This is a genomic window from Lutibaculum baratangense AMV1 (genome assembly GCF_000496075.1).
GTDB classification, from domain to species: Bacteria; Pseudomonadota; Alphaproteobacteria; order Rhizobiales; family Tepidamorphaceae; genus Lutibaculum; species Lutibaculum baratangense.
The window spans coordinates 228,338-285,146 of the sequence record NZ_AWXZ01000040.1; the positions used below are offsets into that span (position 1 = coordinate 228,338).

Here is a 56,809-nt window from a genome sequence, read left to right on the forward strand (position 1 = left end):
CCCGGCTGCCCGACTACGACCGGGGTCTCGTCCGCGACATACAGAGCGCGCTGGCCGAGCGAGGCTTCTACTCGGGTGAGCTCGACGGCCTCTACGGCCCGGGGACGCAGGCCGCCATCGAGCGCTACGGCGACGCGGCCGCGGGCTCGATCGACCCGCAGCCGACGCCGGCGCTCCTCGCGCACATCCAGCTGTCGGGCATCGACGCCTCGGCGCCGGCCGGCGGCACGGGCCAGGAGCACGCCTCCCTGGAGACCGCGATGCCGGCGCCGGCCGAGCCGAAGCCCCGGCCCGAGGTCCAGGGCGATCCCGCGATCGCGAAGATCCAGCGCGTCCTGGCCGATCTCGGCTATGCGCCCGGCCCGATCGACGGGCAGTGGGGCAACTCGACCAGCGGCGCCATCCGCCGCTTCCAGGCCGATCGCGGGCTCGTGACCACCGGGGAGATGGGCGACGAGGTGCTGGCCGAGCTCTCCCGCGTCTCGGGGGTGGAACTGCGTTAGACGCCGCGCCTCCGAGCGCCCATCCTCGCCCGAGGTCCGAATCGGGGAAGGAACGGAGGGCGGAGTTGCGGGTGAAGTCCGGCGTTTGGGTGGGAGCCTACCTGAGACGGGTCGCGGCCGAGGGCATGTTCGCGGTCGTCGCGAAGAAGGGCGCCGAAGAGGCCGGGGCGATCTTCGTGAAGGTCAACCGGCTCGACGGCACGGCCGAGCTCTACGGCCCCGCGCCCCAGACAGCGTTCGACGAGGGCGAGGCGGACGACCGGCGCTGGCGGGCCATCGTGCCGACGCCCGGAGCTCCAGAGAGCGAGGTCGACGGGCGCCTCGAGCGGGAGAGGCGGTTCGACGGCGACCTCTGGATCGTCGAGATCGACAGCCGCGAGGGTCGGCATCTGCTCGATCCCGTGGTGGAATGAACACCTCGCCCTGGAGCGAGGCGCAGGTCCCCGGGGGTTGTCTCCGCCGCGGTCCGTGCTAGGTGCAGCCTCTTCAAGCTCATCCACACGGGAGACAGACGTTGCCGGACGACATGGCGCTGGGCACGACCACCCCCAAAACGCGCGCGGACACTGCCGGGACGATGCGGGCCGTGCGGCTGACGGGCCCCGGCCAGATCGCCGTCGAGACGGTGGCGATGCCCGAGCCGGGGCCGGGCCAGGTGCGGCTGAAGCTCGAGGGCTGCGGGGTGTGCGCGTCGAATCTCGGCCCGTGGGCGGGGCCGGAGTGGATGCAGTTCCCGACGCCACCGGGCGATCTCGGCCATGAAGGCTGGGGCGTCGTGGACGCGGTCGGCGAGGGCGTGAGCGAGGTTCGGCCGGGCGACCGGGTCGCCGCGCTCAGCTACAACGCCTACGCCGAGTACGACCTGGCCGATGCGGACAAGGTGGTGGGGCTGCCGCCCGCCCTCGACGGACAGCCATTCCCCGGCGAGCCGCTCGGTTGCGCCATGAACATCTTCCGCCGCAGCGATATCCGGGCCGGCCAGACCGTCGCGATCATCGGTATCGGCTTCCTCGGCGCGCTCCTGACGAAGCTCGCGAGCGATGCCGGCGCGCGCGTGATCGCGATCTCGCGCCGTCCCTTCGCGCTTGCGCTCGCGAAGAAGATGGGAGCGGCCGAGACGATCCCGATGGAGGATCACTGGGTGATCATGGAGGAGGTGCGCCAGATGACCGGCGGGGTGTTCTGCGACCGCGTCATCGAGGCCGTCGGCAAGCAGTGGCCGATCGACCTCGCGGGCGAGCTGACGCGAGAGCGTGGCCGCCTCGTCATCGCGGGCTTCCACCAGGACGGGCCGCGACAGGTGAACATGCAGCTGTGGAACTGGCGGGGCCTCGACGTGATCAACGCCCACGAGCGCGACCCGGCCATCTACATGCAGGGCATCCGAGAAGCCGTCGACGCGGTGGCGAGCGGGCGGCTCGACCCGGCGCCGCTCTATACGCACGAGTATCCCCTCGAGCGGCTGGACGAGGCGCTGAACGCCACCCGCGACAGGCCCGACGGCTTCCTCAAGGCGCTGGTGACCTACAAATGAGCGAGGTGCTGGAACGGGCCGGCGGTGAAGCGTCCACGGCGCGGCCGCGACTGGGCTTCCTCGGCGTCGGCTGGATCGGCCGCCACCGCATGGAGGCGGTTCTCGCGACCGGCCAGGCCGACATCGTCGGGATCTCGGATCCTAATCCCGAGATGGCCGGCGCCGCCGCCGAGCTTTCGAAGCAGGCGGAGGTCGTGGGCTCGATCGACGAGCTTCTGGCGCTCGACCTCGACGGCCTCGTGATCGCGACGCCGAGCGCGCTGCACGCCGAGCAGTCGATCCGGGCCCTCGAGGCGGGCGTCGCGGTCTTCTGCCAGAAGCCGCTCGGCCGCACGGCGGCGGAGGCGCGCGCCGTGGTGGATGCGGCGCGGAGCGCCGACCGTCTCCTCGGTGTCGACTTCTCCTACCGCTTCACCGAGGGGATGCGGCGCATCCGCGAACTGATCGCGGGCGGCGAGCTCGGCGAGATCTTCGCCGTCGACCTCGTGTTCCACAACGCCTACGGGCCCGACAAGGACTGGTTCTACGACAAGTCGCGCTCGGGCGGGGGCTGCGTGATGGATCTCGGGGTGCATCTCGTCGATCTCGCCCTCTGGTGCCTCGACTTTCCCGCGGTCGACGACGTGTCGGCGAAACTCTTCGCGGGCGGCAGGCCGCTTCCGGCCGATGCCGCCGAGGTGGAGGACTACGCCACCGCCACTCTCGGACTGGCGAGCGGCACCGCCGTCGACCTCGCGTGCTCCTGGCGCCTGCAGGCGGGCCAGGATGCGATCATCAAGGCGTCCTTCTACGGCACCGGTGGCGGTGCCTCGCTGCGCAATGTCGGCGGCTCGTTCTACGACTTCGTGGCCGAGCGCTACCACGGCACGGCGACCGAGGAGCTGGGCGGCCCGCCCGACGCCTGGGGTGGCCGCGCGGCGGCGGACTGGGCATCGAGGCTGGCGGCGGGGGAGCAGTTCGGTGAGGAGGCCGAGCGGCTCGTCGAGGTGGCGAGCGTTCTCGACCGGGTCTACGGCCGCTGAAGCGCGCGCCGGCCGCGATCGGGCGCGTGTCGCCTCAGCCCCGCGAGCGGGCGCGGTCCCGTACCTCGCCCTGGGCCGGCTGAGCGCCCGTCCGGACCCCCGGCCGCGCGGTCGGCGGATGCCCGGCCACGCCGAGCGGCTCGCGATGGGCGGCGGTGGAGGCCATCGTCGTCCCCTGCCAGACACGGACGAGCCCGAGGGCCGCTTCCGGCGACAGCCTCTCGGCCAGGTCGACCAGCGCGCGGATATGTGCTCCCGAGACGGGACCCTCTTCCGGCGTCGGCATCAGGACGAGGATGCTCGTCAGCTGCGAGACCCCGACCCCTGCCGCACGGCAGATGACGACCGCCGCCTCTCCCGTGGGATCGGCGAGACAGCGCTGCGCCAGCGTGCGCGGCACGCGGAGCGCCGCTGCGAGGTGGCGCGCCATGTCCTGCGGGCGCCGGGAGGCCGCCGCCGCGAAGAGGGTGCTGCCGAGCTCGAGATCGGTCTTCCTCGCCGCGACGCTCTGGGGTGGCGCCTCGGCCGTCCGGCGGCCGGCCCGCTCGATGAGGATCCGGCGGGTCTGCGGCTCCGCCGACCAGAAGAGCCTGGCGAGCGCGGTGAAGCCGAGCTCGCTCCAGGTCACCAGCCGCTCCGTCGCGGCGGGCGAGAGCTCCGGCGTCTCGGCCAGCCGCTCGGCAACGTCGTTCTCGATCGGGCCGGGCTGGCCCGAGAGCATCGCCTCCGCGATCACCGGGTCGCCGCGTCCAGCGAGGGCGAGACGGGTGGCGGGGGACAGATCCGACCGGGCGGCGACGCAGCGCGCCCGCTGGACGTCCCCACCCTCGGCGACCGCCAGCAGCGTCGGCTCGTCGAGCAGAGGACTTTGACGCAGGAGCGTCCCGGCCACCTCCATCACGTCCGCCGCGAACCAGGCGACGATCTCGCGCGGGAGAGCCGCGCTGTGGGCGATGCGGCGGGCGATCTCCGCGCGATCGGCGACGCCCACCCGCGGGAGAAGGGCGAGGAACAGCTGGGTGAAGTGCCGGGGCAGCGGCGAGGCGGGTGCGCGGGCATGGGTGAAGACCAGCGCGACCAGCATGTCGAGCGTCTCCCGCGCGGACGTGGAGGCGGGCGGCTTCGCCTGTGCCTCCGCGAAGGCTCTCTTCATCTCCTCGTCCGATGCGACGTCCATGTGCTCAAGCGTCCCCTGCTGCCCACACTCCGAGAATAAGGTGCAATCCGTTAGCAGTCTGTTAACCCTGTTGGCGGGAAGAAAGAAGGTGAGGGGCAGTGATCCCGTAAGGGAAGAAGCCCCGGCTGCACGCAAGCGCAGGAGGGCGAGCGAATGGCAGCTGCACTGTTGAACTTCGAACCGGCGAAGCGCCGGGCGCAGGAAGAAAGGCCACATCGCGCGGCGTGGCAGGGGGAGGCGGAAATCCTCTTCTTCACCGGCGTGCGCATCGAGCGGTGGACCGAGGAGGCGCCGGTCCGCCCGCGCCCGGACGCCGAGCAGGCGGGCTGACGCGGACGGGCACGTAGAGGACGACGAACCAACCCATGCGGCTGACCGCACCGACCGCGCTCGTGGGGGCGATCACCGCGGCAATACTCGCCGGCTGCGCCGCGCCGACGGGCGATTTCGGGCGACCCGCGCCGTCCTACGTGAACGACACGGTCTACCCCGCCGTCGGCGCGCGCCTCGCGCGCCTGCGCGAGGACCCGGTTTCCTCGTTCGCGATGACCGACGCGGAGGAGGAGCTGCGCGACCGCACCTACCGCTTCGTCATGCCGATCCACCGATACGGCTTCCTCGCGAGGAGCCGCACCGAACTCGTGCGCACGCGGCTGTGGTCCGACGAGATCTATGCGGTCGATCCCGCGGCGTATTACCGGCACCTGCGCGGCGAGCGATTCCGCTCCGAGATCGGACGGTACAACGCCATGATCGACGAGATCAGGGCGGACACCGACCTCATCGGCCCCTACCTGGCGGTCGTGGAGCAGGTCTACCGCGCCGACGCGGCGCGCCTCATGTCGCTCGACCGGGTGCGGGGATTGACGGCGGAGGAGGAGGACGACGCGATCGCGCGGGTCTACGAGAACCGGCGGGTCGTGACGTGGGCGGTGGCCGCGCTCCGGTGGCGGGTCGCGTCATACGCGTTCGCGCTCGAGCGCAGCCGCATCGAGATACCCTCCGAGAGGGCGTTCGACACGGAGCTCGTCCTCTACGATCTCCAGAGGCGCGTCGACGAGCTGGCGGCGGAAGTGGCGAGGCTGAGCTACGATCCCGCCGCGCGGCCGCTCGTCACGAAGGGTTGATGGCGCAGCCTCAGTCCGGTCCGAGGCAGAGCGGCCAGTCGACGATCCGGTCCTCCAGATCCTCCTCCGGCACATCCGCCTCGCGCACCGTCCGCCCCCGCACCGACATGCCGGCGAGGTGGACGGATTCCGCCGTGCCGGACACGAGAGGGTGCCACCAGGGCAGGTCCGCCCCTTCCTGCAGGCGGCGATAGGCGCAGCTCGGCGGCAGCCACGACAGCTCGTCGAGGCGCTGCGGCGTGAGCTTCACGCAGCTCGGGATCACGGCCTGCCTGTTCTCGTAATCCGTGCAGCGGCACGTGCCCTCGTCGAGAAGGCGGCAGGCGACGTCGGTGGCGTAGATCTCGCCCGTGTCCTCGTCCTCGAGCTTCAGGAGGCAGCAGCGACCGCAACCGTCGCACAGCGATTCCCACTCCGCGCGCGTCATGTCGCCGAGGCGCTTCGTCTTCCAGAATGGCAGCTCGTCCGATACGGGACCGTTCATGGCTCGCGCGATTAACTCTCGGTTCAGGCGTCGCATACCCGCACTTGCGTGAAGCTGCTAAAATCGTCAAGAACCGACACCCCGTTATGCCGGGCGGCGAAGGCGGTCGTTTCCCTCCGCGAGGATGACCACGTGCGTGATCTCTTCCGTTCGATTGCAGGCTCCAGGCGCTGGACGCGGCTGAAGGAGAACCTGCTCGCCTTCGACTCGTGGCTCGACAGCTTCTTCTACGGCGTGCTCGAGAGCGGGCGACGCTCGGTCGAAGGCTATTCGGCGCGGCTGGAGCGGCTAAAAGTCAAGGGGCCCGCGCGGGCGGTGACCGAGCTCGCCTCCGACGCGATGACGGTGGGAGCCGGCGGCGCGGTGCTCATGCTCGCCCTCGCCCTGCCGGCCTTCGACGAGACCTCCACGGACTGGCGCTCGACCCAGGAATACTCGGTGACGTTCCTCGACCGGTACGGCAACGAGATCGGGCGGCGCGGCGTCCTGCACAACGCCACCGTGCCGCTCGAGGAGATCCCCGACCACATGATCAAGGCGACGCTCGCCACCGAGGACCGTCGCTTCTACGAGCATTTCGGCATCGACGTGCTCGGCACGGCGCGCGCCCTGATCGAGAACATGCGGGCGAACGGCGTGGTCCAGGGCGGCAGCTCGATCACCCAGCAGCTCGCCAAGAACCTGTTCCTCTCGAACGAGCGCACCATCGAGCGGAAGATCAAGGAGGCCTTCCTCGCCGTCTGGCTCGAGGTCAACCTGACGAAGAACGAGATCCTGAAGCTCTATCTCGATCGCGCCTACATGGGGGGTGGCACGTTCGGCGCCGACGCCGCGGCCGAGTTCTACTTCGGCAAGTCCGTGCGCGACATCAACCTCGCCGAAGCCGCGATGCTCGCCGGCCTCTTCAAGGCGCCCGGCCGATATGCGCCTCATATCGACCTGCCTGCCGCGCGGGCGCGGGCGAACGAGGTGCTGCAGAACCTCGTTCAGGCGGGGTTCATGACGGAGGGGCAGGTCTACGCCGCCCGCCGCAACCCCGCCACGCCGATAGAGCGCGGCGGCAACACCGCGCCGGACTATTTCCTCGACTGGGCCTTCGAGGAAGCCAAGCGCCTCTCCAGGGGACGCTCCTTCACGCTGACCGCGAAGACGACGCTCGATCCGGCGCTGCAGCGGGCCGCGGAGGAGGCGGTGACCGACAATCTGCGCCAGCACGGCGAGCGCTACGACGCCCAGCAGGCCGCGCTCGTGTCGATGGAGCCCGACGGCATGGTGCGGGCGCTCGTCGGCGGAAGGGACTACGGCGAGAGCCAGTTCAACCGCGCGACGGCCGCGTTGCGGCAGCCGGGCTCGTCCTTCAAGGCCTATGTCTACGCCGCCGCGCTCATGAACGGCTATACGGCCGACAGCGTGGTGCTGGACGGCCCCATCACCATCGGCAACTGGTCGCCGCGGAACTACGGGCGCTCCTATCGCGGCAACGTCACGCTGATGACGGCGCTCACGCTGTCGATCAACACGGTCCCGGTGCGGCTCGCGCAGAAGATCGGCCGCGACACGATCGTGGAGACGGCGGAGAAGATGGGCGTGCGGACGCCGCTGCGCATCAGCCGGGCGCTGGAACTCGGCGTCTCGGAGGTCACCGTGCTCGACCAGGCCTCCGGCTACGCCTCGATGGCGAACGGTGGGTTCCATGTCGATCCCTACGGCATCACCGAGCTGCGCAACGGCGAGGGCACCGTGATCTATCGCCACGACCGGGACGAGAAGAAGCCGGAACAGGTGCTGCCGCCACCGGCGGTGGCCGACATGAACCGCATGCTGCACAACGTGGTTGAGAACGGCACGGGGCGGCGCGCGCTCCTGAACGGGATCCCGGCCGCGGGCAAGACAGGCACCAGCCAGTCCTACCGCGACGCGTGGTTCATCGGCTTCACCGGCAACTACGTCACGGCCGTCTGGATGGGCAAGGACAACTTCACCTCGACGAACCGGATGACCGGCGGCTCGCTCCCCGCCATGGTCTGGCAGCAGTACATGACATACGCCCACCAGGGCATCGAGCTGAAGCCGATCCCGGGGCTCGACGGGCCGATCGGGCAGACCCCGCCGGCCGTGGCGGACGCCGAGCTCGGCGCCGAGAGGCGCGACGGGCTCACGCTGTCGCGGCAGTCGCAGAGCCTGCTGTTCGAGATCGAGCGCATGATGCGGGAGGCGGCGCCGGTGGCGATGCCCGAGAGCCTTTCCTCGGCCTCCCTGGAGGCGGATGCCGAGGAGGAGCGCACGGCCCGCTACGAGGCGCAGGCCTTGCCGAGCGAGCGATAGCCGGCGGACAGATGTCGATCATCGGTTCCAGCGGCGCGTTCCGGGGCCTGCGCAGCTTCGTGACCAGGGGCGGCAGAGGCGCCCGGCGCGGCACGTTCACGCCGCTGGCGGCCGTGCTCATCGTCGTCGTCGCGGCCGCGCTCGGCATCGGCAGCGCGTGGTGGGCGATCGACAGCGACGTCAGCCTCGAGCGCGTGACCGTCGGCGTGTGGACCTCCTGGCCCACCGCCGGGCAGGATCACGCCGATCCTTACCTCCAGGCGCGCCTTGCGCGTTCCGGCGAGCTCGTCATGAGCAGGGCGGAAGGAGCCTCGCTGACGGCGCACACGGACGAAAGCGGCGAGCCGCTTCTGGCGACCTGCACCTACGAGATCGCGGGGCGCATTCCGGGCGCCCAGTGGTGGACGCTGACCGTCTACCGCGAGGAGGATCTGAGCCTGATGCGGACCCCGGCCGAGCGAACGTCCTTCCGGTCGGACCTCGTTCTGCGGAACCGCGACGACAGCATCCTCGTCACGATGTCTCCTCGCGCGCGCCCCGGAAACTGGCTGCCCGTCGATCCGGATGCGGGGGAGGTACGGCTGGTGCTGCGTCTCTACGACACGCCGATCGCGACGGGGGGCAAGCTCACCGACGTCGAACTGCCGACGGTGGAGCGTCGCTCGTGCGAATAGGCGCTCTCGTCGTCGCCGGCGCCATCACGCTCGTGCTGGCCGCGATCATCCACCTCGCGACCGTCATGGCGGTCCCGTACACGGCCCCACGCGACGCCTGGTCCCGGCTCGCCGGCCTGATGGAAGAGGAGCGGGTTGCCCGGCTCCCGCCGGCACGGCCGGGCGAGGAGATCCTGCCCCTGCTCGATCCCAACCTCGTCTACGGCGTCTGCCGCTTCGACGTGAGCGAGGGGCCGTTCGCGATCAGCGCGCCGATGCCGCCCGCCTACTGGGCGATCTCCCTGCAGACGCCCCGCGGGCACGTCTTCTACGCGATCGACGACGAGGCGGCTCTCGACGGCGCGCTGGAGATCGAACTGAGATCGCCGGAGGCGATGCGCCGCTATCAGCTCGCGCGCGCCGGCGAGGTGGGGCCGGTGATCGCGGTGGAGGCGCCTTCGGCCACCGGATACGTCCTCATGCGCGCGCTCGTCGGGCGGGGCGCCCGCCGAGAGGTTCTCGAAGCGATGATGGACGACACGTTCTGCGGCCAGATCGAGGAAACGGCTCTGCCGGAGCCCGAGGCGACCCCGGAGCCGGAGCGTCCGCGCTTCCCGTTCCCGCCGCCGCGGCCGGAGATGCCGGGCCGCGACTGACCGTGGACGGATTTTGACCTCCCGCGGGAGGCGGCCGACCGAAGTGGTTACGGAAGTCCCAATTTTTGCAGGTGCGAGGGTCGCGCGCGGTGCATCGCTGCGTTGCAGCATTCCCCGGTACTCCTAGGGCGCGAGGAGGACTACCTAATGTCTCGAACGGGGACGGTCCCCGGGACTTCGCAACTGCACCTGAACGGAACGAACCAATGTCCGCCTACCGCCGTCACGACACGGCCATCGACATCACCCGTATTGAAGCCGAGGCTCACGCCATGCGTTCTGCTGTTATCGCCCAGGCCGGCGCCAATCTCGTGCGCCGCTTCACGTCCTTCGTCTCCACGATCGCCCAGACGTTCGCGGATGCCCGCCGTATGGATGCCACCTATCGTGAGCTGTCGCTCATGACCGATCGCGAGCTTCGCGACATGGGCATCACCCGCGCCGACATCCCGGCCGTCGTCGCCGGCACCTACACCCGTCCGGCCGTCGAGCCGGTGGCCGTCGCGCCGGTCCAGACGACCCGCCCGGTCGCGGAGAACGACGACCTGCGCATCGCCGCCTGAGCGGCAGCGCCACGACGACATTGGTCCGCGCGGGGGCATGACCCCCGCCACGGACCGCGACGGGACGGACGAGGGGCCGCGACACAAGCGGCCTTTCGTCCGTCCCGTAGCCGTTTCCGGAGGCGCTGCCGCCCGCCGCGCCCGGCCTCGGCCGCCCATTGCGGTCCGGTCGATCCGACGTGGCCGAGGTGACGCGCTGTCGCGCGCGCCGTCCGCCGTGATTATTCCGCGCGCTCGAACCGGGCGAAGAGCCCCTGGTTGGGGCAGAAGGCCGGCGCGTCCCCGCGCGGCTCCCCTGCAAGATACGCCTCGCACTCCGCCGTCGACCGGCAACCCCGGCATCGCTCGATCGCCGCTCGGAGCGCCCCGCCGCGACCGTCGGCCGCCAGAGCCGCGACGTCGACACCGAGCCGCTCGACCATCCGGCCGAACCGCAATGCCCTGCGGTCTTCCTGCTCGATTGCTTCCCGGACGACACTCATCGCCGACTCTCCCCGCATCGTGTGGACCGCCGAGCATCCGCCCGCCGATCCGCGCGTGCCTTGACGCACGTCAAGGCAGAGAGGGCGGTAGCCCGGAGGGGGAGGGGAGGGGAGCGCCCTCGCCGCCGCACCGCCTCCTGAAAGTACGGTACGGGGCGGAACCTTCTTGAAAGCGCCACATTCCTGATCGGTGGCTGAACAGAAGCGGGAGCAGTGCACATGACCCAAGCGGCGGAAGAAGACGCGGGCGACCGCATCAACCCCACGGTCTTCTACGGATCCGCCGTCGCTATCGTCGCCTTCGCCCTCTTCGTCATGATCTTCACTGACGCCGCGAATGCCGCGATCGGCGCGGCGCTCGGCTGGATCTCGAACAGCTTCGGCTGGTTCTACTTCATCGCCGTGGTGATCTACCTGGCTTTCGTGGTCGCCGTGGGCCTCTCGCGCTTCGGCAAGATCAGGCTCGGCCCCGAGCACTCGCGCCCGGAGTTTCCGCTGCTGACCTGGGCGGCGATGCTGTTTGCCGCCGGCATCGGCATCGATCTTCTCTTCTACTGCGTGGTCGAGCCCGTCACGCAGTTCCTCGCGCCGCCCGAAGGCGACCCCGAGACGGTGGCCGCCGCGCGGCACGCGATGCAGCTCACGTTCTTTCACTGGGGTATCTCGGGCTGGGGCATCTACACGCTCGTCGGCATGTCGCTTGCCTATTTCAGCTACCGGCACGGCCTGCCGCTGACGATCCGCTCCGCTCTCTTCCCGATCTTCGGCAACCGGATCGAGGGCTGGATCGGCCACCTCGTCGACATCGCCGCCGTGCTGGGCACGGTGTTCGGCATCGCGACGAGCCTCGGCATCGGCATCATCCAGCTGACCTACGGCCTCGAATACATGTTCGGGATCCCCGACAACCAGCTGACCCAGGCGACGCTGGCGGTGGCGATCGTCGCCTTTGCCGCGCTTTCGGCGGCGACGGGCGTGGAGCGCGGCATCCGCCGGCTGTCGGAGTTCAACATGCTCCTCGCCGTGCTGCTCGTCCTGTTCGTGCTGTTGGTCGGCGAGACGCGCTTCCTCCTGAACGCGCTCGTGATGAATGTCGGCGACTACGTCACCGGCTTCGCGGGAATGTCGTTCAACACCTATGCCTTCGACCCGCCGACCGACTGGCTGAACGCGTGGACCGTCTTCTTCTGGGCCTGGTGGATCGCCTGGGGGCCGTTCGTCGGGCTCTTCCTCGCCCGCATCTCGCGCGGCCGCACGATCGGCCAGTTCGTGGCGGGAACGCTTCTGCTGCCGCTCGGCTTCATGATGGTCTGGATGTCCGTCATGGGAAACAGCGCCATCGGCATGATCATGGAGGGCGCCGCCGGCTTCGGCGAGGCGGCGATGGAGAATCCGGGCTCTTCGATCTATCTCTTCCTCGAGACCCTGCCGTGGACGGCGCTGACGACAATCGCGACGACGATCCTCGCCATCGTCTTCTTCGTGACGTCGGGCGATTCGGGCTCGCTCGTGCTCTCGAACTTCACCTCGGTCCTGAAGGACCCCAACAGCGACGCGCCGGTGTGGATGCGCATCGTCTGGGCGGTGATCATCGGCCTCCTGACGGTCGCGCTGCTCTTCGCCGACGGGCTCGGGGCGCTGCAGAGCACGACCGTCATCATGGGCCTGCCCTTCTCGATCGTGCTCTTCCTCGTGATGGCGGGGCTCTTCAAGGCGCTGAGGGTCGAGGCGCTGAAGGAGAAGAGCCACGTCCACAGCCTCTCGGCCTATCTCTCCGGCCGCACGAGCCCGGCCGTCCATCCGGGTGCCGAGAGCTGGGCGCAGCGGCTCGAGCGCGCGGTGAGCTATCCCACGCGGCGGGAGGCCATCGACTTCCTGCGCGACACGGCGCGGCCCGCCATGGAGGCGATCCGCGGCGAGCTCGAGCCGAAGGGGATGGGCGTCGCGATCGAGGAGGAGACCGACGGCGACACGCGCCTGACGCTCAGGATCTCGCACGAGGACGCGGAGGACTTCGTCTACCAGCTCTGGCTCCGCCGCTCGATGGTGCCGAGCTTCGTGCCCCGCGCCCAGAGCGAGAGCGCCGCCTACTACCGCGCCGAGGTGTGCCTGTTCGAGGGCGGCCAAGGCTACGACGTGATGGGCTATACCCGCGAGCAGCTGATCGACGACATGCTCGACCAGTACGAGAGACACCTCGCCTTCCTGCACATGCAGGCGCGCGAGGTGGGCCGCACGGGCGTGCTGCCGGACGACGATGCCGCTCCCGGCAAGGCCGGCTGAGGCCCGACGCCCCCCGCGACACGAGAACAGCAGGAGCCGATGGAATGGCCGCACAAGCCTTCGACGAGGAGTTCGACTTCGTGGTGGTCGGCGCCGGATCGGCCGGATCGGTGCTCGCCGACCGGCTGAGCGCCGACGGCACGAACAGGGTGCTCGTCCTCGAATTCGGGGGCAGGGACAACTCGATTTACATCCAGATGCCGACCGCCTTCTCGATCCCGCTCGGCATGAAGCGCTTCGACTGGGGCTACCATTCCGAGCCCGAGCCGGGGCTCAAGGGCCGGCGCATCCACCAGGCGCGCGGCAAGGTGATCGGCGGCTCGTCCTCGATCAACGGCCTCGCCTATGTCCGTGGCAATGCCGGCGACTTCGACGAGTGGGAGGAGCACGGCGCGGCGGGCTGGGGCTACCGCCACGTCCTGCCCTATTTCGTGCGCGCGGAGGACTGCCTCTACGGCGCCGACGAGTATCGCGGCGCGGGCGGCCCGCTCGGCACGAACAACGGCAACAACATGGAGAACCCGCTCTACCGCGCCTTCATCGAGGCGGGGCGGCAGGCGGGCTACGGCGAGACGCGCGACTATAACGGCTACCGGCAGGAGGGCTTCTGCCGGATGGACATGACGGTGCGCAACGGCGTCCGGTGCTCGACGGCGAACGCCTACCTCAAGCCCGCGATGACGCGGGCGAATCTCGACGTGAAGACGCACGCGCTGACGACGCGCATCCTCTTCGAGGGCAGGCGCGCCGTCGGGGTCGAGTACCGGCGCGGCGGCGAGACGCGGCGCGCGAAGGCGAGGGGAGAGGTGATCCTCTCGGCCTCGAGCTTCAACTCGCCGAAGCTCCTGATGCTGTCGGGCGTGGGGCCGGCCGCGCACCTGAAAAGCCACGGCATCGACGTCCTGCACGACCTGCCGGGCGTCGGCCGCAACCTGCAGGACCATCTCGAGGTCTGGGTGCAGCAGCTCTGCACGCAGCCGATCACGCTGAACCGGCGGCTCGGCCTCGTCGGCCAGGGCCTGATCGGCGCGCGCTGGCTTCTCACGAAGACCGGGCTCGGCATCAGCAACCAGTTCGAGTCGAACGGCTACATCCGAACGCGGGCCGGCCTGCGCTTTCCCGACCTCCAGTACCATTTCCTCGCCGGCGCGATCTCCTATGACGGCAAGCCCGCGACCAAAGGCGACGGCTTCCAGGTGCATCTCGGCCACAACAAGCCGAAGAGCCGCGGCTATGTCGAGCTTTCCTCGCGCGACGCGGAGGCGCAGCCGAAGATCGTCTTCAACTACCTCTCCGAGGAGGAGGACAAGGAAGGCTTCCGCGCGGGGCTTCGCCTGACGCGCGAGATCTTCGCGCAAGGGGCCTTCGACCCCTATCGCGGCGACGAGCTCTCGCCCGGCAGGGACGTGACGACCGACGACGAGATCGACGACTGGGTGGCGGAGACGGCCGAGACCGCCTACCACCCGGCCGGCAGCTGCCGGATGGGGACGGACGAGATGGCCGTCGTCGACCCCGAATGCCGGGTCCACGGGATCGAGGGCCTGCGCGTCGTCGATTCCTCGATCATGCCGACGCTGACGAACGGCAACATCAACGCGCCGACGATCATGATCGGCGAGAAGGGCGCCGACCTCCTGCTCGGCCGCGAGCCGCTGCCGCCCTCCGACGCGCCGTCCTGGGTGGCGCCGGACTGGGAGACGAAGCAGCGGACGGGGAAGCCGGAGCGGCGGTAGGGGGAGGCGCGCTCAAGCGGCACTCGATCTCCGTTTCGGATATTGCGTTTATTCGCGCCACACCTCATATCTGTCATGCGGAGGTGAAGGACATGAGCGTGCTCCTGGATCGCGACGACACGATCATTCCGGACGAGGCCGAGACGGAGCTTGCCGTCGAGCTCAGCCGTGCGCTGTCGCTGCGCAAGAACGGCCCTCTTCGCGTGCGACTGGACGATGGAACGGAATTGGCCCTGCCGCGCTCGGCATCGCGGCTGCTGGAGCATCTGTTGGCCGAGATGTCGCGCGGGAATGCGGTGACCCTCATCCCGGTTCATGCCGAGCTGACGACGCAGGAGGCCGCGGACTTCCTGAATGTCTCCCGCCCGTACCTGATCAAGCTCCTGGAGAGCGGGGACGTGCCCTACCACAAGATCGGCACGCACAGGCGGGTGCGCTTCGCGGATCTGGAAGCCTACCGCCGACAGATCGAAAGCCGGCGCAACAGGGCCATGGACGATCTCGCGGACCAGGCGCAGGATCTGGAGCTGGGATATTAGGTCGTCGAGCTACACCGTCCTGCTCGACGCCAATGTTCTCTACCCGGCGCCTCTTCGGGACATTCTGCTCGAACTCTCCGCGAGGGGCCTGTTCCGGGCCAAGTGGACCTCGCAGATCAACCGGGAGTGGATCGAAGCCCTGCTCGAGCACCGGCCCGACATCGAGCGGGCCAAGCTGCTGAGGACATGCGCTCTGATGGAAGAGGCGGTGCCCGATTGCCTGATCACGGGATACGAAGCGCTCACGGAAGCCCTGACCCTTCCGGATCCGGATGACAGGCACGTGCTGGCAGCCGCGATCGTCGGAAAGTGCAGCGCGATCATCACGAGGAACGTGCGGGACTTTCCGCGAGCGACGCTCGCCTCCTACGACATCGAGGCGATGCACCCCGACGACTTCATCCACCACCAGGTGGGGCTGGACCGGGCCGCGGTGATCGTATCCGCCCGAAACTGCCGCATGCGGTTGCGCAATCCCCCATCGTCGGCCGAGCAGTATGTCGAGACGCTCAGGCGCCAAGGCCTCCCCAAGACCTGCGCCGAACTCGCCGAATATGTCTCGATCATCTGATCGTTACGGGGTTTGCGACCCGCGTTGCATCGTCCTGTTGGAGCACCGTGCTTGCGCCCGCGAGAGCCTCTACCGCTCGCTCTCGGCCAGCGGCAACCCGGAGTTCGCGACGGTGCTGAAGGTGCTCAAGGCGTTCGGCCTGCGGCTGGAGGCGACGCCGGAGAGCGAGCGCGAGGGGGCTTGAGCGGCGGGGGTTCCAAGGCTCACGCCTCCCACGGCGCCTTGCGGGTGGCGCGGGCGCGGCGCCTGCGCTTGACCGCGCGGCGCTGGTGCGCCGCCCGTGGTCCTGTCTCCCGTCATGGCCGGCAGAGCAAGGAGCGCAAACTATTTTTGGTTCCCTAGGGTAAGCAACGGGGGTACTGTAGAAATCGGCTGACGAGCGGCTTGCCGACTTCCAGCATTGCCGTTCCTCGGGCGTCTCGTGACTTGTGCTTTGCGCGCAACATGGAGGATCGGGATGGCGGATCTTCAATGGACGATCCAGGGTCGCGAATTCATCAACTGCAATTGCGACTATGGTTGCCCCTGCCAGTTCAACAGTCGTCCAACCCATGGAAACTGCCATGCGGTGGTGGCCGTCATCATCGAGAAGGGCCATCACGGGGACGTGCGGCTCGACGGGCTGAGGATAGCGGCCATCGCCACCTGGCCGGGGGCGATCCACGAGGGGCACGGCGCGATCGTGCCGATCGTGGACGAGCGGGCCTCCGCCGAGCAGAGAGAGGCGCTGCTCCGGATCATGAGCGGCGAGGACACGGAGCCCGGTGCGACGTTCTTCCAGGTCTTCTCCACGACGTTCGAGACGATCCACGAGCCGGTCTTCGCGCCCATCGATCTCGAGGTGGACGTGCAGGGCAGGCTGGCGAGGCTTTCGGTGCCCGGATGGATCGACGCCCGGGGGGAGCCGATCAGGAACCCCGTCACGGGCGAAGCCCACCAGGCGAGGATCGATCTGCCCCACGGCTTCGAGTACTCGATCGCCGAAGTGGGGCGGGGCTGGGCGAAGACGGCTGGACCGATCAGCCACGCCCTCGACGACTCGCACGCCCACTTCGCCGAGCTTCACATGACGCAGAGCGGCGTCGTGCGGTAGCGCGATGGCCGCGCCGTCCGTCGACTGGGCGCTTCGCCACGAGCGGCACGTCATCCTGATCGCGATCGGAGGCGTGGCCGCCCTGGCGTGGGCGTACATCGTGTGGCTCGCTCTCCACATGGACATGGGAGGCGAGCGCCTCGGGCAGATGTCCGGCATGATGATGCCGGATATCACGGGCTGGGCACCGCTCGACTTCGCGGAGATGTGGGCGATGTGGGCCGTGATGATGGTGGGCATGATGCTGCCATCCGTCGCGCCGATGGCGCTCGTCTATGCGCGGGTCGAGGAGCATGCGCGGGCGCAGGGCAAGGCCTTCGCCTCGGTCGGATGGTTCCTCTCCGGCTATCTCGCGGCATGGGCGGGCTTCTCCGTCTTCGCGACCCTCGCCCAGTGGGCGCTCGAGCGGGCGGCCCTCATGTCTCCCATGTCGATGGCCCTTGCCGCCGAGGCCGGTGGCGTCGTACTGGTCGCTGCGGGCCTCTATCAGTGGACGCCCCTGAAGGAGGCGTGCCTTGCGCAGTGCCAGGCGCCGCTCGTCTTCATCCAGCGGCACGGCGGCTTCCGACGGACGGTCGGCGGGTCCTTCCAGCTCGGCTTCACGCACGGGCTCTACTGCATCGGATGCTGCTGGGCGCTCATGGCGCTGCTCTTCGTGGCCGGCGTGATGAACCTCCTGTGGGTGGCGGTGATCGCGATCTTCGTGCTCCTCGAGAAGGTGGTGCCGTGGGGCAGGACGCTGTCGCGGCTGGCGGGTGCGGCGCTGGTGGCGGCGGGGGCCGTCCTCCTGCTCCACTGAGCGCTTCCTCGCCGGCGCGTCGCCCTGGCCTCGACGCCCGCGATGCGGGCTTCCGGCGCCGGCAGAGAATCATAGGAATTATATCCTTGACAGCGTGACGCTGGTCCTGTAGGGTCTCTGCAACATCGACAATTGCGCCTGACGAGGTCGCCGGTTCCGCCGGCGGCCTTTTCGTTTGGGCGGTGCGCGGGGAGGCGGTCGAATGGCGCAGGAGGCGGAGCCGTTCGATCGCTGGGACCTGATCCGCCGGCTCTACGAGGGCGAGGTGCTGACGCTGCCGGAGATCGGCGCGCTGGCCGGGCTGAAGGCGCGCTCGATCACGGGGGCGGCGGCCAGGGAGCGCTGGAACCGGCGGCAGCCCGGCGGGCGGCTCGGGCCCGACCCGCACATGCAGGCGCTGAGCCGGGTGGCCGGCGCGGGTGGCGCGGGTGGCTGTGACGCGGAGCCGGCGCTCGACCGCGCGGCTTTGGTGCGGCGGCTATGGGCGGCGATCGAGCGCCACATGGAAGACGAGGAGGCGGGGCTGCACGGCAGCGACCCGCGCTGGCCACAGACCCTCGACACGCTGGTGCGCACGGTGGAGCGGCTGAGCGCGATGGCGCCGGCGGGCGGCGAGGGGTCGCAGGTTTCCGCGCCCGACGCGGAGGCGCTGCGGGCGGAGCTGCTGCGGCGGATCGAGGGGCTGGCGCGGGGGTGAGGGGGGCGGCGGAGGTCCGTCGTGGGGCCCCTGGGTCCTGAACCAAGTTCAGGACGACACAGAATTCGTGGCGCGGCTGTGCGGCTCGCCGCAGCAGTTCCCGGGCTCGACCCGGGGTCCGGGGCGGCTTGTGACGGCGGATCTTTGGACATCGTTGGGAGAGCGGGGCCGTGCCGGAGGCGGATGTGACGGAGCGGCTGCGGGGTGCGCTTCGCGAGGCGGCGGCGCGCGGGGAGGCCGAGGCGCTGCTTCGGGCGCTGTCGCCCGGGGAGCTGACGCGGCTCGAACGCGACTGGGCGCTTTGGGCGCGGGGCGCGCAGCTGCCGCCGCCGGGGGACTGGCGGGTCTGGCTGATCCTCGGCGGGCGCGGCGCGGGCAAGACGCGGGCGGGCGCCGAATGGGTGCGGTCGCTCGCGCTGTCGGACAAGGCGGCGCGCATCGCGCTCGTGGCCGAGACGTTCAAGGACGCCCGCGAGGTGATGGTGGAGGGCGTGTCGGGGCTTCTCTCGGTGCATGGGGCCGAGGAGCGGCCGAGGTTTCTCTCCAGCCGGCATCGGCTCGAATGGCCGGGCGGGGCGGTGGCGGAACTGTTCTCGGCCGAGGACCCGGAGGCGCTGCGCGGGCCCCAGTTCTCAGCCGCCTGGTGCGACGAGGTGGCGAAATGGGCGAAGGGCCGCGACACCTGGGACATGCTGCAGTTCGGCCTGCGGCTGGGGGCGCGGCCGCGTGCGCTCGCCACGACGACGCCGCGGCCGGTGCCGCTCCTGAAGGAGCTTCTGGCGCGGCCCGACGTGGCGGTGACGCGCATGGCGACGGCGGAGAACGAGGGCAACCTGGCGACGGGCTTCGTGCAGGCGATGCGGGCGCGCTATGGCGGCACGCGGCTCGGCCGGCAGGAGCTCGACGGCGAGCTGATCGAGGACCGCGAGGACGGGCTGTTCCCGCGCGCGGTGATCGAGGCGGCCCGGGTGGAGCGGGCGCCGGAACTCGCCCGGGTCGTGGTGGCGGTCGACCCGCCGGCGGGCGCCGGCGCGACATCGGACGCGTGCGGGATCGTCGCGGCCGGCGAGGCGGAGGGCGCCGTCTACGTGCTGGCGGATGCGAGCGCGCGGGGGCTTCGCCCCGACGCCTGGGCGCGGCGGGCGGTGGAGCTCTACGAGCGAATGAAGGCCGACCGGCTCGTCGCCGAGGCGAACCAGGGCGGCGAGATGGTGGCCGCCGTGCTGCGCCAGGTCGATCCGGGCCTGCCGCTGACGCTCGTTCACGCGACGCGGGGGAAGTGGCTCAGGGCCGAGCCGGTGGCGGCGCTCTACGAGCAGGGCCGCGTGCGCCATGTCGGCGCGTTTCCCGAGCTCGAGGACGAGATGTGCGACTTCGGCCCGGGCGGCCTGAGCGGCGGGGGCAGCCCCGACCGGCTCGACGCGCTCGTCTGGGCCGTGACGGCGCTGGCACTGGGGCGTCCCGAGCCGAGGGTGCGGAGACTGTAGCGCCTCTCGAACACCAGGAGACATCAATGGCAGGTTTCACCGACGCGGTGCGGCGGCTGTGGGGGCGTGCGCCGGAGGCGAAGGCCTCGGCCGCGGCGCGGCTCGTGGCGCTGCATTCGGCCGGGCGGCCGCAATGGACGCCGCGCGACTACCGGGCGCTGGCGCGCGAGGGCTACCAGCGGAACGCCGTCGTCTACCGGGCGGTGCGGATCGTCTCGGAGGCGGCGGCGTCGCTGCCCTGGCTCCTGAGCGAGGGCGGCAGCGAGATCGAGGCGCATCCGCTGCTCGACCTCTTGGCGCGGCCGAATGCGAGGCAGTCGGGCGGGGAGCTGATGGAGGCGGTCTACGGCCACCTCATGCTCGCCGGCAACGCCTACCTCGAGGCCGTGGAGGCCGGCGGCGAGGTGCGCGAGCTCCACGCGCTGAGGCCCGACCGGATGCGCGTCGTGCCGGGCGCCGACGGCTGGCCGGAGGCCTACGAATACGACGTCGGCGGGCGGAAGATCCGCTTCGAGCAAAGCGGGCGGCAGGCGCCGATATTGCACCTGACGCTCTTCCACCCGACCGACGACCATTACGGGCTGTCGCCGCTCGAGGCGGCGCAGGTGGCGCTCGACGTGCACAATGCCGCGTCGGCCTGGAACAAGGCGCTGCTCGACAACGCGGCGAGGCCCTCGGGCGCGCTCGTCTACACGGCCGAGAACGGGCTTCTCGCGAGGGAGCAGTACGAGCGGCTGAAGGCCGAGCTCGAGGAGCAGTTCGCAGGCGCCCGCAATGCCGGCCGGCCGCTGTTGCTCGAGGGCGGGCTCGACTGGCGCGCGATGGGGCTCGCGCCGAAGGACATGGACTTCATGGAGGCAAAGAACGGCGCGGCGCGCGAGATCGCGCTCGCCTTCGGCGTGCCGCCGATGCTGCTCGGGATCCCCGGCGACAACACCTATGCGAACTACCGCGAGGCGAACCGCACGCTGTGGCGCCAGACCGTGCTGCCGATGGCGAGCCGGGTGGCGCGGGGGATCGCGCAGTGGCTGGCGCCCGGCTTCGGCACGCTCGACCTCGCGCACGACCTCGACGCGGTGCACGCGCTCGCCGAGGACCGGGAGTCGCTGTGGCGCCGGGTGAGCGCCGCCGACTTCCTGTCGGACGACGAGAAGCGGCAGGCAGTCGGCTACGGCATTCGGGAGGGCGGGTGAATGGACGCGCTTCAGAGCGTGATCGAGCGCGGCGACCTCGCCCATCTCGCGCTCTTCCTGTGGGCGAGCGGGACGAGCGGTCTGCTCGTCTGGACGCTGAAGGAGCTCGCGGCCTGCAACCGCCGCTTCAACGACTTCGTGACCGAGATCGCGCGGCTGAATGCGATGTTCCGACGGGACGGGAGAGAGGGATGACGTGGCTGATCGAGGTGGTGGGCAGGGGCCGGCGCGACCATCGCGCCGTGTTCCGAGAGTTTGCCGAGCACGTGGCGGAGTTCGTGGCGCGGAGGCGGGGATGAGCGGCGAGGGCGTCGAACGCGCGGCGGCGGATGCCCTGGCGCGCGAGACGAAGCGGGCGCCGGTCGCGCTCGAGGAGGTGACGGAGGACGGCACGTTCGAGGGCTATGCGAGCCTGTTCGGCAAGGCCGACCTGTCGGGCGACGTGATCGAGCCCGGCGCCTTCGCGGCGAGCCTGAGGAAGCGGGGGCCTTCGCGCATCAGGATGCTGTGGCAGCACGAGCCTTCCGAGCCGATCGGCGTGTGGATTTCGATCGCGGAGGACCGCCGCGGCCTGAAGGTCGCGGGGCGGCTGACGCCGGAGGTCATGCGCGCCCGCGAGGTCCTGGCGCTGATGCGCGAGGGCGGCCTCGACGGGCTGTCGATCGGCTTCCGCACGATCCGCGCCAGGCGCGACCGGCGGACGGGCCTGAGGCATCTCCTCGAGGTCGACCTCTGGGAGATCTCGGTGGTGACCTTCCCGATGCTCGACGAGGCGCGGGTGGGCCAGGTGAAGCGCTCGCCCTGGGCCCGCGGCCCCGGCGACGAGGCGGCGATCAGACGTGCCGCGGCGGCGCTGCGGCGGGCGATGTGACGGACGTTTTCCTTCATGACGAGAGGATCTTGAGGATGGGCATGACGAACGGGCTCGCGCCGGAGATCAAGGCGGCGGGCGGGGCCGGCAGGGGCGAGATCGGCGAGGCGTTCGACGATTTCCTGAGGGCCTTCGAGGCCTTCAAGGAGACGAACGACGAGCGGCTCGGCCAGATCGAGACGCGCATGTCGGCCGACGTGGTGACGGTCGAGAAGATGGAGCGCATCAACCGGGCGCTCGACGAGCACCAGAGGGTGGTCGACGGGCTGGTGCTGAAGGCGAAGCGGCCGGCGCTTCAGGGCGAGGGGCGCGACGTCTCGCAGGCGAGCCTGCAGCACAAGGCGGCCTTCGAGGCCTATGTCAGGCGCGGCGCCGACGGCGAGCTCGCGCGGCTCGAGGCGAAGGCGATGTCGGTCGCCTCGAACCCGGACGGCGGCTATCTCGTGCCGGAGGAGACGGAGGCCGAGATCGGCCGGCTCCTGTCGCAGGCCTCGCCGATCCGGGCCATCGCCGACGTGAGGCAGATGAGCGCCTCGACCTACAGGAAGCCGTTCTCGACGACGGGCTTCCAGTCGGGCTGGGTCGGCGAGACGGCGAGCCGGCCGCAGACGACGACGCCGACGCTCGACGAACTGAGCTTCCCGGCGATGGAGCTCTACGCCATGCCGGCGGCGACGCAGACGCTGCTCGACGACAGTGCCGTCGACCTCGACCGCTGGATCGCCGAGGAGGTGCAGACGGCCTTCGCGGAACAGGAAGGCACGGCTTTCGTGACCGGCGACGGCGCGAACAAGCCGACCGGCTTCCTCTCCTACGACACGGCGGCGGAAGGCTCCTGGGCCTGGGGGAAGATCGGCCATGTCGCCACCGGGGCGGCGGGCGCCTTCCCGGCGTCGAACCCCTCGGACAGGCTGATCGACCTGATCTACGCGCTGAAGTCGGGCTACCGGCAGAACGCGCATTTCGTGATGAACCGGAAGACGCAAGGGGCGATCCGCAAGTTCAAGGACGGCGACGGCAACTATATCTGGCAGCCGGCGGCGACGGCGGGCGGCACGGCGAGTCTGATGGGCTTTCCCGTAACGGAAGCCGAGGACATGCCGGATATCGGCGCGGACGAGACGGCGATCGCCTTCGGCGATTTCCGCCGGGGCTACCTGATCGTCGACCGGCTGGGCGTCAGGATCCTGCGCGATCCGTATTCGGCGAAGCCCTACGTGCTGTTCTACGCGACGAAGCGCGTGGCCGGCGGCGTGCAGGACTTCGACGCGATCAAGCTGATGAAGTTCGCGGCAAGCTGAGGCCGACAGCGAAGATGCGAAAAGCGGGCCGCGGGTGGTAGACTGCCCGCGGCCTGTGCGGGGCGATCCAGGGCGAAACGAAGAGCACTCTCGAACAGTCCATCTGCGTTGACATCTGTTAACAGAAATACCATCTTCAGGGCATGCGATGAATAGACCGCGCCATCCGGACAAGGATGTCGAGGAGGCCGTCAGGTACGCCGAATCGCGTGGATGGACGTGGCGCAAGATGGGCCATTGGGGCCGACTGTTCTGCGCGCATGCCGAACGCGACGGGTGCCAGATCGGGGTGAACGGCACGCCTCGTAACGGCGGCGCCCACGCCAGGCAGATTCGTCGAGCCGTCGATCGATGCCCCCACGACGAGAACGGGTCGGAAGATGAGAACGTATGAGTTTTCCATCATCGCGTCGGGTCTGGATCCGAGCGACGAGCAGTTCGAAGCCCGCTTCTACGATGCTGGTTGCGACGATGCTCTCGTCTCGTTCCAGAGGGGGCGCATCATCGTCGACTTCGCCCGCGAGGCTTCCTCGATCGAGGAAGCGATCTCCTCGGCCATCGAAAATGTCCTTGCGGCCGGCGCGACGGTCGAGCGCGTGGAGCCCGACCCTCTGGTCAGCCTGACGGAGATCGCCTCGCGCACCGGGCTGACGAGAGCCGCAGTGACGCAGTATGCCAAGGGGCAGCGCGCCAGCGGTTTCCCGGGCCCGGTGGCTCGCGTGACCTCGGGGAGCCCGCTCTGGGACTGGGTTACCGTGTCCAGGTGGCTCTATTCGCAGAAGAAGTTGAGCCGAGACGAGGTGATCGAGGCCCAAGTGGTCAAGGCCGTCAATGACGCTCTCGGCACTGGCGGCCTCGCGGACTTGAGAAAGAGCCTGAAAGTGCGTGCCCGCGAATGTGAGGCGGCCCTCTAGCGGCCAAGCTTGGACGCCAGTCTCCATGACGATTCCGGGCTCCGCCTCCAGCGGGGTTCTTCGTTGGGCCCACGTTTCCGAGGCGAAACACCGAGCGCGTGGTGAAACTGGGCTGCGCGCTCGCCGAGCGCGGTCGAGCCGCGTCGGGGTCGACGAAGACCACGTAGGATCCGGCGCGGCACAGGCCGCGTAGGACATCACGGTTCTCCTGAAACCTCCCTGCCTGCACTGGCCCCGTCGATCCTCGGCGGGGCCTTTTCGTTTTCCGGAGCCATCTCATGACGCTCTTTCTCGTGAACCCGCCTGCGGCGGAGCCGGTCTCGCTCGCCGAGGCGAAGGCGTTTCTCAAGGTCGAGACGGACGACGAGGACGTGCTGATCGGCACGCTGATCGCGGCGGCGCGGCTTCACGTCGAGGCGGCGACCAGGCGGGTGCTCATGAGCCAGGGGTGGCGCCTGGTGCTCGACGGCTGGCCGCCGCGGCGCAGGATCGAGATCCCGCTCTCGCCCGTCCGCAGCGTCGACCAGATCATGGTCTACGACGACGCGGGCGACCCGACGGTGCTGCCGGAGACGGAGTGGCTGGCGGACGCGGTGTCGTTTCCGGCGCGGATCTATGTGCGCGAGGCGATGGAGCCGACTGCGGCCTTCAACGGCATCGAGATCGACCTGACGGCCGGCTACGGCCCCGATCCGGCCGACGTGCCGGAGGGCCTGCGGCTGGCGATCCTGCAGCTCGTGGCGCAGTGGCACGAGACCCGCGAGCCGGTGGCGTTCGGGGCGGTCAGCGAGGTGCCGGAGGCGGTGCGGGCGCTGACGGCGCCCTACCGGGCGCTGGCGCTGTGAGCGGCATCGGACGCTTGAGGCACCGGGTGCGGCTGGAGGCGCCGGTCACGGCGGATGACGGCTCGGGCGGGACGACGGCGAGCTGGAACCTCGTGACGACGCTGTGGGCGCGGGTCGAGCCGCTGTCGGCGGTCGAGCGGCTGACGGCGGAGCGATTGGAAGCCGCCGTGACGCACCGCGTGACGATCCGGCACCGGGCGGGCGTGACGCACCGGATGCGCTTCGTGCTCGGCACGCGGGTGCTGGAGATCCGGGGCATCCGCGATCTCGAGGAGCGGCACCGGTATCTCGAACTCACCTGCGAGGAGGTTTCGCCATGAGTGCGGCGCTTGCGCTTCAGACGGCGGTGATCGCGACGCTCCGTGCGGATGCCGTGCTCGCGGGGCTCGTGGGCGACGCGGTGCATGACGGGGCGCCGCAGAACGCGGGCCTTCCCCATGTCGCGCTCGGCGACTTCACGACGCTGCCCTGGGACACGGCGAGCGAGGACGGGGAGGAGCACCGCGCGACGCTTCTCTCCTGGTCGCGCAAAGGCGGGCGGCGCGAGATCCACGAGATCAATGCCGCGCTGATCGCCGCGCTCCACGGGGCGGATCTCGCCGTGGCGGGGCACGCGCTCGTCGACCTCAGGGTGACCGGGGCCGACGCGCGCCGCGAGGCCGACGGGAAGACCTGGCGCGGCCGGGTGCGGCTCGTGGCGTTCACGGAGCCCGCCTGAGCGGGGCCGGAACCCGGCGATCAGGGGCCTATCCCCGTGTGGCCCCTGGGCCCCGGGTCAAGCCCGGGGCACGCCGAGGGGGCGGCGGACAGGCACATCCAACCAACCCATGAGGACATCGACATGACGGCTCAACGGGGGCGGGACCTTCTGTTGAAGGTCGACGCGGACGGGGACGGCGGCTTCGTGACGGTCGCGGGCTTGAGGACGCGGACGCTCGTCTTCAACGCCCAGACGATCGACATCACCGACATCGCCTCGGCGGGGCAGTGGCGGGAGCTTCTCGACGGCGGCGGCATCAGGCGCTGCGCCATCTCGGGCGCCGGCATCTTCAAGGACCAGGCGTCGGACGCCGCGATCCGCCAGTGCTTCTTCGACGGCACGATCCGCGACTGGCAGGTGACGATCCCCGATTTCGGGCGGATCGAGGGGCCTTTCCAGATCGCGAGCCTCGAGTTCGGCGCGCGCCACGACGCTGAGCTGACCTTCGACATCGCGCTCGAATCGGCCGGCGCGATGGGCTTCACCGCGATCTGAGGAGGACGAGATGGCGAACCGGCTGCGGGGCGAGGTCGAGGCGGTGCTCGACGGGGAGAGGCGGACGCTGTGCCTGACGCTCGGCGCGCTGGCGGAGCTCGAGACGGCGCTGAAGGCGGACGATCTCGGCGCCCTGGCGCGGCGCTTCGGCGAGGGGCGGCTGAAGGCGCGCGAGGCGATCGCCGTGATCGGCGCGGGCTTGCGCGGCGCAGGCCAGGCAGTCGGCGACGACGAGGTGGCGGCGATGCGGATCGACGGCGGGGCGGCGGGCTTCGTGCGCCTCGTCGGGCAACTGCTCGAGGCGACCTTCGAGGGCGGCGAGGCATGAGGGGCGACGTCGAGCGGCTCGCCGGCCTCGCCGTGGCGGCGCTGCGGCTGCCGGCGCGCGAGGTGTGGGCGATGACGCCGCGCGAGGTGGCGATGGCGCTTCGAGCGCTGCGGCCGCAGGAGGCGGGGCCGCCGGGCCGGAGCGAGCTTCAGGCGCTGATGGCGCGGTTTCCCGATGGAGGCGAGGCATGAACCCGTTCGAGGACGACGAGCTGACCGTGCCGGTGCGCGCGGATCTGAGCGCGTTCGAGGCCGATCTCGTGGCGGCGACCAGGCTCGCGGACCGCTTCGGCACGGCGATCGGCGGCGCCTTCGAGGGGGCGATCCTGAAAGGCAAGGCGTTCGGCGACGTGCTGCGGGAGCTGGCGCTGAGGCTGTCGCGGCTGGCGCTCGACGCGGCGCTGAAACCGCTGGAGCAGTCGCTGTCGGCGGGGATCCTGGGGCTCGTCGGCGGGGCGCTGCCCTTCGCGAGGGGCGGGGCGTTCAGCGGTGGCGAGGTGGTGAGCCAGCCGACGCTGTTCGGCCTGTCGGGCGGACGGCGCGGCGTGATGGGCGAGGCGGGGCCTGAAGCCGTGCTGCCGCTGGCGCGCGGGGCGGACGGCCGGCTCGGCGTGCAGGCGGGCGCGGGTGGGGCGGTGACGATCAACTTCAACGTGACGAGCCCGGATGCCGGCTCGTTCCGTGCGGCCGAGGGCCAGATCCAGGCGCTGCTGGCGCGGGCTGCGGCGCGCGGGCGGCGGAACCTCTAGGGGGGCGGCGGCATGACATTTCACGAGGTGCGATTTCCGCCTGCCATCTCCCGCGGCGCATCTGGCGGGCCGGAGCGGCGGACGGACGTGGTGACGCTGGGGTCGGGCCACGAGGAGCGCAACATGCGCTGGGCGGATTCGCGGCGGCGCTACAATGCGGGCTACGGGCTGAAGGGCGTCGACGACCTGCACGCCGTCATCGCCTTCTTCGAGGAGAGGCGCGGGCGCGGGCACGGCTTCCGGTTCAAGGACTGGGCCGACTTCAAGTCGTGCGCGCCGCGGGGGACGCCCGCCGCGACCGACCAGGTGCTGGGGGAGGGCGACGACGGCACCACGGAATTCAAGCTCGTGAAGACCTATGGCGCGGGCCTTGCGCCGTGGGTGCGGACGATCTCGAAGCCCGTTTCCGGCACGGTGGTCGTGGCGCTCGACGGGGTGGCGCAGGGCTCCGGCTGGTCGGTCGACGAGACGACGGGGCTCGTGACCTTCGAGACGGCGCCGGACGAGGGCGTGGCGGTGAGCGCGGGCTTCGAGTTCGACGTGCCGGTGCGCTTCGACACCGACCGGATCGAGGTGGTGCTGCCGCATTTCGAGCACGGGGAGATCCCGTCGATCCCGCTCGTGGAGATCAGGCCATGAAGACGCTGTCGCCGGAGCTCGCCGCGCATCTGGCGGGCGGCGTGACGACGCTCTGCTGGTGCTGGAAGCTGACGCGCACGGACGGCGTCACGATGGGCTTCACCGACCACGACCGGCCGGTGGTCTTCGGCGGCGTGAGCTACGAGGCGGAATCCGGGTTCACGGCGAGCGAGGTGCAGTCGAGCCTGGGGCTGTCGGTCGACAATCTCGACGTGGCCGGCGCCTTGTCCTCTGACCGGATCGAGGAGGGCGACATCCGCGGCGGGCTCTATGACGGGGCCGACGTCGAGATCTGGCGGGTGAACTGGGCCGCGCCCGAGCAGCGCGTGCTGATGCGCAAGGGCTCGATCGGCGAGATCCGCCGCTCGGCGCTCGCCTTCACCGCCGAGATGCGCGGCCTCGCGCACCGGCTCGAGCAGGCGCAGGGGCGGACCTTCCAGAGGATGTGCGACGCCGATCTCGGCGACGGCAGGTGCAAGGCGGCGGTGTCGGCCGCCGCGGGAACGGTCCTGTCGTCGAGCGACGACAGGCTCCTGCGCTGCGAGGGGCTTGCGGCCTTCGACGGCGGCCGGTTCCGGCACGGGCGGCTCGTCTGGACAAGCGGGGCGAATGCGGGGCTCCAGGCCGAGGTCCGGGCGCACCGGGCCGGGACGGTCGCGGTGCTCGAACTGTGGGAGCGGACGGCGCATGGGGTCGAGCCGGGCGATGCGTTCGACGTCTTCCCCGGCTGCGACAAGACGATGGCGACCTGCCGGGACCGGTTCGACAACCTGATGAACTTCCGCGGCTTCCCGCACATGCCGGGCAACGACCGCGCCTTCGGCTATGTCGCCGGCGAGAGCGGAGAGCACGATGGCGGCTCGTTCTTCAACTGAGGCGCCGGGAGAAGCCGGCGCTGCGGCGGGCGGCCCCTGGATCCCGGGTCAAGCCCGGGAAACGGGCAGTGCGTGCTGGGTGGCGCCGACGCGGGCCGCGCTGGTCGCGGAGGCGCGGGGGTGGATCGGCACGCCGTATCACCACCAGGCGTCGCGCCGGGGCGCGGGGTGCGACTGCTTCGGCCTCGTGCGCGGGGTGTGGCGGGCCTTCTATGGGCCGGAGCCGGTGGCGGTGCCGGCCTACACGAAGGACTGGGGCGACGTGACGGGGGTCGAGACGATGCTCGATAGCGCGCGGGCGCATCTCGTCGAACGGGCGGTCTCCGAGCGGGAGCCGGGCGACGTGCTCGTCTTCCGCATGCGGCGGGGGATCGCGAAGCATGCCGGCATCCTCACGGGGGAAGCGACCTTCGTCCACGCGACGGAGCGGGCCGTCGTGGCGGAGGTGCCGCTCGATCCCTTCTGGCGCGGCCGGATCGCGGCCGTCTTCTCCTTTCCCGGCGTGGAGTGACCCGACATGGCGACGCTCGTCCTCTCCTCCGTCGGCGGCGCGATCGGCACGGCGCTCGCGGGACCCTTCGGCGGCCTCGTCGGCCGGGCGCTCGGCGGGCTCGCGGGCTATGCCGTCGACCGCACGATCCTGATGCCGGGCGGCGGCACGCAGACGGTCGCCGGGCACCGGCTGACGAACGTGCAGATCACGACCTCGACCGAAGGGGCGGCGGTGAACCGGGTGATCGGCCGGGCGCGGATCGGCGGGCAGATGATCTGGGCGACCAGGTTCGAGGAGGAGGTGGTCGTCGAGGAGCAGGAGGTCGGCGGCGGCAAGGGCCTCGGCGGCGGCGGCACGACGGTCAGGACCGAGACCTATCTCTATTACGCGAACTTCGCCGTCGCCTTCTGCGAGGGGCCGGTGGCGCGGATCGGGCGCATCTGGGCCGACGGCAAGGAGGTCGACCAGGAGCTCGTGACGATCCGCCGGCACCTGGGGACGGAGGACCAGGCGCCGGACTCGCTGATCGTCGCGAAGGAGGGGGCGGGCGAGGTGCCTTCCTATCGCGGCATCGCCTATCTCGTCTTCGAGCGGCTGCCGCTCGAGGATTACGGCAACCGTATCCCGATGGTGACGGCGGAGATCTTCCGGCCCGTCGGGCGGCTCGAGAGCCGGATCCGCGGCGTCTCGATCATCCCCGGCGCGACGGAGTTCGGCTACTCGACGTCGATCATCACGAAGGTGTTCGCGCAGGGCGAGAGCCGCATCGAGAACCGCCACACGAAGCTGCCGGGATCCTCGTTCGAGGCCTCGCTCGACATGCTCGAGGCGCTGGCGCCGAACGTCGAGACGGTGACGCTCGTCGTCGCCTGGTTCGGCACGGACTTGAGGTGCGGGGCTTGCGAGATCGTGCCGAAGGTCGAGACCTGGCTGAAGGTGACGCGCTCGGAGGGCTCGATCCTCTATCCCTGGCTCGTCGGCGGCCAGCTCCGGCTCTTCACGCCGGTCGTGTCGAGCCATGACGGCACGCCCGCCTATGGCGGCAGCCCGAGCGATATCACGGTGGTGCAGGCGATAAAGGAGCTGAAAGCCCGCGGCTACCGCGTGCTCGTCTATCCCTTCGTGATGATGGACGTGCCCGCCGGCAACACCCGGCCGGACCCCTATTCCGACGAGGCGGCGGCGGTGGGGCAGCCGGCCTATCCCTGGCGCGGCCGCATCACCTGCTCGCCGGCGCCGGGCTTCGCCGGATCGCCCGACAGGACGGCGGATGCCGCGAGCCAGGTCGCAGCCTTCATGGGCAGCGCGACGGCCGGCCAGTTCACCTGGCTCGGGGTCACCGTCCTCTATGGCGGCGGCGAGAAGAGCTACAGCCGCTTCATCCTGCACATGGCGACGCTCGCGAAGGCGGGCGGGGCGGACGCCTTCGCGATCGGCTCGGAGATGGTGGGGATGACGACGGTGCGCTCGGGCGCTTCCACCTATCCCTTCGTCGAGGCGCTCAGAGGTCTGGCGGCGGAGGCGCGGACGATCCTCGGGCCCGGCGTGAAGATCGGCTACGCGGCGGACTGGTCGGAGTATCACAGCCACCGGCCGGGCGACGGCTCGGGCGACGTCTTCTTCCACCTCGATCCGCTCTGGGCCGACGACAACATCGACTTCGTCGGGATCGACAACTACCTGCCGCTCGCCGACTGGCGCGACGGCACGGAGCATCTCGACTTCGATCCGGACGGGCCGACGACGATCTACGACCGCGACTATCTCCGCGCGAACGTCGAGGGCGGCGAGTATTACGACTGGTTCTATGCGAGCCCGGCCGACCGGGAGGCGCAGGCGCGGACCTCCATCGCCGACACCGCGCATGGCGAGCACTGGGTCTTCCGCAACAAGGATATCCGCAACTGGTGGGCGAACGCGCACCACGACCGGCCGGGTGGCGCGAGGCAGGCGGGCGCGACGGCCTGGGTGCCGCAATCGAAGCCCGTCTGGTTCACGGAGGTCGGGTGCCCGGCGGCCGACAAGGGCGCGAACCAGCCGAACGTCTTCTGGGACCCGAAGTCCTCCGAGAGCTTCCTGCCGCACTTCTCGTCCGGCGCGCGCGACGACGCGATGCAGCGGGCCTATCTCGAGGCGATGATCGGCTACTGGGAGGAGGCGGAGAACAATCCGCTCTCGACCGTCTACGGCGGGCCGATGATCGATCCCGGCAACATCGCCGTCTGGACGTGGGACGCGCGGGTGCCGCCCTCCTTCCCGCTCGACGACGCGCAATGGGCGGACGGGCCGAACTGGACGCTCGGCCACTGGATCTCGGGAAGGCTCGGCGCGGCGCCCGCGGCGGAGGCGGTCGAGGAGATCGCGCGCATGTACGGCGTCGAGGGCGACGTCGCGCTCGAGCCGATGGCGGGCGTCGTCGACGGGGTGGTGCTCGACCAGGTGATGAGCGCGCGGGCGGCGCTCGAGGCGCTGGAGCCCGCCTATCTCTTCGCCGCCGTCGAGAGCGAGGGGAAGATCCGCGTCCGCTCCCGCGAGGGCGCCGCGCCCCGGGTCGTGCTCGAGGCTGGGGATCTCGTGGAAGAGGGCGAGGCCGAGCCCTGGCGCAAGGTCCGGGCGCAGGAGACGGAGCTGCCGGCGGTCGTGAAGATCGCCTACGGCGAGTTCGCGAGCGACGACCAGCCGGGCGGGGTCGAGGCGCGGCGGACGACCGGCGGCTCCCGCGCCGTGCGCGAGGTGAGCCTGCCCTGCATGCTGGGCGAGGACCGGGCGCGGGCGATCGCCGAGACGCTCCTGCGCGAGGCCTGGGTCGGCCGCGAGGGGCTGACGATGACGCTGCCGCCCTCGCTGATCGCGCTCGATCCGGGCGACGTGATCCGCTTCGCGGAGGCCGGCAACGAGACCTGGCGCATCGCCGGGATCACCGACGGGCTCGGGCGGCGGGCCGAGCTCGTGCGGACGCAAGCGGGCCTCTCGGGCGGGATCGCCGCGCCGGCGCGCTCGGGCGCGAGGACGGACCAGTCGGTGCTCGGGCCGCCGGCGCTCGTCTTCCTCGACGGGCCTCTGCTGCGCGACGGCGACGACGACTGGCGCGGCTATGTCGGGGCCTATGCCTCGCCCTGGGCGGGCGGCGTCGCGCTCTACCGCTCGCCGGAAGCAGAGGGCTTCGCGCTCGACAGCGTGCTCGGCGCGCCGGTGCGGCTCGGCGAGCTCGCCGCCGACTTCCACAGCGGCCCCGCCTGGCGATGGGACCGGGTGAACGCGCTCCAGGTGACGCTGACCTCCGGCATCCTCACCTCGGCGAGCGAGATCCAGGTGCTGAACGGGGCGAACGCGATTGCCGTCGAAAATGCGGACGGCGAGTGGGAGGTGGTGCAGTTCCGCGATGCGGAACTCATTGCGCCCCGCACCTACCGGCTGACGAGCCTCCTGCGCGGTCAGCGGGGCACCGAGCACGCGATGCGGGACCCGGTCGCGGCGGCGGCGCGGGTCGTCGTGCTCGACGGCTCGCTCAGCCAGCCGCGCATTCCCCCGGCGCTCGTCGGCCTGCCTCTGAACTGGCGGGCCGGGCCGGCGCGGCGGCCGGTGACGGACACGAGCTATCTGCCGCTCGAGCACACGATCACGGGCAAGGCGCGGCGGCCGCTCGCGCCGGTGCATCTGAAGGCCAGGCGAGGGCCGGGCGGGGACATCACGCTCTCCTGGGTGCGGCGGACACGGCGCGGCGGCGACAGCTGGGACAACGCCGAGGTGCCGCTCGGCGAGGAGGCGGAGGCCTACGAGGTCGGGGTCCTCGACGGCGGGGCGGTGGTGCGGACGCTTCACGCCGCGGCGCCGGCGGCCGTCTACACGGCGGCGCAGCAGGCGGCGGACTTCGGCGCGCCGGTCGACACGCTCGACTGGCGGGTCGTCCAGACGAACGCGGCTGGGCCCGGCATCGCCGCCAGCACCACTTCGGTTCCCTGAGGCTCGTCGATAGGCAAGGCCCGTCGGGCGGCCCCTGGGTCCCGGCTCGGGGGCCGGGACACGCCGAGGTTGGGGCCGAGGCGGTGCCATGGGCACGGCGTGCCCCGGACCTGATCCGGGGCCCAGAGCGGCTTGCGCCGAATTCCCGAGAAGGAAGGATGAAATGGCGGACACACCCAATCTCGGCCTGCCGGAGATCGCGGCGAGCCAGGCGCAGAAGCACGTGACGCACAACGAGGCGCTGCGGATCCTCGACGCGGTTGTGCAGCTCGCCGTCCTCGACCGCGACCTCGCCGAGCCGCCGGCCGCGCCGGATGACGGCGACCGCTACATCGTGGGGCCGAGCGCGACGGGAGCGTGGGCGGGGCACGAGAACGAGGTCGCCATAGTCGTGGACGGCGCGTGGTCGTTCGTCCAGCCGCGCCCCGGATGGGCCGCCTTCGTCGTCGACGAGGCACAGCTTCTCTACTGGACCGGCTCGCAGTGGACGGTGTTCGGCGAGGTCATCTCCGTCCTGCAGAACCTGACCCGTCTCGGCATCGGCACGACGGCCGACGCGACGAACCCGTTCGCGGCGAAGCTGAACAAGGCGCTCTGGACGGCGCTGACATCAAGCGAGGGCGGGGACGGGAGCTTGCGCTACACGCTCAACAAGGAGGGTGCGGGCGACGTCCTCTCCTTCCTCCTCCAGTCGAACTGGTCGGGCCGCGCAGAGCTCGGCCTGATCGGCGACGACGACCTGTCGCTGAAGGTCTCGGGCGACGGGGCGGCGTGGCGGGAGGCGCTGCGGGTGAACCGCCACTCCGGCCGGCTGCGGCTCGGCAAGCGAGCTTACGTCCGCAGCCCGAACGTGCCGCAGCGGCGGCACGTGACCTCGAGCGCCTGGGTCGCCTCGACGAGCGCCGCGGACAACAACTGGATCTCCGTGGCCTGGGCGGGCGACCTCGGACTCTTCTGCGCCGTCGCGATCACCGGCACCGGCAACCGGGTGATGACCTCGCCGGACGGCATCGCTTGGACGGCACGCACGAGCGCGGCCGACAACAACTGGACGTCGGTCGCGTGGTCGCCCGAGCTGCGCCTGTTCGCGGCGGTCGCGGCGAGCGGCACCGGCAACCGGGTGATGACCTCGCCGGACGGCGTGACCTGGACGATCCGGACGAGCGGCGCCGACAACGACTGGCAGTCCGTGTGCTGGTCGGCCGAGCGGGGCCTCTTCTGCGCCGTCGCCTCGTCGGGCAGCAGCCGGGTGATGACCTCGCAGGACGGCGTCAACTGGACGGCCCACGCGACGCCCGGCCTCAATCGCGCCTGGTACAGCGTGTGCTGGGCAGCCGACCTCGGGCTCTTCTGCTCGGTCGCCGCGAACGCCGTCTCCGACAACGTCATGACCTCGCCCGACGGCATCAACTGGGCGCTGCACACGAACCCGACCGGCAACACGCTTCGGGCCGTGTGCTGGTCGCCGGAGCTCGGCCTGTTCGTCGCCGTCGCCATCGTCGGAACCGGTAACCGCGTGACCACGAGCCCCGACGGGGTGACGTGGACGGCGCGCACGAGCGCCGCCGACAACAACTGGCGCGCCGTCGCCTGGGCGCCGGAGATCGGCCTCTTCGCCGCCGTCTCCGACAGCGGCACAGGCAACCGGGTGATGACCTCGCCGGACGGCATCGCCTGGACGGCCCGGACGAGCGCCGCCGACAACGGCTGGTTCGGCCTCGCCTGGGCGGGCGAGCTCGGCCTCTTCTGCGCCGTCGGCCTCACCGGCACCGGCAACAGGGCGATGACCAGCGTCTCCGCCCACTCATACCCCTACAGGAGCTGATGCGGGCGAGCCGGCCGGGGCCGGCCGAGGACGCACGAGGCAGGACCACACAGCCCGCCGGCATCCCGCCCGGCGGGCTTTTTCATGTCTTCAAAGGGAGATCCCGATGGCAGCCAGCAACTGGCCGCAGTGCTTCGGCGCGACGCTGAGGCACGAGGGCGGCTATGTCGACCATCCCGCCGACCCCGGCGGAGCGACCAATCTCGGCATCACGATCCGGACGCTGTCGGCCTGGCTCGGCCGGCCGGCGACGAAGGCGGAGGTGAAGGCGCTGACGCCGGAGGCCGTGCGGCCGATCTACCGCCGGACCTACTGGGACGCGGTGCGCGGCGACGACCTGCCGGCGGGGGTCGACCTCGTGACCTACGACGCGGCGGTGAATTCCGGGCCAGCGCGCGGCGCGAAATGGACGCAGGCCGCCTGCGGCGCGCGCGGGGACGGGATCATCGGCCCGCTGACCCTCGGCGCGCTTCGCGCGGCGGATGCGGCGACCGTGATCAGGAAGGCGACCGACAGGCGCCTCGCCTTCCTCCAGGGGCTGAAGACCTGGCACGTCTTCGGCCGGGGCTGGGGGCGCCGGGTCGGCGAGATCAGGGCCGAGGCGCTCCTGATGGCGGGCGCCTCGCCGGCGAAAGTCCAGGCCGACGCCGCCGGCGTCGAGGGGGCCGCTCGGGCTGACGCCGGCAGGGCGGCCGCGGCAGGCACGGCGGGCGGTGGCGGCGCGGTGGCGGGCGAGCAGATCGCGGGGACCGACTGGGCCGCGATGGCCGGCCTCGGGATCGCCACGCTCCTGCTCGTCGCCCTGTGCGTGCTCTTCGCGCTGCGGAGCCGTGGCCGGCGGCAGGCAGCGGCCGCGATGAGGTCGCTCGTCACGTACCGGGAGGAGGTGTGATGCTGTCGAACCACCGCAAGCTCGTGGCGTGCCTCGTGGGCCTGGCGCTCATCTTCGTGAAGGACCACACCGGCATCGACCTGACGCAACAGGAGGACGTCGTCGTCACGCTCGTCCTCAACGCGCTGACGGCGGCGTCCGTGTGGTATTTCGCGAACGAGAAGCGGGCCTAGACCCGTCGTGGAACGGGGCAGGCCGCGGCTCCATTGATCAAAGCCGGCCGCGCGGGCATTCTTTCCGGGCGGCGGCGCGTCATTCATCCGCGGTTCAGCCCTCTTCATCTACAAAGGCGCTCATGAAACGCCTCATCCGCCGCCTCATCTGCGTCGCGCCGCTGCCGGTCCTGCTGGCTGCGGCCGCACCGCCCGAATTGCCGCCGTCGCTGTTCGTGCAGGCGTCGGGGAGCTGCGCCCACGCCGCCGCCGAAGCCGCCCGGCAGGGCGGAGAGGTGATCGGCTCGCCGCAGCTCACGAACCGGGGCGGCCAGCAGGTCTGCGTGGTGACGATCCTCATCCGCAAGCCCGGCTCGCCGCCCGTGCGCCGCCAGATCGTCGTTCCCGCCCGCTAGGAAGGTCCCTCATGCGTGTTCTCGTGGTGGAGGACGATCCGGATCTGAACCGCCAGCTCGCCGGCGCGCTGAAGGAGGCGGGCTATGCCGTCGACACGGCGGCAGACGGCGAGGAAGGCCACTTTCTCGGCGACACCGAGCCCTACGACGCGGTGGTGCTCGACATCGGCCTGCCGGGCATGGACGGGCTGCGCGTGCTCGAGGCGTGGCGCGAGGCGGGCCGCAACATGCCGGTCTTGATCCTGACGGCGCGCGACCGCTGGAGCGACAAGGTCGCCGGCATCGACGCGGGCGCCGACGACTATGTCGCGAAGCCCTTCCACATGGAAGAGGTGCTGGCCCGCGTCCGCGCGCTCCTGCGCCGCGCGGCGGGGCACGCCACGAGCGAGATCGCCTGCGGGCCGGTGCGTCTCGACACGCGCTCCTCGCGCGTCTCCGTCGACGGCAACCCCGTGAAGCTGACCTCGCTCGAGTACCGGCTCCTGTCCTACCTCATGCACCACAAGGACCGGGTGGTTTCCCGCACGGAGCTCGTGGAGCACCTCTACGACCAGGACTTCGACCGGGATTCCAACACGATCGAGGTGTTCGTGGGGCGGCTGAGAAAGAAGATCCCCGGCGACCAGATCGAGACGGTGCGGGGCCTGGGGTACCGGATGAACGATGGCGCAGGCTGAAGAGCCGGCCGCACGAGGATGGCGCCAGAAATGGGACGCCACGTCGCTCGCCTTCCGGCTGTTCCTGCTCGCCACCGGCTGGAGCCTCCTCGCGCTGCTCGTCGCGGGCGTCGTCCTGTCGACCTGGTACCGCTCGACGGTCGAGCGGGGGTTCCAGACGCTGCTCGACGTCTACAGCCTGAACCTCGTCGCCTCGGTCGAGCAGAATGAGGGCGGCCTGCTCAGCGGGACGCCCAATCTCGGCGAGCCGCGCTTCTCGTCGTTCCAATCCGGCTGGTACTGGCAGGTGCAGGTGGCGGGCTCTCCCGGGCCCGGCATCGGCTCTCCCTCGCTGGCGGGATCGCGGCTCGAGATGCCGCCTCCGCGGGACGCGCCCTACGACCGCGAGTTCCGCCGCGACGCGGTGATCGAGGGGCCCGGCGGCCGCAGCCTTCTGGCGGTGGAGCGCGTCGTCATCTTCGACACGACGGGCGACCGCCTGAACTTCCTCGTCGCCGGCGACCTCGGAGACGTCGAGGCGGAGCTCACAGCCTTCCGCAACCGGCTGATCATCGTCTTCGCCGTGCTGGGGGCCGGGCTCGTGACGATCTCCGTCGCGCAGGTGCGAGTGGGCCTCAGGCCGCTGCGGCGGCTCAGGCTCGCCCTCTCGGCCATTCGCGAGGGCGAGGCGGCGCATCTCGAAGGCGAGTATCCGCCGGAGATCATGCCGCTCGTGCGCGAGCTGAACGGTCTGATGGCGGCGAACACGAAGATCATCGAACGCGCCCGCACCCATGTCGGCAACCTGGCGCACGCCCTGAAGACGCCGCTCTCGGTGCTGATGAACGAGGCGCGGGCCGACGGCGGCAGGCTGTCCGGCAAGGTGCTCGAGCAGAGTGCCATCATGCGCCACCAGCTCGACCTCTACCTGGAGCGGGCCCGCATGGCGGGTCGCACCCGCGTCCTCGGCGCCACGATCGAGGTGAAGCCGGTGCTCGACGCACTCGCGCGCACCATGGAACGGATCCACGAGGACCGCGGCATCAGCGTCGTCGCCGAGTGCCCGGAGCGGGTGCGGTTCCAGGGCGAGCAGCAGGACCTCGAGGAGATCCTCGGGAACCTCGTCGACAATGCCTGCAAATGGGCGCGGGCACTGGTGCGGGTGGAGGTGCGGCCCGTCGGCCAGTCACAGATCGAGATCGTCATCGACGACGACGGCGCGGGCCTCGCCGCGGGGCAACGCGAGGAGGCGCTGAAGCGCGGGCGGCGGCTCGACACGTCGCGGCCGGGCTCGGGCCTCGGCCTCTCGATCGTCAGCGAGCTGGTCGAGCTCTACGAAGGAAGCCTGACGCTGGAGGAGGCCCCCGGGCGGGGGCTTCGGGCGAGGGTCGTCCTGCCGCGAGCATGAGGAGCTTGATCGTCATCTTCCGGCCCGAATCGGCAGGCTGAGGTGTCGCCGGGCACGAAATCGCGCTAACACCTTGGCGCAGGCTCGAGATCTCCAGGAGGGCAATGAAGGTGAAGAACAGCATCAAGTTCGCGGTCGTGATCGTCGGGGGGCTGTCGCTCGTCGGCTGCAACAATCCGAACGAAACAGCGGGCACGCTGATCGGCGCGACGGCTGGCGGCCTGATCGGCAACCAGTTCGGCTCCGGCTCGGGCCGCGCGGCGGCGACGGCCGTGGGCATCCTCGCGGGCGGCCTCATCGGCAACCGCATCGGCCAGTCGCTCGACGAGCAGGCGCGCCAGCGGGCCTACGAGGCCGAGTACCAGGCGCTGCAGTACGGCCCCGCCGGCAGCCCGGTCGTGTGGCGCAGCCCCAACAGCAACGTCTATGGCGAGGTGGTCCCCGGACCCGCCTACCAGCGCGCCGGCGTCGATTGCCGCAGCTACACCCACACGATCTACATCGAGGGTCGCCCGCAGGTCGCCGAAGGCACCGCCTGCCGCAATCCGAACGGCACCTGGAGCCCGGTGGGCTGAGGCTTCGACCGCGACGGCCGGGCGCAGCTTCCGCGAGCGCCCGGCTAACCGGGCGTTAACCATCTTCGTTTGAGATGGATTAAAGGTTCAGATCCAACCGACGGGGTGCGGCATGGCGGTCCGGCCGGAATCCATCGACCGGCTACGTTCCTATCTCGATCGTCTTTCGTCGTTCCGCCGCCTGGACCTGCTCAAGCAAGTCGCGCTGGCGGGCGCGCGAGGCGATTCGGGCGCGGAGCTCGCCATCGTGCTCGAGGCTCTCCGGCCGGGCCTCGAGGCGGACCTGCGCGCCGAGAGCGGCCTGCAGTTCGCCCGACTGATCTTCTTTCGCCCTTGCGAGAGATTCCTCGTCGACGAGCGCGGCACGACGAAGCATCCGGGCTTCATCCACCGCGCCAGCCTCGAGGGGCTGTGGAAGTGGCTGAGCTTCCGGACCGAGTGGAACAACTGGGGCGAGCGCACTGACCGGGCCATCGCCGCGCATCTCGCGGGCGACATGGCAACGGCCGGGACGCTGGTGCGCGGCATGCGGGCCGACGCCGCCGCGGCCATCCACGAGGCGACCGAAGCCGCCAGCCGCTCCGATCTCTTCCGCCAGAAGCTGACGCTCAGGGTCGGCGGCCAGCACGCCTATGCCGACCTTCCCGAGATCGCGGAGATCTTCGAGCGGGAGGCCGAGCTCGAGGCGCTCGGGGCGCGGGTCGCGGAGATCGTCCGGGCGGCGGGCGGGGAGGTCGACGACAGGGCGGTGGACGCACTGATCGGCGTCCTGGCGGAGCACGACGACCCGTTGACCCTCGTGCTCGCGGGCCTCTACCGCGAGCTGCCGGACCCGAGGACGCTCGTTGCGGTTCTGACGACGGCCGAGGAAACCGACGACGGCGCCCGGCTGGCGAACAGCCGCCTCGCAGGCTGCGTCGACATCCTGCTCGCCGACCTCGACTTCACGACCGCCCGGATAGACCGCGCGGTCGGCCTGCCGGAGCGGCTCGACACGCTGTCGAGCGAGCTGAAGCGGTTCCACCGGATCGCCCGCGCGCTGCACATCTCGATCGATCTGAACCGGGCGCCCGCGTGGCGCGCGGCGCTGGGCGAGCGGCGGCGCGTCGTCTCTGTATCGCTGTCGAGCGAGATCGCGACAGCGCCCGAGACGATCATGCGTGCGGTGAGGCCGCCGCGCGACGAGCGGGAGGACGCCCAGACGGGTGAGGCGGTCGACCGGGCGCTCTATCTCGCGCGCCTCATGGTCCTCGCGAAGCCCATGCGGTCCGAAATCGCCCTGAACTCGGCCGTGATCGAGGCTCTCCGGAAGACCGACACGCTGCTGCAGACGCTCCACCGTGCCACGCGCGACCGCCCCTCCGCCGGGGCGACGCCGAACGCGCGACGCCGGCGCGAGGCGCTGCGCTCCATCATGTCGATCCTCGCGGGCACGCTCGAGGACGTCTCCGAGAACGAGGCGGAAGATCCGGCGGCGCGGGCGACGGCCCAGGCTGTCTGACGGCCGGAGCCAGGTCCGGATCTCGATCGGTTGACCTGGAATCGTTCTAGGTACAATACCTGATTGCGACGCTTTGCCGGTTCCAGCATGGATGATCGCGAGCTATCGTTCCGTTAGAGCCATGACCCAGTTCGCCATCTTCGCCGTCATGACCGGGCTCGCCGTGCTGATCGCACTGGCGCCGCTGAGCCGGTCCCGCGCGCCGCGCCCGACCGGGGCGGAGGCGAGCGACCACGCTTTGTACCGCGATCAGTTCGAGGCCATCGGGCGAGAGGAGGCCGCCGGCTTCGTCAGCGCCGAGGAGGCCGAGTCGGCGCGGGGCGAGATCGCGCGGCGGATCCTCGCAGCGCGGCAGGTGAGGGCGGATGCGGCCGGCGGCGGTGGCGCCGCGCGCTGGACGGGTCTCGCGCTCGTGCTCGCCATCCCCGCCATCGCCCTGCCGCTCTACCTCGCGTGGGGGCAGCCCGGGATGCCCGGGCACTCCGCGGCCGAGCAGCGCGCCCGCCAGGCCGCCGCCGAGACCGACGTGGCGCAACTCGTCGCGCGGGTCGAGGACCACCTGGCAGAGGATCCGCAGGACGCGCAAGGCTGGCGGGTCCTCGCGCCCGTCTATCTGAGGATGGGACGCTACGACGCGGCCGTCGACGCCTACCGCAACGCGCTCCGGCTCTCGGACGGCGACGACGCCGCGCTTCTGGCCGATCTCGGCGAAGCCATCGCCGCCGCCGCCTCCGGCGTGGTGACCGAGGAGGCGCGCGAGGTGTTGCAGCGGGCCGCCGGGAGCGACCCCTCCGCAGTGAAGCCACGCTTCCTGCTGGCCGTAGCCGCCGAGCAGGACGGGGACTGGCGGGCCGCGAGCGATGGCTGGCGGGCCCTGCTGGCCGACGCGCCGGCAGACGCGCCCTGGCGGAGCGAGATCGAGGCGCGGCTCGCGGCGGCGCAGGCGAGCCTCGAGGGCGGGCCGAGCGAGGAGGACGTGGCGGCGGCGCGGGACATGTCGCCAGAGCAACGTTCCGCCATGATCGAAGGTATGGTGACACGGCTGGCCGAGCGGCTGGCGAGCGACGGCGCCGACCTCGACGGCTGGTTGCAACTCGCCCGCGCCTATGTCGTGCTCGGCCGGACGGAGGAGGCGCGGGCGGCGCTCGCCAGCGCTCAGGAGAATTTTCCCGAGGAAGCCGGGCGTATCGAGGATGCGTCCCGCAGGCTCGGGATCGGGAGCTGAACCGTGGCTAGGATGACGAGGAAACAGAGGCGTTTGACGCTGATCGGCGCGGCGGGCGTGGTGCTGGCCGCCGCCATCGGGCTGATCCTGGTGGCGTTCCAGGACACGATCGTCTTCTTCAACAGCCCAAGCGACATCCTGGCCGAACATCCGGGCACGGAGCGGCGCATCCGGCTCGGGGGGCTGGTGCTCGAGGGCAGCGTCGTCCACGACGAGCAGGCGTCGGTGCGCTTCGTCGTGACCGACACGGCCCACGACCTGCCGGTCGTCTATGGCGGCCTCCTGCCCGATCTCTTCCGCGAGGGGCAGGGCATCGTGGCCGAAGGCCGGCTCGATGCCGACGGCGTGTTCCGGGCCGACAGCGTGCTCGCCAAGCACGACGAGACCTACATGCCGCCCGAGGTCGCGGACGCCCTGAAGAAGCAGGGGCACTTCATGGAGGCAGCGACACAGTGACCGCCGAAGCCGGACTTTTCTCGCTCGTCCTCGCGCTCGTCCTGGCGCTCGTCCAGTCGACAGTGCCGCTCGTGGGCGCCCGCCGCGGCGACCCGCGCCTGATGGCCGTCGGCCAGTCGACGGCCATCGGGCAGCTTTTGTTCGTGACGCTGTCCTTCGCGATCCTGATCGCGCTGTTCGTCCGCTCCGACTTCTCGGTCGAACTGGTCTGGGCGCACTCGCACACCGCGCAGCCGCTGATCTACCGCGTGACCTCGACATGGGGGAACCACGAGGGCTCGATGGTCCTGTGGATCTTCATCCTGACGCTGTTCGGCGCGCTCGTCGCGCTGTTCGGCAGCCGACTGCCGGCCACGCTGCAGGCGACCGTGCTGGCGGTGCAGGGCTGGATCGCGACGGTCTTCCTGCTCTTCGTGCTCGCCACCTCGAACCCGTTCGCCCGGCTCTCGCCGGCGCCGGCGCAGGGCCGCGACCTGAACCCGATCCTGCAGGACCTCGGCCTCGCGATCCATCCGCCGCTCCTCTACGCGGGCTATGTCGGGTTCTCCATCGCCTTCGCCTTCGCGGTCGCCGCCCTGATCGAGGGGCGGGTCGACGCGGCATGGGCGCGCTGGGTGCGGCCGTGGACGCTCCTCGCCTGGAGCTTCCTGACGGTCGGCATCGCCATCGGATCCTACTGGGCCTATTACGAGCTCGGCTGGGGCGGCTGGTGGTTCTGGGACCCCGTCGAGAACGCCTCCTTCATGCCGTGGTTGTCGGGCACGGCGCTCATCCACTCCGCGATCGTGATGGAGAAGCGCAGCGCGCTGAAGATCTGGACGGTCCTGCTCGCCATCCTGACCTTCTCGCTGAGCCTGCTCGGCACGTTCCTCGTGCGCTCCGGCGTCCTCACCTCGGTCCACGCCTTCGCGACCGATCCGAGTCGCGGCGTCTTCATCCTGCTCATCCTGATCTTCTCGATCGGCGGCGCGCTGGGGCTCTTCGCCTTCAGGGCGGGCAGCCTGCAGCGGGGCGGCCTGTTCGCGCCGATCAGCCGCGAGGGCGCCCTCGTCCTGAACAACCTGCTTCTCACCACGGCCTGCGGCGTCGTCCTGACGGGCACGCTCTATCCGCTGGCGCTCGAGGCGGTCACCGGCGACAAGATCTCCGTCGGCGAGCCGTTCTTCAACGCGACCTTCGTGCCGCTGATGATCCCGCTGCTGCTAGCCGTTCCGTTCGGGCCGTTCCTCGCGTGGAAGCGCGGGGACCTTCTTGGCGCCACGCAGCGTCTCTACGCCGCGCTCGGCGTAACCTTCCTCTCGATCCTCGCCGTGTATGCGATCCACCACGACGGGCCGGTGCTCGCGCCGCTGGCGTTCGGCCTCGGCGTGTGGCTCATCGCCGGCGCACTGGCCGATATCGCGGAACGGGCGGGATTTGCGCGGGCCGGGCTGGCGAAGGGCTTCGCGCGGCTCCGCGGCATGCCGCGCTCGGCCTGGGGCGCGGCGCTGGGGCATGCGGGGGTGGGGCTCACGGTGATCGGCATCGTCGGCGCGACCGCATGGGACGCCGAGCGCATCGTCGCGATGCGGCCGGGCGATACGGTAGACCTCGCGGGCTACCACCTGACCTATCAGGGCACCGCGCCGCAGACGGGGCCGAACTACATGGCGAACGTCTCCGGCTTCACGATCGAGCGCGACGGGCGCGACCTCGGGATCATCACGTCGGAGCGACGCGACTACATCGCGAGCCGCCAGCAGACGACGGAGGCGGGAATCAGGACGTTCCTGTTCACCCAGCTCTACGTGTCGGTCGGCGACCGGCAGCAGGCCGGCGGACGGGCGGTGCGCGTCTACCACAAGCCGCTGGTGACGCTGATCTGGCTCGGGTCCCTCGTCATGTTCCTGGGTGGCGCGCTGTCGCTCTCTGACCGCCGCCTTCGCATCGGCGCGCCCACGCGCGCCCGCCGCATGGCCGCGGCGCAGCCGGCCGAATGACGATGCGCGCCCTTCGAGCCGCCTTCGCCATCCTCGCCCTGGCCTGCGCGCTGGCCGCGCCGGCCGCCGCGCTGCAGCCCGACGAGATCCTCGAGGACCCGCAGCTCGAGCAGCGGGCGCGCGACATCTCCGCGCATCTGCGCTGCCTCGTCTGCCAGAACCAGTCGATCGACGATTCCGACGCGCCGCTCGCACGCGACCTGAGGATCATCGTCCGCGAGCGGCTGCAGGCGGGCGACACGAACGAGGAGGTCGTGTCCTTCGTCGTGGACCGCTACGGCGAGTTCGTGCTCCTGAAGCCGACCTTCTCGTGGCACAACGCGCTCCTCTGGGCGGCGCCGGTGATCCTGCTCGTGTTCGGCGGGCTCATCGTCATGTTCTCGCTGCGCGGCCGCCGCGGCTCCGCGCCGAAGGCGCTGACGACGGAGGAGCGGCAGGCTCTCGACGAGGTGATGGGCAAGGGGCGCCGGGACACCGCGCCCGCAGCCTCTGAACATTAACGAGGTTTAATCCCTCCGACAGAGCGCTGTAAGGCGAGGCTCCCTAGATTCCCTCTCAACCAGGTCGGAGGCCCGACCTTGATGACGAGGAGAATGAGAATCCATGTCGGACCTGAAGCAAACCTTCAGCCGGAAGTCGATGCTCGCGGGCGGTGCCGCACTGGCCATGCTGGGCATGGCGGGCGGCGCGTTCGTGGGGCAGTCGACCACGCCCGCTTTCGCCCAGGACCCGCTGACCGCACCCGAGAGCACGCGCCAGCCGGTGGCGGACTTCGCCGACCTGGTCGAGGCCGTCAGCCCGGCGGTCGTCAGCATCCAGGTCGAGAGCCGCTCCACGCCGCGCACGATGTCGAACCGCTCCTTCGGCGGCAGCGGTCTCGAGGACCTGCCCGAGAACCATCCGCTGCGGCGCTTCTTCGACCAGTTCGGAGACCAGTTCGGCCAGCAGTTCGGCATGCCCGGCGAGCGGCAGACGCCACGCACCCCCCGCGGGATGCCGCGCCAGCAGTCTCTCGGCTCTGGCTTCATCATCTCGGCCGACGGCTACGTCGTCACCAACAACCACGTCGTGGAGCAGGGTGACAACGTGAAGGTCGTCATGAACGACTCCACCGAGTACGACGCGGAGCTGGTCGGTACCGATCCCAAGACCGACCTCGCGCTCCTGAAGATCGACGTCGACCACGACCTGCCCTTCGTGAACTTCACGCAGGACGCGCCGCGCGTCGGGTCGTGGGTCGTCGCGGTCGGCAACCCGTTCGGCCTCTCGAACACCGTGACCGCCGGCATCGTCTCGGCACGCGGCCGCGACATCGGCGCCGGGCCGTACGATGACTTCATCCAGATCGACGCCCCGGTGAACCGCGGCAATTCCGGCGGCCCGACCTTCAACCTCGACGGCGAGGTCATCGGCATCAACACGGCGATCTTCGCGCCCGGCGGCGGCGGCAATGTCGGCATCGCCTTCGCGATCCCGGCCTCGACGGCTGTCGCGATCATCGAGGATCTGAAGCAGGACGGCCAAGTGAGCCGCGGCTGGCTCGGCGTGCAGATCCAGCCCGTCACCGAGGAGATCGCCTCGAGCCTCGGCCTCGACCAGGCGAAGGGTGCGATCGTCGCCGAGACGCTCGATACCGGCCCGGCCGGGGATGCGGGCCTGCAGTCGGGCGACGTCATCCTGTCGGTCAACGGGCAGGAGATCGCGGATTCCCGCGCTCTCGTCCTGAGGATCGGCGAGATGAAGCCGAACGAGGATGCCGAGCTCGAGATCTATCGCGACGGCGAGGTCATGACGGTCGACGTGACGCTCGGGGCGCAGCCTTCCGACGGCCAGCAGGTCGCCGCGAACGACCGGAATGGCGGCGGCGATGCCGGTGAGCTCGGACTGGCGCTGAGCTCGGGGCCCGACGGCGTCACGGTGGCGGAGGTCGAGCCCGGCAGCGAGGGCGACCAGAAGGGCCTGCAGCCGGGCGACATCATCCTCCAGGCCGGCGGCCGCGAGGTGAGCTCCCCGCGCGACGTCGTCGCCGCCGTCGAGGCGGCCAGGGAGAACGGGCGCGACGCCGTCCTCCTCAGGGTGCGCAGCGGCGAGAACACGCGCTTCGTGGCTCTCTCGCTGAACGCCTGAGGCAACCCGATGATCTGGGACGAGCGGCACAGTTCGCCCTCTACCGCGCGTCCCCGGACGGCAGGCCGAGAGGATCGGCCTGCCGTTTCGGCGTTCGATGCGCTACGGTCCGAGCCGATGAAGATTCTCGTGATCGAAGACGACAGGGACGCCGCGAACTACCTCCTCAAGGGGCTGCGCGAGGCCGGCCACGCCGTCGATCACGCGTCCGACGGGGAAGAGGGCTTGCATCTCGCGCGACAGGGCATCCACGACGTGCTGGTGATCGACCGCATGCTGCCGAAGCGCGACGGGCTCTCCGTCATCACGGAGCTGCGGAAGCAGGACGTGGACACGCCCGTCCTGATCCTCTCCGCCCTCGGGGAGGTCGACGACCGCGTGAAAGGCCTGCGCGCTGGCGGCGACGACTACCTCGCCAAGCCCTACGCCTTCAACGAGCTCCTGGCGCGGACGGAGGCGCTGGCGCGGAGGCGGAGCCCATCGGAAGGCGAGATGGTGCTGAGGGTCGGCGACCTCGTGCTCGACCGCCTCGCCCATGCCGTCACGCGCGGCGGGCAGTCGATCCCCGTCCAGCCACGCGAGTTCCGTCTACTCGAATATCTCATGAAGCACGCCGGCCAGGTGGTGACGCGGACGATGCTCCTCGAGAACGTCTGGGACTACCATTTCGACCCCCAGACGAACGTGATCGACGTCCACGTCTCGCGGCTGCGGGCGAAGATCGACAAAGGCTTCGAGCGACCGCTTCTCCACACGGTGCGCGGCGCGGGATACATGATCCGTGACGGCGCTGGCTAAGCTCCTCCGCTCCACGGCCTTCCGGCTGTCGCTGATCTATCTCGCGGTCTTCGCGCTCTTCGCCGGCTCGCTCCTTGCCTACATCGCCTGGAACGCCCGCGTCATCTTCATGGACCAGCTCGTCGACACGATCGAGGCGGAGGTCCAGGGATTGGCCGAGCAGTACCGCATCGGCGGCGTCGCGCGGCTCGCCCAGGTGATCCAGCTGCGCACCAGAAGCCCCACCAACACGCTCTACCTCGTGACCGACCCGCGCGGGCGGCAACTCGTCGGCAACGTCGCGGGCGTGCCGGACGGAACGCTCGGCACATCGGGCCTCCTGCGCATCCAGTACAAGCCGCACGAGGGCGCGGGCGGCGGCAACCACGAGGCGGTGGTGCGGGTCTTCGCCCTGTCGGGCGGCTACCGCCTGCTCGTCGGCCGCGACGTGGAGGAGCGCGAGCGTCTTCTCGATCTCGTCCGCCGCGCCTCGGCGCTGTCGATCGTCCTGATGATCGTGCTCGGCGTCGGCGGCGGCACCTATGTCAGCCGCAAGGTTCTCGCCCGCATCGACGCGATCAGCGACACCAGCCGCTCGATCATGTCGGGCGACCTGTCGCGCCGGGTCGCGCTCGCGGGATCGGGCGACGAGTTCGACCGGCTCGCGGCGAGCCTCAACGCGATGCTCGACCGGATCGAGCAGCTGATGCGGGGGCTGAAGGAGGTCTCCGACAACATCGCGCACGACCTCAAGACACCGCTCACCCGGCTGCGCGGCCGCACCGAGGCGGCGCTCCGCCAGCGCGATCCCGACACTTATCGGCAGGCCCTCGAGACGACGCTCGAGGAGTCCGAGCAGCTGATCGCGACCTTCAACGCCCTCCTGATGATCGCGCGCACGGAGGCCGGCGCCTCCGGCGCGGAGATGGGCGAGGTGGACGTCGTGCCCGTCGTGCAGGACGTGGCCGAGCTCTACGAGCCGGTGGCCGAGGAGGCGGGGCTCGCGCTGTCGCTCTCCCTGCCGGAGCGGGCGCTCGTGACCGGCAACAGGGAGCTGATCGGGCAGGCCGTGGCGAACCTCCTCGACAACGCGGTGAAACACGCAGGCCCCGCGCATGGCGGTGCGATCGAGGTGCAGGTGCGCCACGACGAGCGGAGCGAGGAGATCGTCGTCGCGGACCGGGGGGCCGGCATTCCGGAGGAGGCGAGGGGCCGCGTCGTTGAGCGCTTCGCGAGGCTCGAGGAGAGCCGGTCGCGGCCGGGGGCCGGCCTCGGCCTGTCGCTCGTCGTCGCCGTGGCGCGCCTGCACGGTGGCGAACTGCGGCTCGAGGACAACCGGCCGGGCCTGCGCGCCGTCCTTGCGTTGCCGCGCCAATCCGGCGAAATGGGCGCATGAGCGATGTTCTTTCCGACGACAGTCTCGCCGGCCGGCTGAAGGCGGCCCCCCGCGCGAACGACCCCTCCGCCGCCGAGGCGCATCTGGGGGACGTCCTTCGGCACGAGGCCTGCGCGCCTTTGAAGGCGCTCGTCGAGAGCCGTGAGGGGTTGCGTGACTTTCTCCTGGCCGTGCTCGACCAGTCGCCGTGGCTCCGGGGGCGGCTGGTGGCGCAGCCGCCGCTTCTCCAGGAGACGCTGCAGGCAGATCCCGACGCGAGGCTCGAGGCCCTCTGTGCGTCGCTGCAGGAGGAGCTTCGCGCCGCGCCGGACCAGGCTGCCGCCATGCGGTGCCTGCGCCGCTTCAAGACGAAGGCGGCGGTTCTCATAGCGCTTGCCGATCTCGGCGAGGTCTGGGACGTGGACCGCGTGACGGAGGCGATGACGCTGATCGCCGACACCGTCGTGCAGGGTGCCGTCGACTTTCTGGTCCGGCAGCTCGCCGTGCGGGACAAGATCACCCCCGGGGATCCCGAGGATCCGGCGGCCGACAGCGGCCTCGTCGTCCTGGCGATGGGCAAGCACGGCGCGGGCGAGCTGAACTTCTCGAGCGACATCGACCTCATCGTCTTCTTCGACCTCGACAAGGCGCCGCTCGGCGACCGGCTCGAGGGGCAGAAGCTGTTCGTCCGGCTGACCCGCGACCTCGTGAAGCTGCTCGGCGAGTACACCGAGGACGGCTACGTCTTCCGCGTCGATCTCAGGCTGAGGCCGGATCCCGGCGCGACGGCGGCCGCGATCTCCGTCGAGGCGGCGCTCCAGTACTACGAGAGCCTCGGGCAGAACTGGGAGCGGGCGGCGCTCCTGAAGGCGCGGCCATGCGCCGGCGACATCGAGGCCGGGCAAGCCTTTCTGAAGGAGATCGCTCCCTTCATCTGGCGCAAGTACATGGACTTCGCGGCGCTCGCCGACGTCCACGCGATGAAGCGTCAGATCCATGCCGCGAAGGGCCACGAGAAGGTCGCCGTGGCCGGCCACAACCTGAAGCTCGGGCGGGGCGGCATCCGCGAGATCGAGTTCTTCGCGCAGACGCAGCAGCTCGTCGCCGGCGGCCGGCATCACGAGCTGCGGGTGCGCCAGACCCTCGTCGCGCTCGATCGGCTCGCCGAGGGCGGCTGGATCAACGCCGCCGAGCGCGACGAGCTGAAGGAGGCCTATCGCTTCCTGCGCAGGCTCGAGCACCGGCTGCAGATGGTCGCGGACGAGCAGACGCACACGCTTCCAGAAGGTGACGCGCAGCTCGAGCGCTTCGCGCGGTTCTCCGGCTTCGAGAACGCCGACGAGCTGTCGAAGGCGCTGCTCGACCGGCTGCGCACCGTGCAGGGGCATTATGCCGGCCTCTTCGAGAACGCGCCGACGCTCAGCGCGGGCACAGGCAGCCTCGTCTTCACCGGCGGGGAGGACGATCCCGAGACGCTCGAGACCCTGTCCCAGATGGGGTTCCAGTCCCCGAAATCGGTGACGGCGGCGGTCAGGGCGTGGCACTTCGGCCGCATCCCCGCGACGCGCAGCGCCCGCGCGCGGGAGACGCTGACCGAGATCGTGCCGGCGCTTCTCGAGGCTCTCTCCCGAAGCGCCAATCCCGATGCCGCCTTCGCCGCGCTCGAGCGCTTCCTCAACAGGCTGCCGGCGGGTGTGCAGCTGTTCTCGCTCCTGCGCTCCAACCCGGACATGCTGAAGCTCCTGGCGAACATACTGGGGGCGGCGCCGCGGCTCTCGGAGTTCCTGGGGCGGCGGCCGCGGGTCTTCGCGAGCGTCCTCGAGCCGGATTTCTTCGACGAGCTGCCGGACGAGCAGGCGCTTCAGGACCATCTCGACGAGACGCTGCGCGACGCGCGCTCCTACGAGGACGCGCTCGACCGCGCGCGTATCTTCGGCCAGGAGCAGGCGTTCCTGATCGGCGTGCGGCTCCTCTCCGATACCCTTTCGGCAAGCGATGCCGGCCACGCCTTCTCCCGGCTCGCCGACGTGCTCGTGAAGCGCCTGCACGAGCTGGCGAGCGACGAGCTCGCGAAGCGGCACGGCAGGGTGCCGGGCGGAGGATCGGCCGTGCTGGCCATGGGCAAGCTCGGCAGCCGCGAGATGTCCGCGACATCCGACCTCGACCTGATCCTGCTCTACGAGCCCGACCAGGACACGGCCCAGTCCGACGGCGAGCGGCCGCTCGCCCCCAGCCAGTATTACGCGCGGCTGACACAGCGCCTGGTCGCGGCGCTCTCCGCTCCGACCGCGGAGGGCCAGCTCTACGAGGTCGACATGCGGCTGCGCCCCTCGGGCCGCGCCGGGCCCGTCGCCACGCGCGTCGGCGGCTTCGCGCAGTACCACGAGAAGGAGGCCTGGACGTGGGAGCACATGGCGCTGACGCGGGCCCGCGTGATCGCCGCGCCGCCCGCCATGAGGGAGCGCATCGAGGGCATCATCCGCGACATCCTCACCCGTGAGCGCGATCCCGAGACGCTGAAGCGCGACATCGCGGAGATGCGCGGCCGGATCGAGAAGGAGAAGTCGACGGACAACCCCTGGGACCTCAAGACGGTGCCCGGCGGGCTCATCGACCTCGAGTTCATCGCCCAGTATCTCCAGCTCGCCCACGGCGCAGACTGTCCGCAGATCCTCCTGCGCGAGACCTCGAGCGTGCTCGTGGCGGCCCAGGAGGCGGGGCTCCTCCGCCCCGAGGACGGGCGCCGGCTCGTGGCGGCGGGGACGCTCTACCAGTCGCTCACCCAGGTGCTGCGCCTGTGCGTCGGGACGGGCTTCGACCCCGACGCGGCGCCGCTCGGGCTCCAGAAGCTGCTCCTGCGGCAGGCGGACATGCCGGACCTCAAGCGGCTGGAGATCGAGCTCAAGGAGATGCAGGCGGGCGTGCGCGAGGCGTTCGAGCGACTGATCGGCCCGGTCGTCCCCGCCTGAGCTGCCCCTCAGCCGTGGGCGAGCTGGCGCTCGGCCTCGTCGAAGTCGCCGTGATCCTCGGACTGGGGCTCCTTCGGCAGGCGAACCGTGACGATCGTGCCCTTCCTCTCGACGCTGCGGATGCGCAGGGCGCCGCCGTGCAGCTCGACGAGCGACCGCGAGATCGCGAGGCCGAGGCCAGATCCCTTGTGGCTCTTCGAGAACTGGTTCTCCACCTGCTCGAACGGCCGGCCGAGCTTCTGGATGGCGTCGGCCGGGATGCCGATGCCGGAGTCCTCCACCGAGATCGTGACGGAGTCGCCGACCGACCGGGCGCGGACCTTGATGCGGCCCTCGTTCTTCGTGAACTTCACGCCGTTCGACATGACGTTCAGCAGAACCTGCTTGATCGCGCGCCGGTCGCCGTGGAGCGCCAGGTTGTGGCCGATGTCGACCTCCATCGCGATGTCCTTCTCCTGCGCCTTGAGCGAGGTGATCCGGACGCACTCGTCGACGATCTCGGCGAGGTCGAGTGACTCGATCTCGAGCTGGAAGCGCCCCGCCTCGATCTTCGACATGTCGAGAATGTCGTCGATGACGTCGAGCAGGAACTGGCCGCTGGCGCGGATGTCGCTGCAGTACTCAATGTATTTCGGCGAGCCCATCGGGCCGAACGTGCCGGTCTCCATGATCTCGGAGAAGCCGATGATCGCGTTGAGCGGCGTGCGGAGCTCGTGGCTCATATTGGCCAGGAACTCGGACTTCGCGCGGTTCGCGTCCTCGGCCCGCGTCTTCTCCTCGGAGTAGCGCTCGGCGAGCTCGACGAGCTGCTGTGCCTGCGCCTCGAGCGTCTGCCGCGAGCGGCGGAGATCGGCGACGGTCGCCAGCAGGGCGCGCTCGCTCTCCATGAGCCGCTCCTCCTGCTGCTTCAGCGCCGTGATGTCGGTGCCGACGCTGACGAATCCGCCGTCCTTCGTGCGGCGCTCGCTGATCTGCAGCCAGCGGCCGTCCTCGAGCTGCGCCTCGTAGGCGCGGCCGTCCTCGCGCCGCGGCACCTTCTCCTCGGTCCGCACGATCGGGTGGCGAGAGCGCTCCATCGCGGCGGCGTAGAGCGTGCCCGGCTTCACGAGCGCGTCGGGCAGCTGGTGCAGCTCCCGGTACTTGGAGTTGCAGAGCACCATCCGGTTCTCCGCGTCCCAGAGCACGAACGCCTCCGAACTCGCCTCGATCGCGTCGCGCAGGCGCATGTCGGCGGTGGCGCTCGCCTCCTGCTGGTGCTTCTGCTCCGTGATGTCGACGCAGATGCCGACGAGATGGATCGTGTCGTCGACGGGATCGATCACGACCTCCGCCCTGAGCCCGATCCACATCCAGCTCCCGTCGGCATGGCGGATTCGCAGGCTCCGGTCGACCGCGCCGTCGCGCTGCTCGGGAAGCTGCTTGGCGAGGCTGTAGAGGTCCCCGTCGCCCGGATGCAGCAGCGAGAGGAAGTCGCCGAACGACATCGTGCGATCCTCCGGCGGCTGTCCGACGAGTTCGGAGAGGGAGGCCGACCAGTAGATGCGGCCCCGCGAGACGTCCCAGTCCAGAAGGCCGCAGCGCCCGCGCTTGAGGGCGGTGCCGAGGCGACGCTTGTTCTGGTCGATCACCCCGCCGGCCTCGCGCAGGCCGCGTCCCTGCCAGGTGAACGCGCCCGCCACCAGGAGAAGGAGGAGGGCGGTCGTGGCGAGGACCGTCGTGGGCAGGGCGGAGCGCGCGGAGGCAACCGCGTCCAGATGAGGCTTCTCGACCGTCACGAGTACGGAGTTCAACGGCGCCTCGAGATGCCGGAGCGTCGCGAGAAGCGGCGTGCCGTCCCCCTCGACGGCGTCGAGCACGCGCGCGCGGCGGCCGAACGTCGTAAGGAGCTGCCCGGACTGGAAGATCTCCTCGATCTCGTGCCCGAGCACGTCGTCGCCGCCGATCGAGCTCAGCACGCGGGAATCCGGTCCGGTCACCATGATCTGCGGGCGGGTGAGCAGCCGCGTGCCCTCGATCGTCGTCTCGACGATGTCCTCGACCGTCTCCTGCAGCGTGGCGACGGTGATGTCGGGCCCGAGCTCGTTGAGGCGCGCCGCGAGCAGCTCGGCGATCAGGGAAATCTCCCGCTCCGCCTCGGCGGTCACCCGCTCCTGCACGCGCGTCTTCTGGATCACGCCCGCCGCCCCGACGAGGATGAGGAAGGTCGCGATGAGGGGGAGGATGCTCTTCGCGAGCAGTTTCTCGCTTCTCAAGAAGGAATCGGAGCCGAAGAAAGGGAGGGGGCCAGACCTGCGTCTGATGCCGAAGAATAGCGCTTTGGTGCGCAAGTATTCGTTCGCTGACGCCATGCGCGTCCTCGTGGCCCCCGTTCGAATCCTGAGGTCGCCAAAGACCTCATGTGCCGCATCTTTCGAACGAATCTATAAGAATCAAACGGCTGGTGATTTGTCCAGCCGCTTGAGGTGCCCGGGACCCATGTTTCGCGGGAGTGAGTCCGAAAAGACTCAACCAAGGGAGCGCTCCGCGATGTCGGCGACGTCGCGCGACAGCCCGTCCATGCCCGCCACGCGCTCGAGCTCGCGGCGCGCGAGCTCCCGGCGCTGCGGCTCGAGCACCCGCCAGCTGCGGAAGGACGAGAGGAGGCGGGCCGCGAGCTGCGGGTTCTGCCTGTCGAGCTTGAGGACGTGGTCGGCGAGAAACGCGTAGCCGCGTCCGTCCTTGCGGTTGAACTGGACGGGGTTGCCGCTGGCGAAGGCGCCGACCAGCGCCCGCACCCGGTTCGGGTTCGACATGGCGAAGCGGGGATGGCCGGTCAGCCGTTCGACCCGGTCGAGCGCATCCTCGTCTGGTGCGATGGCCTGCACCGTGAACCACTTGTCGAGCACGAGCGTGTCGTCCCTGAAGCGGCCGTAGAAATCCTCGAGCGCCTCGTCGAGGACCGGTCCGCGCAGGCGCGAGAGGGCGAGGAGGCCCGCCATCCTGTCCGTCATGTTGTCGGCGCGGCGATAGTGCTCGCCTGCGAGCGACGTGGCGTCGTCGCCGCCTGTGGCGACGAGGAGCGAGAGCACCGCGTTGCGCAGGGCGCGGTGTGCCGCGCTCGTGGCGTCGGGGGAGTAGGGCTCGTTCGAGGCGTGCCGGCGGTAGATGTCTTCGAGCGTGGACCCGAGCTGCCGCCCCAGGAGCTCCCGGAGCCACTCGACGGCGTGGTGAACGGCGTCGGGATCGACATCGTGCCCCACCTCGCGCGTCAGGTCGGTGTCGCCGGGAGGCGAGAGGACGAGCGCGCGGAAGGCCGGATCGAGCGCCTCGTCGGCGCCGACTTGTGCCAGCGCGGCAACGAGGTCGGCCGTCGTCGGCGAGCCCTCGGGCGAGCGGCCGGACTGATGGTCGAGCAGCACCTTCATCATCACCGCGTGCAGGGCCTGCCAGCGGTTGAACGGGTCGCTGTCGAGCGCGCCGAGGCGCAGCATGTCGTCGCTGCCGAGATTGCTCACGAGACGCACCGGCGCGGAGAAGCCGCGCAGGAGCGACGGGACCGCACGCTCCTTCAGGCCGGAGAACCGTATCGTGGCGCGCTGTCGGTCGAGCTCGAAGACCCCGTTCTTCAGCGCGGGCTCGCACTTGACCTCCGGCAGCATGTCGCGGCCGTCCTCGCCCACGAGGCCCATCGCGATCGGCAGGACCATCGGCTCCTTCTTCGGCTGGCCGGGCGTCGCCGGAACGCTCTGCTCGAAGGTTATCTCGAGCGTGCCCTCGGCTGCCCGCTGGTCGACGCTGGCGGCGAGCTCGGGCGTGCCGGCCTGGCTGTACCAGAGCTTGAACTGGGTGAGGTCGCGGCGGCTCGCCTTCTCGAAGCAGGCGAGGAAGTCCTCCACCGTCGCGGCGCGGCCGTCGTGCTCCTTGAAGTAGAGGTTCATGCCCCTGGCGAAGGCGTCCGGCCCCAGCAGGGCCTTCAGCATGCGGATCACCTCGGCGCCCTTCTCGTAGACCGTCGCCGTGTAGAAATTGTTGATCTCGCGGTAGGTCTCCGGGCGCACCGGATGGGCGAGGGGCCCGGAATCCTCGACGAACTGGTGCGACCGCAGGAGCCGCACGTCCTGGATGCGCTTGACCGCCCGGGAGCGCATGTCGGAGGTGAACTCCTGGTCGCGGAAGACGGTCAGTCCCTCCTTCAGGCACAGCTGGAACCAGTCGCGGCAGGTGATGCGGTTGCCGGTCCAGTTGTGGAAATACTCGTGGGCGATCACCGCCTCGACGCTCGCGAAGTCGTGGTCGGTCGCCGTCTCGGCGCTCGCGAGCACGTAACGGTCGTTGAAGATATTGAGGCCCTTGTTCTCCATCGCGCCCATGTTGAAGTCGGACACGGCGACGATGTTGAACACGTCGAGGTCGTATTCCCGGCCGAACACCTCCTCGTCCCAGCGCATGGACCGCTTCAGGGCATCCATGGCGTAGCGGGCCCGGTCTTCCTTGCCCTTCTCGACATAGATGCCGAGCCTCACCTGGCGGCCGGACTGCGTCGTGAACCCGTCGACGATGCGGCCGAGGTCACCGCCGACGAGGGCGAAGAGGTAGGACGGCTTCGGGAAGGGGTCGTGCCAGATGGCGAAGTGGCGGTCGGTGCCCGGCACGTCGCCGGCCGAGCTGCGGTTGCCGTTGCCGAGGAGGACGGGCGCGTCGGATTTCCGCGCCTCTATGCGCGTCGTATAGACCGACAGCACGTCCGGCCGGTCGGGGAAGAAGGTGATCCTCCTGAAGCCCTCCGCCTCGCACTGGGTGCAGTAGACGCCGTTCGAGCGATAGAGGCCCATGAGGCGGGTGTTCGCGCTCGGGTCGATCAGGACGGTCGTCTCGAGCGTGAAGGGCCGGTCGGGCACCGCTGCGATCGTGAGCCCGCGGTCGGAGACGACGAACTCGCTGCGCGCGAGCGGGATGCCGTCGAGCATGATGGCCAGGATCTCCAGGTCCTCGCCGTCCAGGACGAGCGGCGCGTCGCCCGGGCGCTCGGGATTCGGCCGGAGAGACAGGCGCGACCTGACCTGGGTCCGCTCGGGCTCGAGGCGGATGTCGAGCTCGACGGCGTCGACCAGGTGGTTCGGCGGGCGGTAGTCCGACAGCCTGATGCGCGGCGCGCCGTCCGTTGTCATCTTCTCGTCCTTCATGGCGGCAGGTTTGCCGGAGCATTACGGCGTCGGGGAGGCGCGGGGCAAGCCCTGCTCACGGCCGTCGGAGTGCGGGCGACGTCGATGACGGGTTGAAGACAGCCCATGTCGCGCGCCGCCAAGCCGACGGTTCGCTGCCGCTCCATGGTGTGGGCGAA

Annotated in this window: 56 protein-coding genes (1 of these 56 only partly in view); 51 read left to right on the plus strand and 5 right to left on the minus strand. The window is 70.4% G+C overall.

Going from position 1 to position 56,809, the window contains the following annotated elements; all coding sequences use genetic code 11:
* The 4 genes from N177_RS18840 to N177_RS18855 all read left to right on the plus strand — a co-directional run.
* Positions 1-503 carry the 3' portion of a peptidoglycan-binding domain-containing protein gene (locus N177_RS18840; RefSeq protein WP_040486171.1) on the plus strand. The gene continues 169 nt to the left of window position 1, outside the view, so 503 of the gene's 672 nt are visible here — the last part of the coding sequence; its start codon lies beyond the left edge, outside the window; the stop codon is at positions 501-503.
* Between the two features lie 65 nt (positions 504-568).
* Positions 569-916, plus strand: a complete 348-nt coding sequence (locus tag N177_RS18845; protein ID WP_023434014.1) for a DUF1491 family protein — start codon at positions 569-571, stop codon at positions 914-916.
* 164 nt (positions 917-1,080) lie between these two features.
* Positions 1,081-2,037 carry an MDR/zinc-dependent alcohol dehydrogenase-like family protein gene (locus N177_RS18850; RefSeq protein WP_040486251.1) on the plus strand — a complete coding sequence of 319 codons (957 nt, stop codon included), beginning with the start codon at positions 1,081-1,083 and terminating at the stop codon, positions 2,035-2,037.
* Positions 2,034-3,059, plus strand: a complete 1,026-nt coding sequence (locus tag N177_RS18855) for a Gfo/Idh/MocA family protein (RefSeq protein ID WP_040486172.1) — start codon at positions 2,034-2,036, stop codon at positions 3,057-3,059. The genes N177_RS18850 and N177_RS18855 overlap by 4 nt, the downstream gene beginning before the upstream one ends.
* A gap of 34 nt (positions 3,060-3,093) precedes the next feature.
* On the opposite strand, the gene N177_RS18860 is transcribed toward N177_RS18855, so the two are convergent.
* Positions 3,094-4,236 (minus strand): DUF2336 domain-containing protein, encoded by a 1,143-nt coding sequence (locus N177_RS18860; protein ID WP_023434017.1) that lies wholly within the window; start codon positions 4,234-4,236, stop codon positions 3,094-3,096.
* A 153-nt stretch (positions 4,237-4,389) separates the two neighbouring features.
* On the opposite strand from N177_RS18860, the gene N177_RS21755 reads away from it, so the two are divergent.
* Positions 4,390-4,566 (plus strand): hypothetical protein, encoded by a 177-nt coding sequence (locus N177_RS21755; RefSeq protein WP_023434018.1) that lies wholly within the window; start codon positions 4,390-4,392, stop codon positions 4,564-4,566.
* 35 nt (positions 4,567-4,601) lie between these two features.
* Positions 4,602-5,363: a hypothetical protein gene (locus N177_RS18865; protein WP_023434019.1), complete on the plus strand. Its 762-nt coding sequence runs from the start codon at positions 4,602-4,604 to the stop codon at positions 5,361-5,363.
* Between the two features lie 10 nt (positions 5,364-5,373).
* On the opposite strand, the gene N177_RS18870 is transcribed toward N177_RS18865, so the two are convergent.
* On the minus strand, positions 5,374-5,847 hold the full coding sequence (locus N177_RS18870; RefSeq protein WP_023434020.1) for a YcgN family cysteine cluster protein: 474 nt from the start codon (positions 5,845-5,847) through the stop codon (positions 5,374-5,376).
* 132 nt (positions 5,848-5,979) lie between these two features.
* Here N177_RS18870 and N177_RS18875 point away from each other — a divergent pair, with 132 nt between their 5' ends.
* The 4 genes from N177_RS18875 to N177_RS22415 all read left to right on the plus strand — a co-directional run bounded on the left by N177_RS18875 (position 5,980) and on the right by N177_RS22415 (position 10,044).
* On the plus strand, positions 5,980-8,172 hold the full coding sequence (locus N177_RS18875; protein WP_023434021.1) for a transglycosylase domain-containing protein: 2,193 nt from the start codon (positions 5,980-5,982) through the stop codon (positions 8,170-8,172).
* A gap of 11 nt (positions 8,173-8,183) precedes the next feature.
* A complete protein-coding gene (locus tag N177_RS18880) occupies positions 8,184-8,846 on the plus strand; it encodes a DUF1214 domain-containing protein (RefSeq protein ID WP_023434022.1) in 663 nt (220 codons plus the stop codon).
* Entirely contained in the window at positions 8,837-9,481 is a 645-nt protein-coding gene (locus tag N177_RS18885; RefSeq protein ID WP_023434023.1) for a DUF1254 domain-containing protein, read from the plus strand. The genes N177_RS18880 and N177_RS18885 overlap by 10 nt, the downstream gene beginning before the upstream one ends.
* A gap of 206 nt (positions 9,482-9,687) precedes the next feature.
* Positions 9,688-10,044: an RSP_7527 family protein gene (locus N177_RS22415; protein ID WP_023434024.1), complete on the plus strand. Its 357-nt coding sequence runs from the start codon at positions 9,688-9,690 to the stop codon at positions 10,042-10,044.
* 221 nt (positions 10,045-10,265) lie between these two features.
* On the opposite strand, the gene N177_RS18895 is transcribed toward N177_RS22415, so the two are convergent.
* Complete coding sequence (locus N177_RS18895; protein ID WP_040486173.1) at positions 10,266-10,526, minus strand: DUF6455 family protein; 261 nt, start codon at positions 10,524-10,526, stop codon at positions 10,266-10,268.
* Between the two features lie 219 nt (positions 10,527-10,745).
* Between N177_RS18895 and betT the strand changes: the two genes are divergently transcribed.
* From betT to N177_RS19095, 41 genes are all read left to right on the plus strand, one after another.
* Complete coding sequence (betT, locus tag N177_RS18900; RefSeq protein WP_023434026.1) at positions 10,746-12,809, plus strand: choline BCCT transporter BetT; 2,064 nt, start codon at positions 10,746-10,748, stop codon at positions 12,807-12,809.
* A gap of 44 nt (positions 12,810-12,853) precedes the next feature.
* The gene (gene betA, locus N177_RS18905) at positions 12,854-14,545 is read left to right on the plus strand and encodes a choline dehydrogenase (RefSeq protein WP_023434027.1); all 1,692 of its coding nucleotides are present in this window, start codon (positions 12,854-12,856) and stop codon (positions 14,543-14,545) included.
* A gap of 92 nt (positions 14,546-14,637) precedes the next feature.
* Positions 14,638-15,084 (plus strand): helix-turn-helix domain-containing protein, encoded by a 447-nt coding sequence (locus N177_RS18910; protein WP_040486174.1) that lies wholly within the window; start codon positions 14,638-14,640, stop codon positions 15,082-15,084.
* A gap of 19 nt (positions 15,085-15,103) precedes the next feature.
* The gene (locus tag N177_RS18915; protein ID WP_280113399.1) at positions 15,104-15,655 is read left to right on the plus strand and encodes a PIN domain-containing protein; all 552 of its coding nucleotides are present in this window, start codon (positions 15,104-15,106) and stop codon (positions 15,653-15,655) included.
* Positions 15,656-15,692: 37 nt separating this feature from the next.
* Entirely contained in the window at positions 15,693-15,839 is a 147-nt protein-coding gene (locus N177_RS18920; protein ID WP_023434030.1) for a helix-turn-helix domain-containing transcriptional regulator, read from the plus strand.
* Between the two features lie 273 nt (positions 15,840-16,112).
* The gene (locus tag N177_RS18925) at positions 16,113-16,748 is read left to right on the plus strand and encodes a DUF1326 domain-containing protein (RefSeq protein WP_040486177.1); all 636 of its coding nucleotides are present in this window, start codon (positions 16,113-16,115) and stop codon (positions 16,746-16,748) included.
* Positions 16,749-16,752: 4 nt separating this feature from the next.
* Positions 16,753-17,547 carry a DUF2182 domain-containing protein gene (locus N177_RS18930; RefSeq protein ID WP_023434032.1) on the plus strand — a complete coding sequence of 265 codons (795 nt, stop codon included), beginning with the start codon at positions 16,753-16,755 and terminating at the stop codon, positions 17,545-17,547.
* Positions 17,548-17,749: 202 nt separating this feature from the next.
* On the plus strand, positions 17,750-18,244 hold the full coding sequence (locus N177_RS18935; RefSeq protein ID WP_023434033.1) for a hypothetical protein: 495 nt from the start codon (positions 17,750-17,752) through the stop codon (positions 18,242-18,244).
* Between the two features lie 197 nt (positions 18,245-18,441).
* On the plus strand, positions 18,442-19,731 hold the full coding sequence (locus N177_RS18940) for a DNA-packaging protein (protein ID WP_040486256.1): 1,290 nt from the start codon (positions 18,442-18,444) through the stop codon (positions 19,729-19,731).
* A 26-nt stretch (positions 19,732-19,757) separates the two neighbouring features.
* Positions 19,758-20,924: a phage portal protein gene (locus tag N177_RS18945; protein ID WP_023434035.1), complete on the plus strand. Its 1,167-nt coding sequence runs from the start codon at positions 19,758-19,760 to the stop codon at positions 20,922-20,924.
* Positions 20,925-21,119 (plus strand): hypothetical protein, encoded by a 195-nt coding sequence (locus N177_RS18950; RefSeq protein ID WP_023434036.1) that lies wholly within the window; start codon positions 20,925-20,927, stop codon positions 21,117-21,119.
* A 100-nt stretch (positions 21,120-21,219) separates the two neighbouring features.
* Positions 21,220-21,795: an HK97 family phage prohead protease gene (locus tag N177_RS18955; RefSeq protein ID WP_023434037.1), complete on the plus strand. Its 576-nt coding sequence runs from the start codon at positions 21,220-21,222 to the stop codon at positions 21,793-21,795.
* 35 nt (positions 21,796-21,830) lie between these two features.
* On the plus strand, positions 21,831-23,096 hold the full coding sequence (locus tag N177_RS18960) for a phage major capsid protein (protein ID WP_023434038.1): 1,266 nt from the start codon (positions 21,831-21,833) through the stop codon (positions 23,094-23,096).
* Positions 23,097-23,476: 380 nt separating this feature from the next.
* Positions 23,477-24,010, plus strand: a complete 534-nt coding sequence (locus N177_RS18965; RefSeq protein ID WP_023434039.1) for a helix-turn-helix transcriptional regulator — start codon at positions 23,477-23,479, stop codon at positions 24,008-24,010.
* Positions 24,011-24,288: 278 nt separating this feature from the next.
* Positions 24,289-24,855, plus strand: a complete 567-nt coding sequence (locus tag N177_RS18970) for a head-tail connector protein (protein ID WP_023434040.1) — start codon at positions 24,289-24,291, stop codon at positions 24,853-24,855.
* Positions 24,852-25,175 carry a phage head closure protein gene (locus tag N177_RS18975; RefSeq protein WP_040486178.1) on the plus strand — a complete coding sequence of 108 codons (324 nt, stop codon included), beginning with the start codon at positions 24,852-24,854 and terminating at the stop codon, positions 25,173-25,175. Before N177_RS18970 ends, N177_RS18975 begins: the two co-directional genes overlap by 4 nt.
* The gene (locus N177_RS18980; RefSeq protein WP_023434042.1) at positions 25,172-25,573 is read left to right on the plus strand and encodes a DUF3168 domain-containing protein; all 402 of its coding nucleotides are present in this window, start codon (positions 25,172-25,174) and stop codon (positions 25,571-25,573) included. Before N177_RS18975 ends, N177_RS18980 begins: the two co-directional genes overlap by 4 nt.
* Before the next feature lie 123 nt (positions 25,574-25,696).
* The gene (locus N177_RS18985; RefSeq protein WP_023434043.1) at positions 25,697-26,110 is read left to right on the plus strand and encodes a phage major tail protein, TP901-1 family; all 414 of its coding nucleotides are present in this window, start codon (positions 25,697-25,699) and stop codon (positions 26,108-26,110) included.
* A 10-nt stretch (positions 26,111-26,120) separates the two neighbouring features.
* Positions 26,121-26,438: a gene transfer agent family protein gene (locus N177_RS18990; protein ID WP_023434044.1), complete on the plus strand. Its 318-nt coding sequence runs from the start codon at positions 26,121-26,123 to the stop codon at positions 26,436-26,438.
* Positions 26,435-26,629, plus strand: a complete 195-nt coding sequence (locus N177_RS18995) for a phage tail assembly chaperone (protein ID WP_023434045.1) — start codon at positions 26,435-26,437, stop codon at positions 26,627-26,629. Before N177_RS18990 ends, N177_RS18995 begins: the two co-directional genes overlap by 4 nt.
* Positions 26,626-27,186: a phage tail tape measure protein gene (locus N177_RS19000; protein ID WP_023434046.1), complete on the plus strand. Its 561-nt coding sequence runs from the start codon at positions 26,626-26,628 to the stop codon at positions 27,184-27,186. The genes N177_RS18995 and N177_RS19000 overlap by 4 nt, the downstream gene beginning before the upstream one ends.
* Positions 27,187-27,198: 12 nt before the next feature.
* Positions 27,199-27,825, plus strand: coding sequence for a DUF2460 domain-containing protein (locus tag N177_RS19005; RefSeq protein ID WP_040486179.1), 627 nt, complete (start codon positions 27,199-27,201; stop codon positions 27,823-27,825).
* Positions 27,822-28,700: a DUF2163 domain-containing protein gene (locus N177_RS19010; protein WP_023434048.1), complete on the plus strand. Its 879-nt coding sequence runs from the start codon at positions 27,822-27,824 to the stop codon at positions 28,698-28,700. The genes N177_RS19005 and N177_RS19010 overlap by 4 nt, the downstream gene beginning before the upstream one ends.
* 79 nt (positions 28,701-28,779) lie before the next feature.
* Positions 28,780-29,211: an NlpC/P60 family protein gene (locus N177_RS19015; RefSeq protein ID WP_023434049.1), complete on the plus strand. Its 432-nt coding sequence runs from the start codon at positions 28,780-28,782 to the stop codon at positions 29,209-29,211.
* A gap of 6 nt (positions 29,212-29,217) precedes the next feature.
* A complete protein-coding gene (locus tag N177_RS19020; RefSeq protein WP_023434050.1) occupies positions 29,218-33,156 on the plus strand; it encodes a baseplate multidomain protein megatron in 3,939 nt (1,312 codons plus the stop codon).
* Positions 33,157-33,319: 163 nt separating this feature from the next.
* Positions 33,320-34,981, plus strand: coding sequence for a DUF2793 domain-containing protein (locus tag N177_RS20805; RefSeq protein WP_023434051.1), 1,662 nt, complete (start codon positions 33,320-33,322; stop codon positions 34,979-34,981).
* A 106-nt stretch (positions 34,982-35,087) separates the two neighbouring features.
* A complete protein-coding gene (locus N177_RS19030) occupies positions 35,088-35,873 on the plus strand; it encodes a glycoside hydrolase family 108 protein (RefSeq protein WP_023434052.1) in 786 nt (261 codons plus the stop codon).
* On the plus strand, positions 35,873-36,046 hold the full coding sequence (locus tag N177_RS21760) for a hypothetical protein (protein ID WP_023434053.1): 174 nt from the start codon (positions 35,873-35,875) through the stop codon (positions 36,044-36,046). The genes N177_RS19030 and N177_RS21760 overlap by 1 nt, the downstream gene beginning before the upstream one ends.
* 122 nt (positions 36,047-36,168) lie before the next feature.
* Complete coding sequence (locus tag N177_RS19035) at positions 36,169-36,441, plus strand: hypothetical protein (protein ID WP_023434054.1); 273 nt, start codon at positions 36,169-36,171, stop codon at positions 36,439-36,441.
* An 11-nt stretch (positions 36,442-36,452) separates the two neighbouring features.
* Positions 36,453-37,118 (plus strand): response regulator transcription factor, encoded by a 666-nt coding sequence (locus N177_RS19040; protein ID WP_023434055.1) that lies wholly within the window; start codon positions 36,453-36,455, stop codon positions 37,116-37,118.
* On the plus strand, positions 37,105-38,505 hold the full coding sequence (locus N177_RS19045) for an ATP-binding protein (protein WP_023434056.1): 1,401 nt from the start codon (positions 37,105-37,107) through the stop codon (positions 38,503-38,505). The genes N177_RS19040 and N177_RS19045 overlap by 14 nt, the downstream gene beginning before the upstream one ends.
* Positions 38,506-38,609: 104 nt before the next feature.
* Positions 38,610-39,080, plus strand: coding sequence for a glycine zipper 2TM domain-containing protein (locus N177_RS19050; protein ID WP_023434057.1), 471 nt, complete (start codon positions 38,610-38,612; stop codon positions 39,078-39,080).
* 112 nt (positions 39,081-39,192) lie between these two features.
* Positions 39,193-40,581 carry a coiled-coil domain-containing protein gene (locus N177_RS19055; RefSeq protein ID WP_023434058.1) on the plus strand — a complete coding sequence of 463 codons (1,389 nt, stop codon included), beginning with the start codon at positions 39,193-39,195 and terminating at the stop codon, positions 40,579-40,581.
* Between the two features lie 121 nt (positions 40,582-40,702).
* On the plus strand, positions 40,703-41,806 hold the full coding sequence (gene ccmI, locus N177_RS19060) for a c-type cytochrome biogenesis protein CcmI (RefSeq protein WP_023434059.1): 1,104 nt from the start codon (positions 40,703-40,705) through the stop codon (positions 41,804-41,806).
* 12 nt (positions 41,807-41,818) lie between these two features.
* Complete coding sequence (ccmE, locus tag N177_RS19065) at positions 41,819-42,262, plus strand: cytochrome c maturation protein CcmE (RefSeq protein WP_040486180.1); 444 nt, start codon at positions 41,819-41,821, stop codon at positions 42,260-42,262.
* Entirely contained in the window at positions 42,259-44,241 is a 1,983-nt protein-coding gene (locus N177_RS19070; protein WP_023434061.1) for a heme lyase CcmF/NrfE family subunit, read from the plus strand. The genes ccmE and N177_RS19070 overlap by 4 nt, the downstream gene beginning before the upstream one ends.
* Before the next feature lie 2 nt (positions 44,242-44,243).
* Entirely contained in the window at positions 44,244-44,741 is a 498-nt protein-coding gene (locus N177_RS19075; protein ID WP_152527967.1) for a cytochrome c-type biogenesis protein, read from the plus strand.
* A 103-nt stretch (positions 44,742-44,844) separates the two neighbouring features.
* Complete coding sequence (locus N177_RS19080) at positions 44,845-46,368, plus strand: Do family serine endopeptidase (protein WP_023434063.1); 1,524 nt, start codon at positions 44,845-44,847, stop codon at positions 46,366-46,368.
* A gap of 117 nt (positions 46,369-46,485) precedes the next feature.
* Positions 46,486-47,166 carry a response regulator transcription factor gene (locus tag N177_RS19085; protein WP_040486181.1) on the plus strand — a complete coding sequence of 227 codons (681 nt, stop codon included), beginning with the start codon at positions 46,486-46,488 and terminating at the stop codon, positions 47,164-47,166.
* Positions 47,150-48,541: an ATP-binding protein gene (locus N177_RS19090; protein ID WP_023434065.1), complete on the plus strand. Its 1,392-nt coding sequence runs from the start codon at positions 47,150-47,152 to the stop codon at positions 48,539-48,541. Before N177_RS19085 ends, N177_RS19090 begins: the two co-directional genes overlap by 17 nt.
* Complete coding sequence (locus tag N177_RS19095; protein WP_023434066.1) at positions 48,538-51,489, plus strand: bifunctional [glutamine synthetase] adenylyltransferase/[glutamine synthetase]-adenylyl-L-tyrosine phosphorylase; 2,952 nt, start codon at positions 48,538-48,540, stop codon at positions 51,487-51,489. Before N177_RS19090 ends, N177_RS19095 begins: the two co-directional genes overlap by 4 nt.
* 8 nt (positions 51,490-51,497) lie before the next feature.
* Here the strand turns inward: N177_RS19095 and N177_RS19100 are convergent, their stop codons facing one another.
* Both N177_RS19100 and pepN read right to left on the minus strand, forming a co-directional pair.
* Complete coding sequence (locus N177_RS19100) at positions 51,498-53,741, minus strand: PAS domain-containing sensor histidine kinase (RefSeq protein WP_244444312.1); 2,244 nt, start codon at positions 53,739-53,741, stop codon at positions 51,498-51,500.
* A 252-nt stretch (positions 53,742-53,993) separates the two neighbouring features.
* Positions 53,994-56,636, minus strand: coding sequence for an aminopeptidase N (pepN, locus tag N177_RS19105; RefSeq protein ID WP_040486263.1), 2,643 nt, complete (start codon positions 56,634-56,636; stop codon positions 53,994-53,996).
* Positions 56,637-56,809: the final 173 nt, after the last annotated feature.

Coding starts and splice junctions, on each gene's coding strand:
- N177_RS19040 (WP_023434055.1), top strand. CDS start 36,453: ATGCGTGTTCTCGTGGTGGAGGACGATCCGGATCTGAACCGCCAGCTC.
- N177_RS21760 (WP_023434053.1), top strand. CDS start 35,873: ATGCTGTCGAACCACCGCAAGCTCGTGGCGTGCCTCGTGGGCCTGGCG.
- N177_RS18850 (WP_040486251.1), top strand. CDS start 1,081: ATGCGGGCCGTGCGGCTGACGGGCCCCGGCCAGATCGCCGTCGAGACG.
- N177_RS22415 (WP_023434024.1), top strand. CDS start 9,688: ATGTCCGCCTACCGCCGTCACGACACGGCCATCGACATCACCCGTATT.
- N177_RS18945 (WP_023434035.1), top strand. CDS start 19,758: ATGGCAGGTTTCACCGACGCGGTGCGGCGGCTGTGGGGGCGTGCGCCG.
- N177_RS18970 (WP_023434040.1), top strand. CDS start 24,289: ATGACGCTCTTTCTCGTGAACCCGCCTGCGGCGGAGCCGGTCTCGCTC.
- N177_RS19030 (WP_023434052.1), top strand. CDS start 35,088: ATGGCAGCCAGCAACTGGCCGCAGTGCTTCGGCGCGACGCTGAGGCAC.
- N177_RS19055 (WP_023434058.1), top strand. CDS start 39,193: ATGGCGGTCCGGCCGGAATCCATCGACCGGCTACGTTCCTATCTCGAT.
- N177_RS19035 (WP_023434054.1), top strand. CDS start 36,169: ATGAAACGCCTCATCCGCCGCCTCATCTGCGTCGCGCCGCTGCCGGTC.
- N177_RS18995 (WP_023434045.1), top strand. CDS start 26,435: ATGAGGGGCGACGTCGAGCGGCTCGCCGGCCTCGCCGTGGCGGCGCTG.
- N177_RS19000 (WP_023434046.1), top strand. CDS start 26,626: ATGAACCCGTTCGAGGACGACGAGCTGACCGTGCCGGTGCGCGCGGAT.
- N177_RS18925 (WP_040486177.1), top strand. CDS start 16,113: ATGGCGGATCTTCAATGGACGATCCAGGGTCGCGAATTCATCAACTGC.
- N177_RS19080 (WP_023434063.1), top strand. CDS start 44,845: ATGTCGGACCTGAAGCAAACCTTCAGCCGGAAGTCGATGCTCGCGGGC.
- N177_RS18930 (WP_023434032.1), top strand. CDS start 16,753: ATGGCCGCGCCGTCCGTCGACTGGGCGCTTCGCCACGAGCGGCACGTC.
- N177_RS21755 (WP_023434018.1), top strand. CDS start 4,390: ATGGCAGCTGCACTGTTGAACTTCGAACCGGCGAAGCGCCGGGCGCAG.
- N177_RS18950 (WP_023434036.1), top strand. CDS start 20,925: ATGGACGCGCTTCAGAGCGTGATCGAGCGCGGCGACCTCGCCCATCTC.
- N177_RS18990 (WP_023434044.1), top strand. CDS start 26,121: ATGGCGAACCGGCTGCGGGGCGAGGTCGAGGCGGTGCTCGACGGGGAG.
- N177_RS18895 (WP_040486173.1), bottom strand. CDS start 10,526: ATGAGTGTCGTCCGGGAAGCAATCGAGCAGGAAGACCGCAGGGCATTG.
- N177_RS18880 (WP_023434022.1), top strand. CDS start 8,184: ATGTCGATCATCGGTTCCAGCGGCGCGTTCCGGGGCCTGCGCAGCTTC.
- N177_RS18960 (WP_023434038.1), top strand. CDS start 21,831: ATGGGCATGACGAACGGGCTCGCGCCGGAGATCAAGGCGGCGGGCGGG.
- N177_RS18910 (WP_040486174.1), top strand. CDS start 14,638: ATGAGCGTGCTCCTGGATCGCGACGACACGATCATTCCGGACGAGGCC.
- N177_RS18965 (WP_023434039.1), top strand. CDS start 23,477: ATGAGAACGTATGAGTTTTCCATCATCGCGTCGGGTCTGGATCCGAGC.
- N177_RS19005 (WP_040486179.1), top strand. CDS start 27,199: ATGACATTTCACGAGGTGCGATTTCCGCCTGCCATCTCCCGCGGCGCA.
- N177_RS19050 (WP_023434057.1), top strand. CDS start 38,610: ATGAAGGTGAAGAACAGCATCAAGTTCGCGGTCGTGATCGTCGGGGGG.
- N177_RS19045 (WP_023434056.1), top strand. CDS start 37,105: ATGGCGCAGGCTGAAGAGCCGGCCGCACGAGGATGGCGCCAGAAATGG.
- N177_RS18980 (WP_023434042.1), top strand. CDS start 25,172: ATGAGTGCGGCGCTTGCGCTTCAGACGGCGGTGATCGCGACGCTCCGT.
- N177_RS18865 (WP_023434019.1), top strand. CDS start 4,602: ATGCGGCTGACCGCACCGACCGCGCTCGTGGGGGCGATCACCGCGGCA.
- pepN (WP_040486263.1), bottom strand. CDS start 56,636: ATGACAACGGACGGCGCGCCGCGCATCAGGCTGTCGGACTACCGCCCG.
- N177_RS18985 (WP_023434043.1), top strand. CDS start 25,697: ATGACGGCTCAACGGGGGCGGGACCTTCTGTTGAAGGTCGACGCGGAC.
- ccmE (WP_040486180.1), top strand. CDS start 41,819: ATGACGAGGAAACAGAGGCGTTTGACGCTGATCGGCGCGGCGGGCGTG.
- N177_RS19020 (WP_023434050.1), top strand. CDS start 29,218: ATGGCGACGCTCGTCCTCTCCTCCGTCGGCGGCGCGATCGGCACGGCG.
- N177_RS19085 (WP_040486181.1), top strand. CDS start 46,486: ATGAAGATTCTCGTGATCGAAGACGACAGGGACGCCGCGAACTACCTC.
- N177_RS18935 (WP_023434033.1), top strand. CDS start 17,750: ATGGCGCAGGAGGCGGAGCCGTTCGATCGCTGGGACCTGATCCGCCGG.
- betT (WP_023434026.1), top strand. CDS start 10,746: ATGACCCAAGCGGCGGAAGAAGACGCGGGCGACCGCATCAACCCCACG.
- N177_RS18860 (WP_023434017.1), bottom strand. CDS start 4,236: ATGGACGTCGCATCGGACGAGGAGATGAAGAGAGCCTTCGCGGAGGCA.
- N177_RS20805 (WP_023434051.1), top strand. CDS start 33,320: ATGGCGGACACACCCAATCTCGGCCTGCCGGAGATCGCGGCGAGCCAG.
- ccmI (WP_023434059.1), top strand. CDS start 40,703: ATGACCCAGTTCGCCATCTTCGCCGTCATGACCGGGCTCGCCGTGCTG.
- N177_RS19010 (WP_023434048.1), top strand. CDS start 27,822: ATGAAGACGCTGTCGCCGGAGCTCGCCGCGCATCTGGCGGGCGGCGTG.
- betA (WP_023434027.1), top strand. CDS start 12,854: ATGGCCGCACAAGCCTTCGACGAGGAGTTCGACTTCGTGGTGGTCGGC.
- N177_RS18855 (WP_040486172.1), top strand. CDS start 2,034: ATGAGCGAGGTGCTGGAACGGGCCGGCGGTGAAGCGTCCACGGCGCGG.
- N177_RS19075 (WP_152527967.1), top strand. CDS start 44,244: ATGCGCGCCCTTCGAGCCGCCTTCGCCATCCTCGCCCTGGCCTGCGCG.
- N177_RS19095 (WP_023434066.1), top strand. CDS start 48,538: ATGAGCGATGTTCTTTCCGACGACAGTCTCGCCGGCCGGCTGAAGGCG.
- N177_RS18955 (WP_023434037.1), top strand. CDS start 21,220: ATGAGCGGCGAGGGCGTCGAACGCGCGGCGGCGGATGCCCTGGCGCGC.
- N177_RS18870 (WP_023434020.1), bottom strand. CDS start 5,847: ATGAACGGTCCCGTATCGGACGAGCTGCCATTCTGGAAGACGAAGCGC.